The following is a 57,269-nucleotide window of genomic DNA, read 5'->3' as shown; positions in this document are numbered from 1 at the left end:
CCTCGGCTTCCCGACTTATCTCGGGTTCCAGGCCGCGGCCATCGCCGAGCTGATCGATGTCGAGCTGGACAAGGACACTGGCGCCGCCAGCTACTTTGGCGCGCACCAGCGTGTGGCCGCGCCGGACGGGCTCGGCGCCCATCGGGCGGCCAGCCGGATTCTCAGCCTGGCGCAGTAAGCGTGAACATCCACAGTATTTTCAGGGAGGGTGCCATGGACAGCACCGCATTTACCTTCTTGGCCGACGCCTTGATGGACAGGGAAGTGGGTGGCTTTCTCGCCATCACCGACGCCACAGGCGCGTTGCGCATCAGCAGCGACAAACGCTTGGAAGATCAAGTGGCGGCAACCTTGTTCTTCGCCCAGCATGGCGACGAACAGCAGGCCGAATTCGCCCTGGCCGGGCTACTGGCGCTGCGCGACGGCGGCCAGGAAGGCTTCACCGAGCTGGCCGACCGGCATTGGAATGCGCACGGGTCCGGTCGCTGCCGGACCCTGGCGCTTCAGTTCGATGCCCTGCGCGCGCTACTCGAGTTTCGCCGCCAGCGGCGTGACGATGCCCAACTGCAGGCGGTGACCGAAGGAATGCTGCTGCGCTTGCGGCAGGTCTATGAGGGTCGCCTTTTCGGCGGCGTGCTAGGCAGCGACTGGACGACCGTCGTCGATGCGCATATGCCGTTGGAGCTGGACATTGCCGCGGTCAACCTGTTGTGCAGCCTGTGTACCTGGGGCGAAACCCCTTTGCCTGCACATCTGCAGCAGCATGTATGGAAGCTCGAGGACGAGGTGCGGGCCGAGCTTGACGGGTTGGGTGCCGGCCCGCTGCGCCAGACTTCCAGCCGTGCCCGTGCCGTATCGGCCCTCGCACGCTGGGCCCGGGCCAACAGCCATCAGGAGATGCTACAACTGGCGCGCAAGCTGCTCGACGACACGCTCGAGCGCCTGCATGACAGCGCCTATGGCGGCTACTGGGATCGCCTGCGTTACGACCAACGCGTCGGCGCCGACTGGCTGACATCCTTCAAACGCAATGAATCACCGTTCCCGATCAAGACCAGCCTGGATGTGGCCTTGCTGCTCGAGGCGCTGGAGCTTGCGCAGCCACACGAAAGCAGCGCGCGCCGCGAGCAACTGCTCAAGGCATTGGCCGATTTCCATGACAGCCGCCAGGGCGGGTTCTTCCTCGGCAAGGGGTATTTCTGGTCGACGCCGGTCGATCCGACCGTGCCGTTCATTCGCCAGTTCTGGGCGCCGCCTCGGCAGCTAGGTGTGTTCCACATTGGCAACCTTTCGTACCTGCCGCTGCATATCAAGAGCCTCGAAGGGCAGTTGGCCTGCCTGGGTGCACTGCAGGCACAGGCTGCGGTTTTGCCGCAAGCCTCGGCGCCAGTGAAGGTCGACGCCAGCATCTTGCGTATATCGAACAACCGTCGCCCGCTGGAGCAGCCTCACCTTGGCCAATTGCCGGTGCTGGATGTCGATCTGCCTGCCTATCTCGCCTGGCTGCGCCAGGCGCGTGCCTCCCTGGCGGTGCCGTATGGCCTGACCGCTGAAATGGCGCCCCAGGGGTTCCGCGCGGACCGTTGCTGGCAGGTGTTCTCCGCGCTGCATGTGATCTCCGACCTGTACGCCCTCGAGGTGGAGATCGACGACGCGGCTAGCCTGGTCGCTTGTATCCAGGCTTCGCAGAATGCCGACGGTGGGTTCTCCGAGCAGCCTGGCCAGCTCAGTGATGTTTTCGCCACCTACTGTGCTGTGATTTCCCTGCGCTTGCTGGGCAGCGAGCCGCGAGCGGTGCAAGCCTGCGTGGGCTACCTTCGCCAGTGCCAGCAAGCTGATGGTGGCTTCGGCAACGTGCCGGGCTACCAGTCGGACATCTGGCACAGCAACCTGGCGGCGCTGTCGCTGCATGTGCTGGGGGCGCAGGCCAGCGAGCCGCAAGCGCTGCTGGACTTCATCCTGGCGTGCCGTCACGGCGACGGGGGCTTCGCTAACCGCCCGGGCAACCCGCCGGATACCTTCTCCACCTACCGGGCCCTTTCGCTGCTGCATGCGCTGGATCGCGAGCTGGTCGACCCTTCCGCTACCGTGGCCTGGCTGCAAGGGCTGCAACAACCACAAGGGGCGTTCCTCTATCGCCCGGGCAAGGCGGTCAGCCTGGTCGGCAGCTACATGGCCATTGCCGCCCTGTACCTGCTCGACGCTCACCCGCGCGACATGCAGGGCATCGAGGCCTGGATCACCCAGCACCAGAAGCAAGATGGCGGTTTCGGCCCACTGAGCACGACGTCGGCGACCACCGATGAAAGCTTCACCTGCATCCAGTCGCTGCTGATCCTCAAAGGGGCGCTCAGCAAATACTGGGTGGCCTTGGTCAACTGAACCCGCTGAACGGACGCGTCATATTCATTACAGGAGTACTTGCGTGAAGATCTTGATTACCGGAGGTGCGGGCTTCATCGGCTCGGCTGTGATCCGTCACCTGATCGAACAGACCGATTGCCAGGTGGCCAACATCGATGCCCTGACCTATGCCGGCAACCTCGAGTCGCTGGCGAGCGTCCGCGATTGTGAGCGCTATCGTTTCTACCAGGCCGACATTTGTGACAAGGCCCGGTTGCAGCAGATTTTCAGCGAGTTCCAGCCCGAGGCGGTCATGCACCTGGCGGCTGAGTCCCATGTGGACCGCTCCATCGAGGGCCCGGATGCATTCGTGCGGACCAACGTGTTGGGAACCGCGACCCTGCTGGAAGCCACCCGGGCCTATTGGAGTGGCTTGGCGCCACAGGCTCGCGCGGCGTTTCGCTTCCACCATGTGTCCACCGACGAAGTGTTCGGCGACCTGGAAGGGACTGCCGATTACTTCACCGAGCACACGCCCTATGCGCCCAGCTCACCTTATTCGGCGAGCAAGGCCGGCAGCGATCACCTGGTTCGTGCCTGGGGGCGTACCTACGGCCTGCCGGTGCTGGTGACCAACTGCTCGAACAACTATGGCCCCTGCCATTTCCCGGAAAAGCTTATCCCGCATGTCATCCTCAACGCGCTGCATGGAAAGCCGCTGCCGGTCTACGGCAACGGGTCGCAGATCCGGGATTGGCTGCATGTCGAAGACCATGCCCGCGCCCTGTACACCGTGCTGACCCGTGGCGCGGTGGGGCAGACCTACAACATCGGCGGCCACAACGAGCAAAGCAACCTCAAGGTGGTGCAGGGCATCTGCGCCCTGCTGGAGGAGCTGCAGCCCAACAAGCCGGAAGGCGTGAGGGCCTACAGCGACCTGATCGAGTTCGTCAGCGATCGCCCGGGGCATGACCGGCGGTACGCGATCGATGCGAGCAAGATCGCCAACGAGCTGGGATGGATTCCCCAGGAAACCTTCGACACCGGCCTGCGCAAGACCGTGCAGTGGTACCTGGACAACCGCGGCTGGTGGCAGCGCGTGCTCAACGGTGCCTACCGCCTGGAACGCCTGGGTAACGCCGCCTGACCTTACACCTTCATTCATGTTTCAAGGGAGCTGGTTCATGAACAAGACTACGTACAAAGGCATCCTGCTGGCCGGTGGTTCGGGCACCCGCCTGCACCCGATCACCCTGGGGGTCTCCAAGCAGTCCCTGCCGATCTACGACAAGCCGATGATCTACTATCCGCTGTCGGTCCTGATGCTGGCGGGTATCAGTGAAATCCTGGTGATCTCCACGCCGACCGATTTGCCGGGCTTCCAGCGCATGCTGGGCGATGGTAGCCAGTTCGGCATCAAGCTCAGCTATGCCGAGCAACCCAGCCCGGACGGGTTGGCCCAGGCGTTCATCATCGGCAAGGAGTTCGTTGGCGACGACAACGTCTGCCTGGTACTGGGCGACAACATCTTCTACGGCACCCAGTTCAGCGAAACCCTGCGCCAGGCCGCCAGCCGCGCCAGCGGTGCCACCGTATTTGGCTACTATGTGGCCGAGCCGCAGCACTTCGGGGTGGTCGAATTCGATGTGCAAGGCAAGGCGATCAGCATCGAGGAAAAGCCTACGGCACCGAAGTCCAACTACGCGGTGACCGGCCTGTACTTCTACGACAACCGCGTGCTCGATATCGCCGCGCAGGTCAAGCCGTCGGCCCGTGGCGAGCTGGAGATCACCGACATCAACAATGCCTACCTGGAAAGCGGCACGCTGAATGTCAATGTCCTGGGGCGTGGTTTCGCTTGGCTCGATACGGGAACCCATGATTCGCTGCTCGAGGCTAGCAACTTCGTCCAGGCCATCGAAAGCCGCCAGGGCCTGAAGGTGGCCTGCCTTGAGGAAGTTGCCTTCCAGAACGGCTGGATCAATCAGGCGCAACTGCTGGCACGCGCCTCGGCGCTGAAGAAGACGAGCTACGGGCGATACCTGGCATCCATTGCCGCGGCAGCCGATGACGATGTGGTGAAGGCATTGATTGCCTGACGCCTCTCAGGCCATGTTGGCAAACAGCGTGGCCGAGCGGCTGCAAGAGAATGGGCGCCGCTGCGCACGTCAGTGCCTAATAGGCGTGCAAGCGGCCTCATTACCGCTTTGGTGGCTGTTGCAGTAGCCTCGAGCCGCGGTTGCATACGGCACCGTTGGCCAGGATGCCTGCTCTTTTTCGAAGGGATTATTTCGCGTGTCTGTTTCTTCTGTTCTTGGCCCATGCGAGGGCGTGGGCGCTTCCTCCTGGCTGTGCACCTGGACCGCTCCGCCTCAACCTGTGTGGGGGGCCGAATTGCCATTCCCCACCCAGCTTCCTGTGCTGACCGGCCCCTGTACCGTGCGCCAACCCATGCGTATCAGCAAAGGGGGCAGGGCGGTGCGCCTGCTGTTCTCCAACGAATATGGCTCTGCACCATTGGGCTTTGAACGTTGCCAGCTGGCTTTGCGTGAGCACGGGCAGGCCCGCGCCTGGAAAGATGTCACCTTCGCCGGCCGGCCCCAGGCAGTCCTTGCCCCCGGCCAGCGTCTGCGTAGCGATCCCCTCATGCTGGACATCCCGGACCTTGCAGACCTGGAGGTGACCCTGCATTTGCCCGAGGCCTTCGAGATCGGAACCTTTCACTGGGATGCGCGCCAGACGGGCAGCCTTGAACCTGGCGATCGCACGGTCAACGACAATGCATTGGCCGACGCCCAGCCGTTGCATGTGCGGGTACTGGTCCATGCCATCGAGGTCCAGGCTGAAGGTGCGACCCTGGTGGCGATCGGTGATTCGCTGGTCAATGGCCATGGCTTGGAAAAGAACACCCATGGCTGCTGGGCAGACCTGCTGGCCTGTCACCTGGCCCCCCGGGGAGTCGCTCTGGTCAATGCCGGGCAATCGGGTGGCCGCCTGCTGTGTGACAAGCTCGGCATCAGCGTGCTCGATCGTTTCGAGCGTGACGTGCTACAGCAGCCCGGCGTTGCGCTGGCAATCCTTCAGGCAGGCTTGAACGACCTGGGCTGGGCCGACTCGGTGGTCGACCCGGGCGGCGCGCTGCCGAGTTTCGAAGCGCTGACCGCCGGTTACGCCTCGTTGGTCCAGGCGGCCCATGAACGGGGCGTTCAGGTATTGGCCATGACGCTGACCCCGTTCGAAGGGGCATTCGCCGGCACGCCCTTCTCGGCGTTTCATCAACCGGCGAAAGAGCGCCTGCGCCAGCGGCTGAATCGCTGGATCCGCGAGGCCGGTTGCTTCGACGCGGTGCTGGACATCGACGCATTGCTGCGTGATCCGCAGCATCCGCAGCGGCTGTTGGCCTCGTATGATTCGGGCGACCATTTGCATCCTGGGCGTGAAGGTAGCCAGGCGATCGTGCGGTGGCTGCTGGAGCAGCCGATACTGGCCGGGCTCATGGCGGGCAGATGAGCCACCGTGGCGGGCTTGAGCGGGCGGAGGCGGAGCACTGACTTATGGAGAAGGGCGCATGGGACAGGCCCACAAGCCCACGCACAGGTCAGAGGCTGTCAGGGTCCCCAAAGAACATCTGCAGCCGCGAGCGCAGCCAGCGCTCGCTGGGGTCGTTGTCTTGGGAGCCGCGCCAGGCCATGTGCAGTTCGAAGGCCTGGATCTCCATGGGCAATTCTTCGGCGCGCAGGCCGCCGGCGGCAGTGAGGGCGTCGGCGGTGTAGTCCGGCACGGTGGCGATGATGTCCGTGCCTGCGAGGATGGTGCCCAGGCCGTTGAACTGCGGCACCGCCAAGACCACGTGACGCTTGCGCTCGAGCTGTTCCAGGGCAGTGTCGATGTAGCCGGTGAGGTCGCCGGCATAAGACACCAGCGCATGCGGGCGCTCGCAGAAATCGTCCAGGGTCATGACGCCGGGCATGCTGTCGGCGCGCAGCAGGCGAGGGCGGCTGCGGCGCAATACCTTGCGCTTGGCATTGGCCGGTAACTCGCTGGTATAGGCAACGCCTACGGAGATCTCGCCGGAGGCCAGCAGCGCGGGCATCAGAATGTAGTTGGCGCGGCGCACCACGAGCACGATGCCAGGGGCTTCGGCGCGCAGGCGCTTGAGCAGCTGCGGCAGCAAGGCGAATTCCACGTCGTCGGACAGCCCGATGCGAAACACTGCCGTGCTGGTGGCGGGGTCGAACTCCGCCGCACGGCTCACCGCGGTGGAGATCGAGTCCAGGGCCGGGGAGAGCAGGCCGAAGATTTCCGCGGCGCGGGCGGTGGGTTCCATGCTGCGCCCGGTGCGCACGAACAGCGGGTCGTCGAACAGGTTGCGCAAGCGTGACAACGCCGCGCTGATGGCCGGCTGGCCGAGGAACAGCTTCTCGGCGGCGCGGGTCACGCTGCGTTCGTGCATCAGCGTTTCAAACACAATCAGCAAGTTCAGATCGACACGGCGAAGGTCGTTACGATTCATCTGGATCGCCCAGGCTGGGTATTCGTGCGCTGGGATATTAAGGGCAATGGTCGCCCGGGTGCACTCCAATTATCAAATAGGGTGCATAGAGATTGAATCGGGGATCAATCTTGGGCATGTTGACTATTAATTCCCCTCGGTGGTGTACCGGGCAAAGCCCGGATAACCTACGGGGTAATAGCAGTCATCAGACGAGGTTTGCGATGTCGCGCACAATCCGCTTTCACAAGTTCGGCCCCGCCGAGGTCCTCACGTGCGAAACGCACGAGACGAGGCTACCCGGGCCAGGCGAGGTGCAGGTACGTGTCGCAGCCATCGGCATTTCCTGGTTCGACGTGCTCTGGCGGCAGAACCTGGCGCCCTCCCAGGCGCGCTTGCCGGCCGGTATTGGCCAGGAAATGGCCGGTGTGGTCACTGCCGTGGGCGATGACGTTGCCGAGTTCAAGCCCGGCGACCGGGTTGCCAGCTTCCCTGTGGCCAGCGCCAATGACTATCCCGCCTGTGGCGAGCTGATCCTCATGCCCGCGGCGGCGCTGACCCGTTATCCCGAGTTGCTCACCCCGGCCCAGGCCGCCGTGCACTACACCCCGTTGCTGATGGCCTGGTTCGCCTATGTGAAGCTGGCGCATACCCAGCCTGGGCAAACGGCGCTGATCACCGATGCCAGCCATTGCGCGGGGCCGGCGTTCGTGCAAATGGGCAGAGCGTTGGGCATCAAGGTGCTGGCTGCAACGCGCGGCCAGGAACAGCGCGAGCCCTTGCTGGCGCTGGGCGCGGACAAAGTCATCGTGACCGAAGAGCAGGACCTGCTCATGCAGGTGAACAAGTACACCGATGGCAAAGGCGTCAACGTGGTGTTCGACGGTTTGGGCGGGCCGCAGATGTCGCTGCTCGGCGATGTGCTCGCCCCACGTGGCAGCCTGGTGCTCTACGGCCTGCAAGGTGGCAACCAGACGCCTTTCCCGGCCTGCGCGGCGTTTCAAAAGAACATCCAGTTCCATGTGCACTGCCTGGGCAATTTCACCGGCAAGCCTGAACTGGGCATCTGCCAGGACACCGACGCGGTACGCCAGGCCCTCACCCAGATCAACCAGCTGACCGCTGATCGCGTACTGTCGCCCCAGATGATACGGCTGTTCCCCTTCGAGCAATTCGTTGAAGCACACCGCTACATGGACGCCTGCCCCTGCGAGGGCCGCGCAGTGCTGCAACTGGCCACCGACTGACCACCCCGGTGCCGCAAAAGCCCTGGAATTGCCAATGATTCCAGGGCTTTCCTACGAGAGCTTACGAGTTTTCCTTCGCCATTCTGCCAACTCCCTTGGCTGTCCTGCCCCTTATCCTTCGCCGCGCTGAACTCGCTTCCAAAATTCAAGGCGAGGGCCATCGGAGGACGCATGATCAACCTACACGAGCAAGCCCTGGCGGGTATTCACCGGCAGGTGCTGCAACGCCTGGTGAATATGCATGCCCACACCGAACGGCAGGCGATGATTCACCTGGCCGAACGGGTGAGCCGCCGCTATCCGCGGCCGAGCCAGGCACGGTTGGTGCTGCTGTGCTCCGGTGAGCGTGACGGCCTGCTGGCCATGGCAATGCTGCGCGGGGCGCAACTGTTGCTGGCAGCCGCGCAGGGCTCCACCTTCAACCTGCGGGTGGCAGTGCCGATGCTGCCCGGCCTGAGCTCGACCGACCATGCCAACCTGCGGCGCGGTATCGCGGCGTTGTTCCTGATGGGAGACGCCAGGGTGGAAGTGCTTGCGGTCACCCATCAGGGGCTGGCGCCGTATGAAGGCACGACGCTCACCGGCGCCGAGCCCGCCAGCGGCACTGGCCTGCTGCCTACCACGCAGTGCGGCAGTCGGTCGCCAGACGCCTGCTTGCTGGCCGCGGCCCACCTGGCCTGGCGGGCCATGGAAGACATTGCCAGCGAAAGCCAGTGGGTGATGGCGCAAGCACCGGCCGCGCTGTTGCGCTCATTCGCCCTGGCGCGCCGGCTACTGCGCAGGGCTTATGGGCCTGGCGCCGAGACAAACGCGCCCAGCGTTACCTGGCTGCCGCTGCTGGCCGCGCTGCATGAGCGCTCCTGCGATAGCGCCACGCCTGCTCCCCGGATGGCGCCGCCCCTGGCCTTGCACACGTTGCTGCCGCGCAGCCCCAAACGGCGTTGGGCCCTGGCCATGAACGGCCTGGGCATGCAGATCGATCCCTTTTCGCTTCGGCACGATCCACTGGCCTGTGAGGACCCGCTGCTGGGTGCACACCTGGCCGGGGTGAAGGCACGTTACCTGGAGGATGATGACTATGCGGCAGGGCTGGCTGGTTACTTGCGGCCTTGCTTCGAGCGCCTGCGCCGGGAAGGGGTGCCGGTGCGCAGGCTTGCCGCGCTGCGCTCTCTGTGGCTAGGGGAACAGGCAGGCCAGGCGTATCGCTTGCAGCGGCATGTGGAGCAACGTTACGGATGGAGCGAGCAGCAGCTGCGTGACCTGCTGCTGGCGCCGCTCGACCGAAGGGGCTAGCCACAAATGCCTCCCTGGAGTACAAATGTACTCCATGACTACAGACATCCTCACCCCCCGTCGCCGTGCCATCCTCGCGTTCATCCGCGAGCGCATTGCCCTGCATGGCCAACCCCCCAGCCTGGCGGAGATCAGCCAGGCCTTTGGCTTCGCGTCGCGCAGCGTGGCGCGCAAGCACATCCTGGCGCTCACCGAAGCGGGCCATATCGAAGTGCAGGCCCACCAGGCTCGCGGCATCCGGCTGGTGGCCCAGGCTGGCCGCGCCGAGCTGGTCCAGGTGCCGTTGCTCGGAAGAGTGGCCGCTGGCGTGCCGATAGATCCAGACGTCGGCCTGCATGACCACCTGGCGTTGGATGTGCGGCTGTTTTCCCGGGTGCCGGATTACCTGCTGGAGGTCCAGGGTGACTCGATGCTCGAAGAGGGCATCCTCGATGGCGACCTGGTGGGCGTGCAGCGCCTGCCCGACGCCCGTAACGGGCAGATCGTGGTGGCCCGGCTGGATGGCGAAGTGACCATCAAGCGCTTCGAACAGGGGCGCGAGGGTATTCGCCTGCTGCCACGTAACCCGGCTTACCAGCCAATCGAAGTGGGCCCGGACCGCGACCTGGTCATCGAAGGCGTGTTCTGCGGGCTGGTGCGGCGATGAGCGCGGCGGTCGTCAGCCTCGAAGGCCTGCTCGGCACCCGCCGGGTGTGGAGGGGCCGCAACGTTCAGGACGAGGCCACCCCGCGCGAGGCCCAGCCCACTGGCCATGCGCAGCTCGACCGCGCCTTGCCCACGGGCGGCTGGCCAGCGGGCGCGCTGAGCGAGGTACTGGTTGGCGCCCATGGCAGTGGCGAACTGCGGCTGCTGTGGCCAACCCTGGCCCGGCTGAGCACCGCCAGCCAGCGGGTGGTGCTGGTGGCGCCGCCCTTTATTCCTTACCCCCAGGCGTGGGAGGCGGCCGGCGTAGACCTGCACTGGATGGCCCTGGTACGGGCCAAGGGCAACGATGCCCTCTGGGCCGCCGAGCAGTGCCTGCGCTCGGGCAGCTGCGCCGCGGTGGTGTGCTGGCCCGGCAATGCGGACGACCGTGCCCTGCGCCGGTTGCAGGTGGCCGCCGAAGCCGGGCAGGCCCTGGCGTTCGCCGTACGCGGTAACGAGGCGGCGGCCAACCCGTCGCCGGCGGCGCTGCGCATCGCCCTCGACCCCGCCGGCTGGCACATCCTCAAATGCCGTGGCGGCCTGCCCCCGGCGCGGCCGGTCCCTTGGCCGGCGCTGGGTTGAGGTTGCGATGCTTTGGGCGTGTATCCTCCTGCCGCAGTTGGCCATGGATGTGGCCCGGCGCCGCCAGCCGGACCCTGACGCGCCGCTGGCGCTGGTTACCGGGCCGGCGCAGCGGCGTCAATTGCGTGCGGTCAACCCGGCTGCACGGGCGCTTGGGCTCAGGCCAGGGCAGAGCCTGAGTGCGGCGCATGCCCTGAGCCGGGACTTCATCACCCTCGAATACGACCTTGCCCAGGCCGAGCAGGCCCAGCAGCTGCTGGCCGCCTGGGCCTATGGTTTCAGCTCCCAGGTAAGCCTGCATTACCCCCGGGCGGTGCTGCTGGAAGTGGCTTCCGGCATGGGCCTGTTCGGGCCCTGGCCGGCATTCGAGGCTCGGCTGCGCCATGAACTGACGGCCCTGGGCTTCGCTCATCGCATCGTGCTGGCGACCAACCCGGTGGCCGCCCGCATGCTGGCCAACGTTCACGATGGGCTGGCGATCACCACGCCGGCGCAGCTGCACAGCGTGCTGGCGAAAATGCCGGTGGACCGCATCGGCCTGGCCAAGGAGCAGGCCACTGCCCTGATGCGCATGGGCCTGCGCCAGGTAGGGCAGTTGCTGCAGCTGGAACGCGCCGCGTTGGCTCGGCGTTTCTCGCCGCCGCTGCTGGCCCAGCTGGATCTGCTGCAAGGGGCGCGGGCGCAGGCATTGACCTTCTTCAATCCACCGGAGCGCTTCGACAGCCGGATCGAGCTTAACTTCGATGTGGAGTCGACCCAGGCGCTGCTGTTTCCCCTGCGCCGGCTGATCAACGACCTTGGCGTGTTCCTCACGGGCCGCGACGGCGGGGTGCAACGCTTCGTGATTCACCTTGAGCACGCCGAGGGCGCCGATACCCAGGTGCCCATCGGGCTGCTGGCGGCTGAACGGGACCCCAGCCTGCTGTTCGAACTGGCCCGGGGCCGCCTGGAGCCCGTGCAGGTGACTCGCCCGGTGCGCAATGTGCGCCTACTGGCCGCCGAACTCCCGGCCTACGTGCCAGTCGCCCAAGGTTTGTTCGAGGCACGGGCGGCGGCGGGGCAGGGCTGGGAGCAATTGCGCGAGCGGTTGCGCGCCCGCCTGGGCGATGACGCCGTGGGCAACCTGCGCTACCAGGCCGACCATCGCCCGGAGCGGGCCTGGGCAGTGGATGACTACCTGGCGCCGCGGCAGCCAGGTGGTACGCCGCTGTTACGCCCGGGCTGGCTGTTGCCCGAGGCCCAACCCTTGCCCACGGCAGGCTGGCAGTGGCTGGCCGGGCCCGAGCGAATCGAAAGCGGTTGGTGGGATGGCGGCGACGTGCGCCGCGACTACTTCCGCCTGGGCCTGCCCTCGGGCCGCCAGGCATGGGTGTACCGCACCGTGGGCGAGGACCACTGGTGGTTGCAGGGGTGGTTCGGATGAGCGCCTATGCCGAGCTGCATTGCCTATCCAACTTCAGCTTCCAGCGCGGCGCCTCCAGCGCCCTAGAGCTGTTCACCCGGGCCAGCCGGCAGGGTTACCGGGCCCTGGCGATCACCGACGAGTGCACCCTGGCGGGCATCGTGCGGGCCTGGCAAGCCGCCAAAGAGTGCGCCGTTCCCTTGGTGGTCGGCAGCGAACTGCTCGTAGGCAATGGCGCCCGCCTGGTGTTGCTGGTACGTGACCTTGCCGGCTACCAGGCGCTGTGCCAATTGATCACCGTGGCCCGGCGGCGAGCTAAAAAGGGCAGCTACCAGCTGCTGGCCGAGGACTTCCTGGCCATCGATCGCGCAGGGCTGCTGGCCCTGTGGTTGCCGTCCCACCCGGTGGACACGCAACACGGCCAGTGGCTCAAGGGGCTGTTCGGCGAACGCCTGTGGCTGGCGGTCGAGCTGCATCGCGGGGTGAATGACGCCGAGCGGCTGGCGGCGTTGCAGGCCGCGGCCGCCGGGATGGGCATTGCCTGCGTGGCCAGTGGGGATGTGCACATGCACGCCCGCGGCCGCCGAGCCCTGCAAGACACCCTGACCGCCGTGCGCCATCACCTGAGCGTGGCCGAAGCCGGGCCCTGGCTGTTCGCCAACGGCGAACGGCACCTGCGCAGCCTGGAGCAACTGACCCAGCTGTACCCGCCTGCCATGCTGGCGCAAACCCTGCGGATCGCCGAACAGTGCCGCTTCGACCTCGGCCAGCTGCGCTATCAATACCCCCATGAACTCGTGCCCGCCGGGCAAACGCCCAGTGCCTGGCTGCGCGAGCTGACCACGCGTGGCATGCGTGAGCGCTGGCCAGAGGGCACGCCGCCGACGGTGCACACGCTGATCGAGCGCGAACTGCAGATCATCGCCGAGCTCGGCTACGAGTCGTACTTCCTTACGGTTCAGGACATCGTCGATTTCGCCCGCCGGCGCGGCATCCTCTGCCAGGGCCGCGGTTCGGCCGCCAACTCAGCAGTGTGCTATGCACTGGGCATCACCTCGATCGACCCGGCTCACACCAGCATGCTGTTCGAGCGGTTCATTTCTCGCGAGCGAAACGAGCCGCCGGACATCGACGTGGATTTCGAGCACGAGCGGCGCGAGGAGGTCATCCAGTACGTGTTCCAACGCTATGGCCGCCACCGCGCCGCCCTCACGGCCATCGCCAGCACCTACCGGGCGGCTGGCGCGGTGCGGGACGTGGCCAAGGCGCTCGGGCTGCCGCCAGACCAGGTCAGTGCCCTGGCCGATTGCGTGGGCCGCTACAGCGACGAGCTGCCATCCCCTGAACGGCTGGCCGAGGCGGGTTTCGACCCTGCCAGCCCGGTGTTGCGCCGGGTACTGGCCCTTACCGGCGAGCTGATTGGCTTTCCCCGGCACCTGTCCCAGCATCCAGGTGGCTTCGTGATTTCCGAACACCCCTTGCAAACGCTGGTGCCGGTGGAGAACGCCGCCATGGACGAGCGCACCGTGATCCAGTGGGACAAGGACGACCTGGACGCGGTGGGCTTGCTCAAGGTGGACATCCTCGCCCTGGGCATGCTCAGTGCCATCCGGCGCTGCTTCGACCTCGTGCGCGACTACCGCGGGCGCCACCTGACCCTCGCCACCGTGCCCCCGGATTGCCCGGCCACCTACGACATGATCTGCCGCGCCGACACGGTAGGCGTGTTCCAGATCGAGTCGCGGGCACAGATGGCCATGCTGCCGCGGCTCAAGCCCCGGAACTTCTATGACCTGGTGATCGAGGTCGCTATCGTGCGGCCGGGGCCGATCCAGGGCGACATGGTGCACCCTTACCTGCGGCGGCGGAATAAAGAGGAGGAGGCCACTTACCCCTCCGAGGCCTTGAAGGCGGTGTTCGAGCGCACCCTGGGCGTTCCGCTGTTCCAGGAACAGGTGATGCAGGTGGCGATAGTGGCGGCCGACTACACCCCGGGCGAAGCCGACCAGTTGCGCCGCTCCATGGCCGCCTGGAAACGCCATGGCGGCCTGGGCCCGCACCAGAAGCGCCTGCGGGAGGGCATGCTGCGCAACGGTTACAGCGAAGACTTCGCCCAACGTATTTTCGAACAGATCAAAGGCTTCGGCAGTTATGGCTTTCCCGAATCCCATGCAGCCAGTTTCGCCTTGCTCACCTATGCCAGCAGCTGGCTGAAATGCCACGAGCCCGCGGCCTTCGCGTGCGCGCTGGTGAACAGCTGGCCGATGGGGTTCTACAGCCCCGACCAGGTGCTGCAGGATGCCCGTCGCCACGGCATCGAGGTGCGCCCCGTGGATGTGCGCCATAGCGCCTGGGACTGCGCCCTGGAACCTGCTGGTGAGGTGCAGCCGGCGATCCGCCTCGGCCTGCGGATGATTCGCGGGCTGGCCGAGGACGCGGCTGCGCGGCTGACCCAGGCGCGCCACGGGGCGCCCTTCCGGAGCGTGCAGGACATGGCCTTGCGGGCGAACCTCGATAGCCGCGCCCGTGAATTACTGGCGGACGCCGGCGCCTTGCGCGGCCTGGCCGGGCATCGCTATCGCGCACGCTGGGAGGTGGCCAGCGTGGAGCGGCAATTGCCGCTGTTCGCCGGCATCGAAGCTGCGCCGGAATGCGCCGTCAGCCTGCCAGTGCCCACCGTGGGAGAAGACCTGCACGCCGACTATGCGGTGCTCGGCACCACCCTGGGCAGCCATCCATTGGCGTTGCTGCGCCGAGCCTTGGGCAAGTGGCGTTGCCGAAGCTCGCGGGAGCTGGCAGGCATCGAGCATGGCCGGCCGGTCAACGTGACCGGGCTGGTCACCAGCCGGCAACGCCCGGCGACTGCGAGCGGGGTGACCTTCGTGACCTTGGAAGACGAATTCGGCATGGTCAATGTGATCGTCTGGCGTGACCTTGCCGAGCGCCAGCGCAAAGCCTTTATCGGCGCTCGCCTGTTGCAGGTGCAGGGCCGCCTCGAGCGGCAAGGGGAGGTGTGCCACGTGGTCGCTCGCAACCTGGTGGACATGACCTCGCTGTTGACCGGCCTGGACGTACGCAGCCGGGATTTTCGCTGACCAGGCTCGGCTTGGCGGTTGGCCGGCTGGAAAGGATTCTATGGTTGGTTTGCCCTCTATTGAGTAGCAGCGCGGCTTGCCGGCGGCAGATGCTACGCGGAGCTGCGTTTGATCGCGAGCAAGCCCGGCTGCTAGGGCCTGGCGTTTTGCCTGCCCGGTTGCGTTCGTTTAGGGATCCCGCCCGTCCACCGGGCTATCAGCCCCCAAAGCCCGGCACTTGATTAGGATCCAATAGTGCTGTATTGCTCGCAGGCGCCATGAGCCTTCTTCCCGCCAGTGCGAGAATCCCATGAAATCATTGCTGTGCCTTGTAGCCGCTGCCGTGCTCGGCCTTGCCTTCCAACGGCTTGGCATTCCTCATGGCCTGTTGCTGGGCGCGATACTCGCCAGCGCGCTTATCGCGGGCAAGTTGGGCCATTCGCCCGCGCTGCCCTTCGGCCTGGGGTACGTGCAGGTGGTCCTGGGGATTGCCACCGGCCTGATGTTCGAGTCCTGGGACAACCAGACGGTAGCGGCGGTGTTGCCCAGCCTGGGTTTGCTGCTGATAGCTCTGGTGCTGCAGATCAGCGCTGCCGCCGTGTGGTTGTTGAAGGTGGCGAAGTGGAACCGCACGGATTCACTCATCGCGGTTTATCCCGGCGCCCTGGCTGCGGTGTTCGACCTGCTGGAGTCCGAAGGCGCCTCCGCCAAAGTGATCGTGGTCCACTTGGTGAGGCTGCTGTCGATCACCGTGCTGGTCAGCTTTTACATTCCCCCCAGCCAGGCTGCTCCTGTAGTAACGGCCATCGCGCCCGCCGCCTTGGGTTACCTGTGGCCGGTGTGCCTGCTGGTTGGCCTGTGCCTGCTGATCGGGCGCTTGCTGTTACGCATTGGCGTGCCGGCGCCCTTTATGCTCACGGCAATCGTCGTGACCGGTGTGTTCATGAAAACCGGTTATCTCCATGGCTTCCAGATGCCTGAATGGAGCATCGATTCGGCGGCTTTGATTCTCGGGGTATTGATCGGCTCGAAGTTCAGTGACATCACCCTGCGGGACCTCGTTCGCCACGGCCGCACCGGGGTCGCCTGCGTGACGCTGATGCTGTTGATCGCGGCGGTGTTTGCCGAAGCGGCCAAGCTGGCGCTGGGCAACGACCCGGTGGTCACCTGGCTGGCCTATATGCCCGGCGCCATTGAAACCATCGCCATGGTCGCGTTCGGTGGCGGGCTGAACGTGGTGTTCATCCTGTGCCATCACCTGGTGCGCCTGCTCATCCTGCACTTTGCCCCGGCGCTGCTGGTTCAGGCCCGCCGCTGGCGGCACAGCGCCGAACGGCCGCCCTTATAACAGCACGCCGGCAACCGGCTGCAAGGGCGCCGGGGCGGGTTCGCCGAGCAATTCCAGCACGTTGATTTCCACTTGCCGGCAAATGGCATCCAGCGGCAGCGCGTTGGGCTGGGTGTCGAAAGGGTTGGCGATCTGGTCACCCAAGGCGTCCAGGCCGAAGAACATATACGCCAGCACGCACACCGCGAAGGGCGTGAACCAGCCAATGCTGTCCACCAGGCAGAACGGCAGCAGCAGGCAATAGATATGCACCACGCGGTGCATCATCAGGATGTACGGAAACGGGATGGGCGTGAGCTTGATCTTTTCGCAGCCGCTGAGCGCGTGGGTCAGCGTGCACAGCTGCTGGTCCAGCTGGACCTTGACCATGTCGCTGGCGCCTGTCTCGGTTGCCAGGTTCATCACCCCTTCGGCCAGGCGCCTCAGGGCAACGTTTGCGCCCTGCGGTGGGTCAACCGGGGCCAGGGTGCCCACCTCCAGCCAACGTTGCGCATCCGCCCCTGGCGCGAGGCCGCGCAGTTGGTCGCGCACCAGATGGATAAAACCGAGCAACTGCCCAGCCACCGCCAGCCTCTGGGAAGGTGTGGCGCGAGGCAGCAACGAGCCCAGCTGGCGAGCCAGGTTGCGGCTGGCCATCGCTAGCTCGCCTAAAAAGGTGCGAGCTTCCCAGAAGCGCTGATAGGCGACCGTATTACGAAACCCAAGGCAGATCGCCAGGGTGAGCCCCCATAGGGTGAACGGCACCGGGGTTAGCACCATATGGAAGTTGAAGACGGTGCCGTGGGTGAGCAACACCAGCGTGCTCACCAGCACCGTGAACAGCACCTTTGGCCAGATCGCCGGGATGATCGACCCCTTGACGGCGAATAACAGCACGGCAACGGAGGGTTTCTGGTCGCGGACAATCATGGGCGGGCTCCTGTGAACGCCGCCACTCTAGGCCGTGATTTGCCAGGCGGCAACCTGTAGCCTAAGTGGCGGTCACAGAAGGCTGGCATACAGGTGGGAAACAGGCAGTGAACATCAAAGGCGTTATTTTCGATTCAGACGGCACCCTCGTCGACAGCGAGCGCATCGCCGCGGGCCTGCTGTGGGAGATGCTCGGCCAACGGGATATTCATCTGCCCCGGGAAGAAGTGCTGCAACGCTTTCGCGGTGTGCAGTTCGCGGTGTTCATCGCCAGCCTGGCCCAGCAATATCCCTGGCTCGACGCCGAGCCCTTCATGCAAGCGTTTCGCAGCCAGAGCCTGACCCTGTTCGCTCGCGGCATGCAGCCCATGCCAGGGGCGCTGGCGTTCGTCAGCACCTTGCGCCTGCCCAAATGCGTGGCCTCCAACGGCCCGCGCAACAAGATCGAAACCTGCCTGGGCAGCGCCGGCCTGCTCGAGCACTTTGCCGAAAGGATCGTCAGCGCCTACGAGGTGAACGCCTGGAAGCCCGCACCGGGGCTGATCCTGGAAGCGGCAAGGGTGCTCCAGCTTTCGCCTCATGAATGCCTGTTGGTGGACGATAGCCATGCCGGCGTGGAAGCAGGCCTGGCCGCCGGGAGTTGGGTGGCGGGCTTTGGCGAGGAGGACTTCAGTGCCTATGCCCAGGAGCCGCGTTTCCACTGCGTGCCCACCTATGAGGATCTTTCACGATTGTTGGAACGGGCCGCGCGTTAGGCATGGCGTTGTGCGGCAGGGTTCGCGGGCTGGCGCCATAGCCGGGCTCGCCCGCGACCAGACGCCGCTCCGGTTAACGCCTGTCGCCGGCAAGCCGTGCCGCTACGGGTTAGCGCTTGCGAGCAACCATGGAACTCCCACAACAGCAGGCCAAGGGCACTGCGTCATGTTCTCTGCAGCGCGTGCGAAGCCCGCGAACAGGTGTTCAATCCACCTTGGCGCTGTTGCGACGTTCATAGTGGTCCAGCAAGGGCTGGGTGCTGACCCCGTGCAGCACGATGCTCAGGGCTACCACGGTCAGGGTGATGCTGGTGCAGGTGCGCGAGATCTCCTCGGGCAAGCCGTGCTGGAGGGCGAAGCAGAGATAGTAGATCGAGCCGATGCCACGAATGCCGAACCAGCCCAGCAAGGCGCTTTGATGGCCGCTTAGCAGGGCACGGCTGCCGCCCAGGGCCCAGACCGCCAGCGGCCGTATCACACAGAACAGTGCCAGCCCCAGGCCCACGCCACGCCAGTCCCAATACCCCCAGAGAAGGGCGCCGAGCAAGGTGATCAGCAGCACCTCCATGGACCGTTCCACCAGGCTGCCGAACGCCATGATGTCGCCCATCATCACGCCCGCGGCCAGTTGCGGCGGTTCGAGTTCATCCAAAGGGCCCGCCACCGCATGTTCGGGGGGCAGTTCGTGATGGCCAATCACCGGGTGGGTCAGGTGCTCGGCCGGCACGTCTGAATGCGTTGAGTGCGCCTCTGCCTGGCGCAGCCCGAGCCCTGCGGCGAACACCGCGAGAAAGCCAAAGGCGCCCAGGTACCAGGCAAGCGAATACGCCAGGGCGATCAATGCCAGGGCCAGAAAGTCATTGGGGGAGAGCGTGCTGTCCTGATGGCGCACGCGCAGGAAGATCATCAACTGGCCCAGCAGCCGCCCCAGGCCATAACCGATCAGCAGGCCGCCCGCCACGCCCCATACCACGTCCTTGAGCGCCCAATGGCCGAGCCAGTTTCCACCGAGCCCACCATGTTCGATCAGCAACAGAGCAAACAATACGAAGGGGAACGCGGTGCCATCGTTGAGCCCGGCTTCGCCGGACAGCCCAAAGCGCACCCGGTCGAAATCCTGGGCGCTGTTCACTTGCACCATGTTGGCCAGCACCGGGTCTGTCGGGGCCAGCATCGCGCCCAACAGCACCGCCGGCCCCCAGCCGAGGTGCAAGGCATAATGCGCCACCGCCGCAACGCCAACGATCGAGGCCACCATCACCGGCCCGGCGAGCAGGTAGGCGCAGCGCCAGGCGCTGCGGCCGAAGGACAGCCGCAACTTGATGCCCGTGCCGAACAGCGAAAACAACACCGCGCCCTCGGTCAGGCGCTCCAGCCAGTGGGTGGACTCACGGATGTCCAGGCTTACCAGGCCCAGGCCCAGCGGGCCGATGCCCAGCCCCAGGAACAGGCACACGGCCGAGGTGGTGACCGGCAACCAGCGAAGGTAGGCCGAAGCCAGGGCCAGGAGCATCAGCACGGCCCCGAGGATAGCGATCGCAGTTATGAAACTCATCAGTGCTCGTTCGCAACGGGATGTACGTTTGTGACTGCGGTGGGCGCTGTTAGTTGGGCCGGATCGCCGCCTCCAGCGCCAGCAGGGCTTGTTTACGTTCCACGCCCCAGCGATACCCCGACAGGCCGCCGTCGCTGCGCACCACCCGATGACAAGGGATAGCCACCGCCAGGCTGTTGGCGGCACAGGCACGGGCCACGGCGCGGACCGCCGTCGGCATGCCGATGCGCCGCGCCAGCTCGGCATAGCTGACCGTTTCGCCGAGGGCGATTTCCTGCAATGCCCGCCATACCCGCTCCTGGAACAAGGTGCCGCGCAGGTCCAGCGGCAACCCCAGGCCCAGCCCAGGGGCCTCGACGAAGCCCACCACTTGCGCCACCAGCGCCTCGAAGGCGGGGTCCGCGCCGATCAGCCGCGCCTGGGGAAAGCGGTCCTGGAATTGGTCGAGCAAGGCTTGCGGCTCGTCCCCCAGCAGGATCGCGCATAGCCCACGCGGGCTCTGCGCCACCAGGATGGCGCCAAGGCTGCACTGGCCAAGGGCGAAGTGAATGTCCGTGCCGACGCCGCCGTTGCGCCAGGCGCTGGGGGTCATTCCCAGGCGCGCCGGTGCGGTTTCATAAAAGCGCCCATTGGAGCTGAACCCTGCCGCGTAGATGGCATCGGTCACGTTGCTGGCCGCTTCCAGTTCGGCCTGGGCCCGGCGGGCTCGCGCGGCAATGCTATAGGCCTTGGGTGAAAGCCCGGTTACGGCCTTGAACACCCGCTGGAAATGCCCCGGGCTGAGCCCTGCCTGGGCGGCCAACTGGTCCAGGCGGGGCGGCTGCTCGCTGGTTTCGATCTGTCGGCAGGCCTGGGTCACCGTCTCCAGGTGACGCTGCCGCTGCACGGCGGGGGTAGGCGATGTGCTCATGTCAAAGGCTCATGGCTGGCAAAGTTCATGCGCTCAAGCATGCCCGGGGCGACCGTCGCCCGCACTCCGTTTCTTGCGCGAAAGGGTGGTATTAGTGTGTTCCCGCCCGGCTCGGTATAGAATTCACGCATCTCTATCGGCCGGTAGGCACCTGTGCCTGGCCGGAACCGCGTTCACTACATACAGGCAGGTTTGATCTTGGAACAGCTAAAACGCCTTGCGACTGGAATAGCGGGCCTTGACGCACTGCTCAAGGGGGGGCTGGTGGCTGGGGCTTCCTACATCGTGCAGGGCCGGCCAGGCTCGGGCAAGACCATCCTGGCCAACCAGCTGAGCTTCAACCATGCCCGCAATGGCGGCAAGGTGCTGGTCGCCACGCTGTTGTCCGAGTCCCACGAACGGCTGTTCCAGTACCTGTCCACCTTGCGCTTCTTCGATCCATCGCGCATTGGGGAGCAGATCCAGTTCGTCAGTGCTTTCGACACCCTGCAAAGCGATGGGCTCGATGAAGTGGTCAAGCTGCTGCGCCGGGAGATTGCCCGCCAGAAGGCTACCGTGCTGGTGGTGGACGGCCTGCTCAATGCCCGTACCAAGGCCGAGTCGCAGATCGACACCAAGAAATTCATTTCCGAGTTGCAGGGCCACGCCGCCTTCGCCGGCTGCACCGTGCTGTTCCTGACCAGCGCCCGCCTGGACGACGGCAGCCCGGAACACACCATGGTCGATGGCGTGATCGAAATGGGCGAGGAGCTGATCGGCGCGCGCTCGGTGCGCCGCATCCAGCTGCGCAAAACCCGCGGCAGCGGAGCGCTGTCCGGCCTGCACGACTGCGAGATCACTGACGAGGGCCTGGTGGTCTACCCGCGCCTCGAAAGCCTCTACAGCCACCCTTCGCGCCAGGACCCGGCCGACCGAACCCTGGTCAGCAGCGGCGTGCCAGGCCTGGACGCCCTTATCGGCGGCGGCCTGGCCCGCGCTTCGGCGACCCTGGCCATGGGCCCTGCGGGGGTCGGCAAGACCTCCCTGGGTATCCAGTTCCTCGCCCAGGGCACGCCCGAAGCGCCGGCCTTGCATTTCGGCTTCTATGAAAGCCCCCAGCGGCTGCTGCTCAAGGCCGCCGCACTGGGCTTCGACCTGGAACCGTTGCAACGTAGCGGCGCCTTGCACCTGTGCTGGCAGCCGACCACCGAAGGGCTGCTCGACGGCCTGGGGGCTCGCTTGCTCGAGCAGGTGGAAACCTATGGGATCAAGCGGGTGTTGATCGACAGCCTTGGCGGCATGACCCGGGTGACCACCAACCCGGCGCGCTTGAGCGACTTCTTCGCCAGCCTCACCGGCGAATTGCGCGCTCGCGGCGTGACGGTTCTGGTCACCTGTGAAATGCGCGGGTTGATCGGCCCGGAAATCAACTCGCCGATGCCGGATATGTCCAGTGTGGTGGACAATATCTTCGTCATGCGTTTCGTTGAATACGCGTCTGAACTTAAGCGAATGATGACCATTCTTAAGGTCAGGGACAGCGTCTACGACCCTTCACTTCTGGAGGTCGTGATCGGGGCACGGGGGCTGGACTTCAAAAAAGCATTCAAACAGGCAGAGGCGGTGCTGACGGGCAGCGCCTCGTCGACAAGCCACTACTGATGTTGATCGAGCCAATCTGAAATGACGACCATCCTGATAGTCGACGACGAGTATTTGATCGCCGATATCCTTGGGTTTGCCCTCGAGGACGAGGGGTACATGGTGGTCAAGGCCAGCAACGGTCGAAAGGCGCTCGAGGTCCTGGACCGCGAGCGCCCTAGCCTGGTGATCACCGACTTCATGATGCCAGTCATGGACGGCCTGGAATTTGCCCGTGCCGTGCGCGAAAGGCCGGCCTTCGCCAGCTTGCCGCTGTTCCTGATGAGCGGCGCACAAGGCAGTATCGGCCGCGCCAGCCCGGAACTGTTCACGGCCGTGTTCGACAAGCCCTTTGATATAGAGACGGTCATCCGTCATGTGATTTCTTCCATAGGGCGCCCAGGGGACTGATGATAGAAATTCGCCATGCCGCATGACGGTAATCTGCTCGGCGCGGCCGTGGTCTTTCTACTGGCGGCCGTGCTGGCGGTTCCGCTGGCGCGCCGGCTGCAGCTGGGCGCGGTGCTGGGTTACCTGCTGGCCGGCGTGGCCATCGGCCCGGCCGTGCTCGGCCTGGTGGGCAACAGCCAGACGCTCAATCACTTGTCCGAACTGGGCGTGGTGCTGCTGCTGTTCATCATCGGGCTGGAGCTGTCGCCGAAGCGGCTCTGGGTCATGCGCAGGGCCGTGTTCGGCATTGGCCTGGCCCAGGTCGCCCTCACGGGCTGCGTGATCGGTGCGGTCGCCATGTTCGCCTTCTCCCAACCGTGGAACAGCGCCGTGGTGCTCGGCCTCGGCCTGGCGCTGTCGTCGACCGCCTTCGGCCTGCAAAGCCTCGCCGAACGGCGTGAGCTGCATACGCCTCACGGCCGCCTGGCATTCGCCATCCTGCTGTTCCAGGACATCGCCGCCATTCCATTGATCGCCATGGTGCCGCTGCTCGCCGGGGGCTCCGCCAGCCGCCCGGCGCCTAGCCTGGAGCACGGCTTGCAGGTGCTGGGCAGTATCGCCGTGGTGGTGGTGGGCGGGCGCTACCTGCTGCGGCCGGTATTCCGCGCGGTGGCCCGTACAGGGATACAGGAAGTGTCCACCGCCACGGCCTTGCTGGTGGTGATCGGAACCGCCTGGCTGATGGACCAGGTCGGGGTGTCCATGGCCTTGGGCGCGTTTCTCGCCGGGCTGCTGCTGGCCGATTCGGAATACCGGCACGAACTCGAGGCGCAGATTGAGCCGTTCAAGGGCCTGTTGCTCGGGCTGTTCTTCATCAGCGTGGGCATGGGCGCCAACCTGGGGCTGTTGCTGGCCGAGCCGGTCACCGTGGTTGGGCTCACCCTGCTGCTGCTGGGGCTCAAGCTGCCGTTGCTGGCGCTGCTCGGCCGCTATGCCGGCGGGCTCTCGGGCATCTCGGCACTGCGCCTGGGGCTGGTGCTGGCCACCGGCGGTGAGTTCGCCTTCGTGGTGTTCAAGCTGGGGCGTGACAGCGGCCTGTTCGACGACCGCCTGCACGACCTGCTGGTGCTGGCGATCACCCTGTCCATGGCGTTGACCCCCTTGCTGCTGTTGCTGGCCGGCCGCCTGCTGGCGCGCGCCGAACACCCGGTGCCGGTGCCCGAGGAGTATCGGCAGATCGACGCGGACGCGCCCCGGGTGGTGATCGCCGGGATGGGCCGCATGGGCCAGATCGTGGCACGTATCCTGCGGGCGCAGAAAATTCCCTTCGTCGCGCTGGACACCTCGGTGGAAAGCATCGAGCTGTCGCGCAGCTTCTCGGACCTGCCGGTGTTCTATGGAGACCCACTGCGAGCGGAGATCTTGCGGGCCGCCAAGGTGGACCAGGCCGAGTACTTCGTGATCGCCACCAACGATCCAGACACCAACATCAAGACCGCCGAGCTGGTTCGGCGGCTGTATCCCCACATGAAGATCATCGCCAGGGCGCGCAACCGCCAGCATGTGCACAAGCTGACCGACCTGGGCGCGGAGCCTGTGCGCGAGACCTTCTACTCCAGCCTGGAAATGAGCCGTCGTGCGTTGATCGGCCTGGGCTTGAGCGAAGCGCAGGCGCAAACCCGCATCCGCCGCTTCAAAACCCACGACGAGACGGTGCTGCGCGCCCAACACCGGGTGTATGACGACGCCGCCAAGGTCATCCAGAGCAACCAGGAAGCCCGGGCGGAACTGGCGCGGCTATTCGAAGCGGATGCGGAGCGGGAGGCCAACGAGCCGGCCGAGGTGGAGCGTTAGAACGCGATAACCACGTAAAGCCCCAATGCCCCTAGCCCTGTACACGCCAGTGCCAGCGCGCACACCTCTGTGACCGGCGGCCGCGCGCGGCCTTGGTTGATGGCCCTGACCCCGTACCGATAGCGGCGTTGTTGGCCGGCGGCGATCATCCCGGCCGCCGACAACGCCAGGGCTACCAACGCCAAAGCCAAGCGGCCGTGCTGCGGTAGCCAGCGCAGGAACAGCAAACTCACAGCCACCAGCGATAACAGGGTGCGCCGCCAGGCGAGCCAGGTGCGCTCCGGCTGCAGGCCAAGGTCCTTGTGGTGCCCGGCCGATGGGCTCATGCCGGGTGCGTCGCGACGAAAACCAACAGCACGGCGGTCGCCAGCGCACCGCCCATGGCCAGCAGAGGCACCAGCCAAGGCAGCGGCAATGGGCGGCCGTGGCGCATGGCGCGCTCGACCTTGAGCCAGCGTAGCCCGGCGCAGGCACTGAGGATCAACCCCAGCGACAGCAGCAGGATCGCCAGCAGCTTGCGCGCATCGGCGGCGAAGACTTGGGCGGTGAAGGCCTCTACCGCGATGCCTCCGGCCATCAGCGCCAAGGCAGTGCGTATCCAGGCCAGGAAGGTCCGTTCGTTGGCGAGGGTGAAGCGCGGGTCCGGTTCGGTGCCGCCGCCGAGCACTTTGTGCCGAAGCGATGGGCGAGGCGGCGGAGCAGGGGGCTGGTTCATGAGTCGATCCCGTGGACGGGTAAGCGAGAGCGTAGCGCTACTTCGAGCCGATGGCGCCGCTAGATCAGGGCGCCTGTGTCGAAGGCCATCATGCCGCCCGATGCGCTTATTTTCCAAGCAGCTTGGCGAAATGCTCGATGGCCAAGGTGTACCCATGGGTGCCGAAGCCCGCGATCACGCCGACCGCCACCAGGGATACGTAGGAGTGATGACGGAAAGCTTCGCGTTTGTGCACATTGGAAATGTGCACTTCCAGCACCGGCACTTCTGCGGCCACCAGCGCGTCGTGCAGCGCGATCGAAGTGTGGGTCCAGGCGCCGGGGTTGATCACGATACCGGCCACGCGGCCACGGGCCTGGTGTATCCAGTCGATCATCTGCCCTTCGTGGTTGGTTTGCTGGCACTCGACCAGCAGCCCGTGACCTTCGCCGGCCGCGCGGCATTGGGCCTCGACGTCGGCGAGGGTCTCCTTGCCATACACGGCGGGCTCCCGGGTGCCGAGCATGTTGAGATTGGGGCCATTGAGGACCAGCAGGGTCTTTGCCATGAAGTGCGTCTCTGTGGGCGGGCGGGCTGCCATGGTAATAGCCGAGTGGCCCGCCTGCCAGGGGTTGTGTTTGGCTCGCGTTAGACCGTTGCCGGCACCGGCGGCAGGTAGTACTGAGCGAAGCGAACGTTATCCACCCCGTCTACCAGCTTCTTGAGCTTCTCGTTGAAGGCGCGGCCCACGGCGTATTGGCCACCGGAGGTGGTGCGGAACTGGGCAGTCAGGGTGATGCCATTGAGGTCCATCTTGTCCACCCCAAAGACCTGCAACGGCCCTTGCAGGTTGGTCTTGAGCAAAAGGTCGCCGGCAATTTGGTCGGCCGCTTGCTGGATCAGCGCCAGGGCAGTGTCGATATCGCTGTCATAGGTGACCTGCACCGAGAAGAACGCGTTGGCGAACTGCCGCGACTGGTTGGTGACCGCCTTGATCTGGCCGAACGGCACCGAGTGCACGAAGCCCTTGCCGTCGCGCAGGCGCAGGGTGCGGATGGTCAGGCTTTCCACGGTGCCGGCGTGGCCGGAGTCCAGCACTACCCAGTCGCCGATGGCGATGGTGTCTTCGATCAGGATGAACAGCCCGGTGATCACGTCCTGAACCAGCTGCTGCGAGCCGAAGCCGATGGCCAGGCCGACCACCCCGGCACCGGCGAGCAAGGGCGCGACATTGATGCCCAGGTTGGCCATGGTAGTGATGGTGCCGATGACCACGAGCACGATCTTGGTGGCATTGCGCAGCATCGGCAGGATGGTTTTCACCCGGGTGCTGGGCTGACGGCTGGCGCGCCTGCCCACGGCCGGTTTCAGCGCTTGTTGGATGGCGGTGTCGATCACCACCCACACCAGCCAGGTCACCAGCAGGATCAGCCCGATGCTGCTCAGCGAATTGCTGATGGCACGGCCCACGCTGTTGCGCGCGGCGAACTCCAGCACTGAAACGCCCCAGATCCGCGCGAACAGTTCGATGAACGCCACTGCGATCACGATTCGCGATAGCGCATGGCCCAGGCTGCGCAGCAGCTCCACATAGGGGCGGGCGTGATCGGGGTCGGCGCCGTTCTGCGGCTTGAGCACGTGGTGCATCACGGTGCTGGAGAACACCGCCGCGATCAGCAGCACCGAGCTCATCAGTGCACGTTGCAAGGCTTGCTGGCTCTGCTCGCCGGCGCCGATCAGGTGGATCGCCGAGACCAGGATCATCAACAGGATGGGGAAGTACCAGACCGCCGAGAACACCCGCAGGGTTTCTTGCACGGCGCGGTGCTCATGGCGCTGGTGATAGCCGCGGTTGCGGATCAGGTGCGCCACCGGCCGGCGCATGCGCAACACCAGCGCGGCGAAGGTAAAGGTCGCCACCAGGCCGCTGACCACCGCGATGCTGCCGGTAAGGTTGCTGCCCAGCTGGCGCGCGATCTGCCCACTGGTCAAGGCGTCGCCCAGCGCAGCCAGAAAGCCTATGACGAACAGCGGCGCCGGGGCCGCACGGCGCAGCACCCGCACCGCGGCACGCTTGTAGCCCACGTTGAACAGGGTGATCACGCACAAGATGATGGTGGTGGAGAAGATACCGCTGCTGGTCGCATAGGCCAGGCATAACGCCAGCGCTCGGGCGTCCGATGGCGCCAGGTGATGGCTGACCAACAGGGTCAGGCCGAAGCACAGCAGGGCGGGCGCGGTGAAGCGCAACAGGTAACCCATGACCTCCCGCAAACGGGCCCTGCGGTGCAAGAACCCGCGCCGGCCCACCCGCGACCAAGCCAACCGGGCCAGGCTGTAGAGCAGGAAGAACGTGCCGATCCAGCATAGGGTAAGGATCAGGAAGTCCCCGGTCATGGCCCAGCCCGAGGCGGTCGACTGTTGGTCGAACAAGCGCCCGGCCTCGACCGCGGCGCGATCGGTACGGGTGCGCCAGGTGTCGACCAGGTGCTCGTTGATGTCGAGCTTGTCTTGCACGTCGTCGAGGCTGGAGGTCAGGGTGCCGAGCAAGCCACCTTGCACCAATACTTCCTTTTCCGCCGGTTGTTGCTCGGCGGCGGGGGTGTCAGCGAAGGCGGGAAAGGCGAGCAGGGCGGCTAGCAAGAGGGTTACAAGGCGAGGCACAGGGGCAGGGCTCCGAAAACGGTTCACCTACTAGATTGCCAATCGGCCGGCAAGTTCGCGGGCCGACACCCTTACGGTCGCCGGCAAGCCGGGCTGCTACGAAACGACATCCAACCCTCCCAAAACGACATCCTAACGCTACGCTCTTTAGTGGCTGCGCCGGCCGCCGATAAACCGGGCAGTACGCGTAGGCCTCATCCCTTTGTCGCTAAACCTGGCGTGCGCGTTGTGCCGAACTCAACACGTATAAAAAACCTGCGGGACGAGCCATGAATATCAGACAGAAGTTGACCTGGGCCTTCGCCATCGTGGCGTGCCTGCCGGTTGTGCTGGTGGCGGTGATCATCGTATTGAACCTGCGCGAGGCGGCGCTGGCCGATTTCGTCGACAGCAGCGGCCGAGAAATCCGCCAGATCGACAACGGCATGAAGCAATTCTTCGACGCCATCAGCCAGAACGTTGAATACCTGGCCAAGGATCCACGCATCGTGGCGGCCAAGGACCTCAAGCATTACATGGGCGCGGATGCCGCCCAGGTTCCCCTCACGGAAACCAACAAGCAGCTGTTGCAGATATTCGACGATTTCGCCAAGAGCCATCCCACCACCGCCTACCTGTCCTTTGCCACGCAGGACGGCGGGTATGCCAGCTGGCCGGATGACACCAAGCTCGCCAATTACGACCCGCGGGTGCGCCCTTGGTACAAGGCCGCATTGGAAGCTCCCGGCAGGGGCGCCCGTACGGCCGCCTACTATTGGGCGCCAGACGACGTGGTGCTGATCTGCAGCGTTCACACGGTCAACGATGCCAATGGCAAGCTGCTCGGCGTGGTCGGGCTGGACGTATCGCTCAAACAACTCACCGAGCTGGTGAAGCGCATCAAGCTGGGTGAAAGCGGCTACCTGATGCTGGCCGAAGCCAATGGCAACGTGTTGGTGGACCCCAGCGACGCCAAGCACAACTTCAAGTCCCTGGCAGACCTGGGCCCGGAATACGTGCCCCTGGCCAACGGCGGCAATGGGGTGTCGGAGGTCGAGATCAACGGCGTGCCCTACATGGCCAATACCCTCACCTCCGAAGCGCTGGGCTGGCGCTTTATCGGGCTGATCAAACGTGACGAAGTGATGAACAAAGCCTCGCACCTGACGTGGCTGATCGCCGTGATTGCCGCCGTGCTCGCCGGGGTGTTCGCGGTGATCGGCGCCAGCTTCGCCGGAATGATCGTGCGGCCGATCCGCGGTGTTGCCGGCGGCCTGCAGGAAATCGCCGAAGGCGAGGGCGACCTTACCCGCAGCCTGGCCATCCAGGGCAAGGACGAAACCGCTACCCTGGCGCGCTGGTTCAACCAGTTCCTGACCATGATCGCGCAGCTGGTGCGGCGCATCGGTACCGCGTCCTCGGCGTTGCAGAAGGCCGCCGTGGACACCACGGAAGTCGCCCATAACATCAACGACGCCGCCGGCCGCCAGCGCGAAGCGGTAGAGCTGGTAAGCACCGCCTTCAACGAAATGGTCGCCACCGCCAACGAAGTGGCCCGCTCCTGCAGCCAGGCGGCAGCCAGCGCCGACGCCGGCTACCGGGACGTGCACGAGGGCCAGCAGTACATCGGCGAAGCCACCGGCAGCGTGATGCACCTGAGCGAGAACCTGCAGCAATCCACCCAGACCATGCAGGTGCTGGAGCAGGACAGCAAGAACATCAACACCATCCTGGACACCATTCGGTCGATCGCCGAGCAAACCAACTTGCTGGCGCTCAACGCGGCCATCGAAGCGGCCCGGGCGGGCGACCAGGGGCGCGGTTTCGCGGTGGTGGCGGACGAGGTGCGGGCCCTGGCCAGGCGCACCGCCGACTCCACTGGAGAAATCGACAGCCTGCTGGGCAATCTCGCCAGGCGCACCCAGGACGTCACCCGGCAGATGCAAAGCAGCCTGGAGATGTCCCAGGCGAGCGTGGCGCGCATCCACCAGGCCAAGGACAGTTTCGAGAAAATCCGCGGCTCGGTGGACTCGATCCGCGACCAGAACACCCAGATCGCTACTGCCGCCGAGGAACAACACCACGTGGCCGAAGACATCAACCGGCACATCGCGCAGATTCACAACGATGCCCAGCTGGTGGAACGCCTGGCCCACTCCGCCCAGGCTGATGCTGACCGCTTGAATGGGATTTCCGATGAGTTGAATGCATTGGTCGGGCGCTTCAAGTGCTAGAACGCTACGCCGAACCCTGTGGGACCGGGCATCGCCCAGGAGCCGGAGGCCCTCGGAGGCACCCAATTGCACCTCGGTTCGCAGGCTTCGCCAGCTCCTACAAAGAGCTAGAGCGCCGCGCAGAACCCTGTGGGACCGGGCACCGCCCGGGAACCGGAGGCGCTACGGAGGCGCCCAGTTGCGCCCTCGGGTTCGCAGGCTTCGCCAGCTCCTACAGCGGACCTAGAACGCTACGCCGAACCCTGTGGGACCGGGCACCGCCCGGGAACCGGAGTCGCTACGGAGGCACCCAGTTGCGCCCTCGGGCTCGCTGGCTTCGCCAGCTCCTACAATGAGTTAGAGCGCCGCGCCGAACCCTGTGGGACCGGGCATCGCCCGGGAACCGAAGGCCCCATGGAGGCACCCAATTGGACCTCGGTTCGCAGGCTTCGCCAGCTCCTACAAAGAGCTAGAGCGCCGCGCTGAACCCTGTGGGACCGGGCACCGCCCGGGAACCGGAGGCGCCACGGAGGCGCCCAGTTGCGCCCTCGGGTTCGCTGGCTTCGCCAGCTCCTACAGCGGACCTAGAACGCTACGCCGAACCCTGTGGGACCGGGCATCGCCCGGGAACCGGAGGCCCTCGGAGGCACCCAGTTACGCCCTCGGTTCGCCGGCTTCGCCAGCTCCTACAATGAGCTAGAACGCCACGCCGAACCCTGTGGGACCGGGCATCGCCCGGGAACCGGAGGCCCTCGGAGGCACCCGGTTACGCCGTCGATTCGCAGGCTTCGCCAGCTCCTACAGCGCACCTAGAGCGCCACACCGAACCCTGTGGGACCGGGCATCGCCCGGGAACCGGAGGCCCTCGGAGGCACCCAGTTACGCCCTCGGTTCGCTGGCTTCGCCAGCTCCTACAATGAGCTAGAGCGCCGCGCCGAACCCTGTGGGACCGGGCATCGCCCGGGAACCGGAGGCGCCACGGAGGCACCCAGTTGCGCCCTCGGTTCGCAGGCTTCGCCAGCTCCTACAGCGAGCTAGAGCGCCGCGCAGAACCCTGTGGGACCGGGCATCGCCCGGGAACCGAAGGCGCCTACATGAACGTCACGCGTTCGGGCTCGCGCTGCATCAGTAGCCGCCCCTGGCGGATCGACCAGCGCGCCTTCACCTGCCGGCGGACGGCTTCGTAGTCGTTCTCGGCATCGAGCAGCACCAGGTTGGCGGGCCGTCCAGGGGCGATGCCGTAGCCCTCGCCCAGGGCCAGCGCGCGGGCGCTGTTGTCGGTCACCAGGTCCAGGCAGCGTTGCAGGTCTTCGTAGCCCATCATGTGGCCGATGTGCAGGCCCGCGTCCAACACCCGCAAGATGTTGCCGTTGCCCAGCGGGTACCAGGGGTCCTGGATCGAATCCTGGCCGAGGCAGACATTCAGCCCGGCGCGGTCCAGTTCGGCGATGCGGGTGATGCCGCGGCGCTTGGGGAAGGTATCGAAACGCCCCTGCAGGTGAATGCTTTCCGTTGGGCACGACACAAAGCTCAAGCCGGCCAGCCTCAGCAGGCGGAACAGTTTCGAGCAATAGGCATTGTCATAGGAGCCCATCGCCGTGGTATGGCTGGCGGTGACCCGGGCGCCCATGCCGCGGGCGCGGGTTTCCTCCGCCAGCACTTCAAGAAAGCGCGAGTGCGGGTCGTCGGTTTCGTCACAGTGCACATCCACCAGGCAGCCCCGGCGCTCGGCCAGGTCCATCAAAAAGCGGATCGAGCTCACACCCTGCTCACGGGTGTGTTCGTAATGGGGGATGCCGCCCACCACGTTGGCGCCCATGTCGATCGCTCGCTCCATCAGGGCCCGGCCATTGGTGAACGAGTCGATCCCTTCCTGGGGGAAGGCCACGATCTGCAGGTCTATCAGCTCGCGTGCTTCGTCCTGCACCTCCAGCAGCGCTCCCAAGGCGGCGAGGCTGGGGTCGGTCACGTCCACGTGGGTCCGCACGTGTTGGATGCCATGCTCGGCCAGCAGGCGGATGGCTCGATGGGCGCGGGCCTTGGTGTCCTCATGGGTGATGGTGGCCTTGCGTTCGCTCCAGCATTCGATGCCTTCGAACAGCGTGCCGCTCTGGTTCCAGCGCGGCTGCCCGGCGGTATGCACCGCATCCAGGTGAATGTGCGGCTCTACCAGCGGCGGGATCAGCAGCAGGCCCTGAGCGTCGAGGTCGCCAGGCTGGGCCAGGGCCTGCGCTGCCTGCGCGGTGATGCTGTGTATGCGCTCAGCGGCGCATGCCACGGTGTGCAGCCCTGGCAGGTGGCGCAAGCGGGCGTTGATGATCTTCATGGGCGGCCTCCGGAAAAGAACGGCCCTGCAACAGCGCCGGGCCGTGGGTGTTCACCAGCGGTGGATCAGGCGGCGGCGTCCTTGGCCAAGCTTGCCATGTCGATGACGAAGCGGTACTTCACGTCGCTTTTGAGCATTCGGGTGTAGGCCTCGTTGATGTATTGGATGTCGATCATTTCGATGTCCGAAACGATGCCGTGCTTGGCGCAGAAGTCGAGCATGTCCTGGGTTTCGCGGATGCCCCCGATCAGCGAACCGGCAAGGCTGCGGCGCTTGAAGATCAGGTTGAACACCGTCGGCGCCGGATGAGGGTGCTCCGGCGCGCCCACCAGGGTCATGGTGCCGTCGCGCTTGAGCAGGTTGAGGAACGGGTCCAGGTCGTGCTGAGCGGCCACGGTGTTGAGGATGAAATCCAGGCTGTTGGCCTGAGCGGCCATCTCCTCGCCGTTGCGCGACACCACCACCTCCTTGGCGCCCAGGCGCAGGCCGTCTTCGCGCTTGCTCTCGGAGGTCGTGAAGAGCACCACGTGGGCGCCCATGGCCGCGGCGATCTTCACCCCCATGTGGCCAAGCCCGCCCAGGCCGACGATGCCGACCTTTTTGCCGGGCCCAACCTTCCAGTGGCTCAGGGGTGAATACGTGGTGATGCCCGCGCACAGCAATGGAGCGACGGCGGCGAGGTCCGCTTCAGTGTGGCTGATACGCAGCACGAAAGCCTCCTTCACCACGATGCGTTCGCTATAGCCCCCGTAAGTGTTCTCGCCGCCGAACACCGGCCCGTTGTAGGTACCGGTGAAGCCGTTCTCGCAGTACTGCTCGTCGCCTTCGGCGCAGGCCGCGCAGTGCTGACAGCTGTCGACCATGCAGCCCACGCCTGCCAGGTCGCCCACCTTGAAGCGGGTGACGCTGCCGCCCACCGCGCTGACCCTGCCCACGATTTCATGGCCGGGCACCGACGGATACAGGCTGTTTTTCCACTCGTTGCGGGCGGTGTGCAGGTCTGAATGGCACACGCCGCAGTAAAGGATTTCTATCTGCACGTCATCCGCGCCGGGCGCCCGGCGCTCGATCATGTAGGGCTTGAGCGCGTCCGTTGCGTGTTGCGCGGCATAGGTAAAGGTCTTGGTCATGCTGAAGTTCTCCGCAGCGGGTAAGGCAAACACCAAAGCATAGCGGGCTGAAACCTTTAATGTGATGAAACTGAGCAGCGGATGCCTGAATGGCCTGCAGCTGGCCCTGGTCACAACCGAGGATGTGCAGGAACCGCGCCGGCTCCGCTGGCGGCGCACGTCAGGCTTTTGTTGCGCTGCGCTTCAAGCGGCCGAAACCGCCATAAGTAATTGGTACGCAAGGAATGCTGAAGTGAACGGAACAACTACCGTCCGTCGAATCGTGTAACCCCAGGTACGAATCATCCTGGCTTCTGGTTGACGAAGGAGATATGGGCGGTAGTGCCCAGATCAACGCCAAGGACATGAACGATGCTCAACGCCCCATTTCAATCCAACGCTGCCAGCCCAACCGAGCGCCGTACCTTGGTCATGGTCGTCGAGGATGAGCCCCTTATCAGAGAGTTCGTGTGTGAGCTCATGCACGAGGTGGGCTTTGAAACCGTCGACTATGCAACGGCCGATGATGCTTGGAAGGCTTTCGACAACGGCTTGAAAGTGAACCTGCTGATCACCGATGTTCGGATGCCGGGCCAGATCGATGGCGCGCAATTGACCATGAAGGTCCGCGACGCCTCCCCGGAATTGCCGATCATCGTGATGTCTGGCCACTACACGGAGGCCCCGGAAGGCCTCGAAGGCATCGCCTTCATGCCCAAGCCGTGGCCGCCGACAGCACTGATCGACCAGGCCATCCAGGCCACCACCCCTAAAGGTTGCAACGCAGCCCGCTGATCCAGGGGGGGAACGCAGCTAGCGATGCGCTGGGGCGTTTGGCGGATTTCTGCCGGCTGCTGGCGTGGGGCCGGTGGGTGAACGCGATAGGGTGGTGCTTCCATCTCCTTGAACGAGCACCCCCATGGCTATGACGGTTGGCTTCATTGTGTTCCCTGGGGTCCAGCCGCTGGACCTTGTAGGCCCTTTCGACGTGTTCGCTACCCTCGGCACCGTCCAGCAACACTTGGTGTGGAAGGACTTGACCCCAGTCGTTGGAAGCGGCGGCCTGACGCTGCAACCCACCACGACCTTTACCCATTGCCCGCCCCTGGACGTACTGTGCGTGCCTGGCGGCAGTGGCGTGGAACCTTTGCTCGAAGACGAGCAGACCCTGGCGTTCATTCGCGGGCAGGCCGCCACCGCGCACTACGTGACCTCCGTGTGCACGGGTGCACTGCTGCTAGGTGCTGCCGGGCTTTTGAAGGGGCGTCGCGCGACCACCCATTGGGCTTACCACGAGTTGCTGGGCGCATTCGGCGCTGTGCCCTCGCATGAGCGGGTGGTGATGGACGGCGCGCTGATTACCGGCGGCGGCGTTACGGCAGGCATCGACTTTGCCCTGACGATTGCCGCCGAGTGGCTGGGGCCGGAGCAGGCGCAGCGGGCACAGCTCGCCCTGGAATACGCCCCCGCGCCCCCGTTCGACGCCGGCCATCCCCACACGGCCCCTGCCGCAGTGCTGGCCGCACAACGCAAGGCAGTGGCGCCGGCGGTGGTGCGCAGGGCCGAATGCGTGGCAAGGGCCGCGGCGCGTTTAACGGCGCGACCCATGTAGAAGCCAGCGGTCGCTTGCGAACCAGCACTAAGCGAACCGATAGCCGGCCCCGGGATGGCTTGGCGCGAGGCGGTCCCCGGCGGCGAACAGCTTGTGCCGCAGGCTACCTTCGCTATAGGCGGTTTTATAGCGGCCGCGGCTTTGCAGCTCCGGGATCACCCAGCGAATGAAGTCCTCATAGCTTTCCGGGGTCACCGTGCGGGTGAGGTTGAAGCCATCCAGCCCGGTATCGTCGATCCAGGCCAGCAGTTGTTCGGCCACGCTCGATGGCCCGCCGACCAGCGCCGGATAGCGGCCGCCCAAGGCGTTCTGTTCGAGTATCCGCCGCACCGTCCAGTCCCCGTTGCGGGTGAGTGCCTTGGCGGCGGACTCGATCGCGTTGGTCTGCTGGGGGCGGATCGGCTCGTCCGGCCCGTAGCGCGACAGGTCGATCCCGGTGGAAGCCGCGTAGTGGGCCAGGCCGGCCTCTGGGCTGGCATAGCTTAGGTATTCGGCGTGCTTGGCGCGGGCTTCCTGGTCGGTGGCCCCCACCACCACCGTGATGCCCATGAAAATCTTCACCTGCGCCGGATCGCGCCCAGCCTCGGCGGCAGCGGCGCGGATGGCCGCCACTTGTTTGCGCACGCTGTCCCGGTCCTGGCCCATGATGAACACGCACTCGGCGTGCTCGCCGGCGAAGCGCGAGCCGCGCGCCGAAGCCCCAGCCTGGAACAGTACTGGGGTGCGCTGCGGCGAGGGCTCGCTCAGGTGATAGCCGTCCACCTGGTAGAACTCGCCCTTGTGATGCACCGGGCGTACACGCTCGGGGCGCGCATACACCCGGCGTTCACGGTCTACCACCACGGCGTCATCGGCCCAGCTGCCTTCCCACAGCTTGTAGAGCACTTGCAGATATTCGTCCGCCTGGTCGTAACGCCGGTCGTGATCGACCTGCCCGGCGCGGCCCATGGCACGGGCGGCGCTGTCCAGATACCCGGTGACAATGTTCCAGCCGATGCGGCCACGGCTCAGGTGGTCTAGCGTGGACATGCGCCGGGCGAACAGGTAGGGCGCCTCGTAGCTGAGGTTGGCGGTCACGCCAAAGCCCAGGTGCCGGGTGGTCGCGGCCATGGCCGATACCAGCAGCAGAGGGTCGTTGACCGGCAACTGGATGCTCTCGCGCAGGGTAAGGTCCACGTTGCCCTGGTAAACGTCGTACACGCCCACGATATCGGCCAGGAACAAGCCATCGAACAGGCCGCGTTCGAGCAGGCGCGCCAGGTCGGTCCAGTACTCCACGCTGTGATACTCGCTGGAGCGATCCCGGGGGTGGGCCCACAGCCCATGATTGATGTGGCCCACGCAGTTCATGTTGAACGCGTTGAGCAAAACCTGCTTGAGTGCCATCGAAGGCTCCTTTTAGAGGTAACCCTTGCGCGGCGGCAACTGGTCATTGAGGTGGTAGTTGCCGATGGCGTGGTATTTCCAGCGCACCGGGTCGTGCAGGGTGTGCACCCGCGCATTGCGCCAGAAGCGGTCCAGGCCATCCTCGGTCAGGCTGGCGCGCGCGCCGCCAAGTTCGATCAGCTTGTTGCCAGCCAGCAGGGACACGTCCGTGCCCAGCGCGCGGGCAGCCGCCACGGCCAGAGACGCGTCGGCCACGCTCTGGGCATCGGCGGCGGCACGGGCGATGTCCAGGTGCCCGCCGGCGCGTTCGAGCAACGCTTCGGCGGCATGCAGCCGGATCGCCACGCGGCCGATCTCACTGATCGTCAGCGGGTCTTCGTGGGCTGCATCCACGCCTGAGTCCGGCCAGGGCCGTGCACGTTCCCGCACGAAGGCCAGGGTCGCCTCATAGGCCCCGCGGGCGATACCGATGTCGATGGCGGCGTGAAGAATCTGCGCGAAAGGGCCCACGCTGGTCGGCCGCTCGAACGATGCCTGGAAGGGCACCACGTCCTCGGGCGACACCTGCACGTTGTCGAGCACCACGCTGCCGCTGCCGGTGGTGCGCTGGCCAAAGCCGGACCAGTCGTCGATCACGCGCAAGCCATGGGCCTCGCGGGGCAGGAAGGCGAGCTGCTGCACCCCCTGGTCGTCCACCACCGAGGTGGGTACGCGCTGGGCGAACAACGCGCCGGTGGCGTAGAACTTCTGCCCCTGCACGGACCAGCCGCTGGGGCTCTGGCGCAGCCGTGTGGTGCGCTGGGCGCTGTCGCGGGTGGTGAATTCGGCCAGGGCGTTACCAAACCGGCGCCCTTGCAGCACTTCGGCGAACAGCCGCCGTTGCTGGGCCTCGCTGCCGTTCACCCGTAGCACTTCGAGGGCATAGAAATGGTTCTGCGGGATCTGCCCCAGCGAGCCGTCGGCTTGGGCGATACGGGCGATGACCTTGGCCAGCGTCGCGCTGGAAACGTCCGCGCCGCCGAAGCGGCGGGGCACGGTGATGCCCCATAGGCCGGATGCGGAAAAACGCTCCAGTTCCGCGTTCGGCAGTTGCCGCTCGCGGTCACGTTGGGCGGCGCCCGTGGCGAACTCGCGGGCCAGGGCGTCGGCCACTTCCAGGGCCTGGGCATCGGTACGGATCAGCGCTGCCTCGACGGGCGCCGCGGGAGGTGCAAGGGTTGCGGTGGTCATGGGTCAGATCCAGGAATGGCGGGCAGGGTGGGTGCCGTTGAGGTGGTAGTTGCCTACGGCGTGGACCTTCCAGCGCACCGGGTCATGCAGGGTATGCACACGGGCGTTGCGCCAGTGGCGGTCGAGGTTGTGCTCGGCCAGGGTGGCGCGGCTGCCGCCCAGCTCGAAAAGCTTCTCGCTGGCCTGCAGGGCAATGTCGGTGGTCAGCACCTTGGCCTCGGCCACGGCGATCGATACCCGGGCGGCGGTTTCGGCATCCACCGGCGCAAGGGCTGCTTCATCCAGGGTTCTGGCGGCACGCTCAAGCAAGGCATCGGCGGCTTGCAGCTCGACCTGCAAGCGGCCTACCTCGGCGATCACATAGGGCTCCAGCCGCGCTGCTTCAACCTGCGCGTCGGGCCAGGGGCGCGCGCGCTCGCGAACGAAGGCAATGGTGTCGGCGACCGCGGCGTGGGCGATGCCGGCGTCGATCGCCGCTTGAATCAATTGTGCGTAGGCGCCCTGAGTATTGGGCCGCTGGCTGAGCACGCCGTTGTGCACCACGTTCTGCGCAGGCACGGCCACGTTATCCAGCAGCACCGTACCACTGGCCGTGGTGCGCTGGCCGAAGCCGGACCAATCGTCGATCACCCGCAGGCCCGGGGTGCCACGGGGCACGAACGCCAGGACCTGCTGGCCCTCGTCGTCCAAGGCCTTCACGGTGATCCAATGGGCGAAGAGGGCGCCGGTGGAATAGAACTTCTCGCCGGTGATCCGGTAATGGTCGCCTTCGCGGTGAGCGCGTGCCTTGAGTTCCAGGGTATGCCGGCTATTGCGCTCGGGGCCGGCATTGCCGATGCGCCAGCCATCGACCACCGTGCGCAGCAGGTGCTGCTGTTGCTCGCGCGTTCCGGTCAATTCCAGCACCCGCAGGATGCCAAAGTGGTTCTGGGGGATCTGCCCGAGCGCGGGGTCCGCCGCGCAGATGATCTTGAATACCTCAGCGATGGTCACATGGCTGACGCCCGGCCCACCGAAGGCCTTGGGCACGCTGATGCTGCCCAGGCCACTGGCGGTGAAGCGTTCGAGTTCCGCCCAGGGCAGGCGGCGTTGACGATCCCGCAGTGACGCCTCGTGGGCGGCATAGGCGGCGAACTCACGGGCCACTTGTAAGGCCTCGGCGTCATCTTTGAGTACGCGAGCGGGTAGTAGCGCAGGGGCTGTGTCCAGCCCAGGCGGCAATAAGGGTGTGTTAGGGGTAGTCACACTGACCTCGCAGGCGATGACGAGGCACGCCCCGGCATCGAAAGAAAAAGGAAAACGATGTCCGGTGGACCGGTGGCGCCACGATATTGAGGAATAAGCAGCGAGGGAAATAGCATTTTCATCTATATATAAAACCTCATGGCAGGGTGCCGGTCCCATTGGAAAGCCCAAGGAGCCCGCCTATGAAAATCGCCACCTTCAACATCAACGGCATCCGCGCTCGGTTGGACGCCTTGCTTGCCTGGCTGGCCAAGGAAGCGCCGGATATCGTTTGCCTACAGGAGCTGAAGGCGGCCGACCAGGCCTTTCCGCGGGAAGCCATCGAAGCGGCGGGGTATTCGGCTATCTGGCATGGCCAGGCCAGTTGGAATGGGGTGGCGATTCTCTCTCGTGGCAGCGAACCGCTGGAGATCCGCCGGGGCTTGCCCGGGTTCGAGGACGACACCCATAGCCGCTACCTGGAGGCAGCCGTGCAGGGCATCGTGGTCGGCTGCTTGTACCTGCCCAATGGCAACCCGCAACCAGGGCCGAAGTTCGACTACAAGCTGCGCTGGTTCGAGCACTTCATCGCCCATGCCCAAGGGCTTTACGACAGCGGCCACCCGGTGGTGCTGGCGGGCGATTACAACGTGGTGCCTACGGATGCCGACATCTATAACCCCAAGTCCTGGCGCAAGGACGCACTGCTCCAGCCCGAAACCCGCGCCTGTTACCAACGCCTGCTCGATCAGGGCTGGGCTGATGCCTTGCGTGCACAATTCCCGGACGAGCCGGTGTTCACCTTCTGGGATTACTTCCGCCAGCATTGGCAGCGCAATTCCGGCTTGCGCATTGACCACCTGTTGCTCAGCCAGGACCTGGCACCGCGGCTGGAAGCCGCAGGCGTCGACCGCTGGGTGCGCGACCAGCCCCACGCCAGCGACCACGCGCCGACCTGGGTGCAGCTGCGCCAGGGGTGAATGCCATCGGTCCCGCCGAGGGCACTGCGGGAGAAGCGGGCGGTCCATTGGCAATCGCTACCGAACCGGAGCCGCAGCATGGATATCAACCCGCACTACAAGGGCGGTGTGCAGACCCCTGACCTGTCCGTACCCGACGGCCAGCCCAGCGCGGACGCCAACCCGCCGCAGGCGCAGGCCGCCTCCGGCGAGCGGTTGTTCCGTCATCGGGTCAGCTACTTGTACAACGAGCAGCCCCGGCAGCAGGAGTTGGAGTACGACCAGGCTCAGCTTCCTCCTGAAGTGGCCGCGCTCAGGTTGCTGCTGATTCATTACGGCGACGGCGAGAACAGCATGTTGATGCCCGCGGCCGATGCCTCGCCGCAAGAGGTGATGGACCAGGCCCAGCTGATGGGCATCACTACCATTGAAATCCAGAGCACCGGCAGGGAAATCCACGATGTCAGCGAATGAAGCAGACCCCAACCCAACCCCCGAATGGCCCCTCAATGCGCCCAGCGATCCAGTGGAGTTGAACGACACCGGCTTCGATCCGGCGAAGGACCCGCTGGACGAAGCCGGTGCCGATGACAGCGAGCTGGACCCTGAGTTGAGTGAACCTTCGTAAGAGGCCTGCCAGTTCGCAACCCCGCCATGCTTGGGGGTTCGCAGGCTAGCGCCAGCTCCAACGAGCCTGGTCGGGCGGGTAAAGCCTAGCAATTTGCGGTTCTGGGGGGTTGCAACAACGGGGGTTTACGTCGGGCCCGCCTTGGGTTCGCAGGCTAGCGCCAGCTCCTACGAGCCTCGTCTGGCCGGCAAAGCCCGGCAATTTGCGGTTCTGGAGGGTTGCAACAACGGGGGTTTACGTTAGGCCAGCCTGGGGTTCGCAGGCTAGCGCCAGCTCCTACGACTCTCATCGGGCCGGCAAAGCCCGGCAATTTGCGGTCCTGGGGGGTTGCAACAACGGGGGTTTACGTCGGGCCCGCCCGGGGTTCGCAGGCTAGCGCCAGCTCCTACGACTCTCATCGGGCCGGCAAAGCCCGTCAATTTGCGGTTCTGGAGGGTTGCAACAACGGGGGTTTACGTCGGGCCCGCCTTGGGTTCGCAGGCTAGCGCCAGCTCCAACGACCCTCGTCGGGCGGGCAAAGCCCGTCAATTTGCAGTCCTGGAGGGTTGCAATAACAGGGGTTTACGTTAGGCCAGCCTGGGGTTCGCAGGCTAGCGCCAGCTCCTACGACTCTCGTCGGGCCGGTAAAGCTCGTCAGTTGCGGTTCTGGAGGGTTGCAACAACAGGGGTTCACGTTAGGCCAGCACCGCCACACTCTTGATCTGCGCCCACACTGCCGAGCCCGGGCGCAGCCCTAGCTGTGCCAGCGAGTAACGGGTGAGCCGGGCCAGTAGCGGTATGCCTTGGCAATCCAGGGCGAGCATGACGTCTGCGCAGGTGTCGTCTCCGGTTTGCTCGACGACCACCGCCGGCAAGCGGTTAAGGATGCTGCTCTGGCTGTGTGGGTCGAGGCTCAGGCTCACATCCCGTGCTTGTATCCGTACCCGCAGGCGGCTGCCCAGGGGCCGTTCGGCGTGGGCCACGCGAAGTGTGGCGCGGCCCAGCCCCAGGCTCAGGTGCAGCAATTGCCAGCGAGGGTCAAACCCCACCACCTCGCCCTCGATGGCCACCCCCGCATCGAGACTGCGCGCCAAGGGCAGGTCCAGGCGGGCCAGCAGCTGGTTCAGCGGGCCGCTGGCAGTGACCGTGCCGCTATCGAGCAGTACCAGGTGATCGGCTAGGCGGGCGATCTCGTCGGTGGAGTGGCTGACGTAGATCATCGGTATCGCCAGGCTTTCGCGCAGGCGCTCCAGGTAGGGCAGGATCTCCGCCTTGCGCTCGCTATCCAGCGCCGCCAGCGGTTCGTCCATCAGCAGCAGCCGCGGCGCGCGGAGCAAGGCGCGGGCAATGCCGACCCGTTGCCGCTCGCCACCGGACAACCCCGCCGGGCGCCGATCCAGCAACTGCTCGATACCTAGGGTGCGGCACAGGTTGTCCATGTTCAGCGTGCGTTGCTTCGTGGGTAGCCTGCGCCAGCCGTATACCAGGTTCTGCCGCACGCTCAGGTGCGGGAACAGGCTCGGCTCTTGGAACACGTAGCCGATCGGCCGCCGATGCGGCGCCAACGAGTGGCCAAGGGTGGTGTTTTCCCAGGTTTCCCCGGCCACCTCGATCAATCCCTCATCGGCGCGCTCCAGCCCGGCCAGCCAACGCAGCACGGTAGTTTTGCCGGAGCCGGAGGGCCCGCTGATCGCGCTCACGCCTTCGCCGGGCAGGTTCAGGTGCAAGCCCAAGGAAAAGCCCTGGCGGGCCAGGCGCAGGCGCAGCGTTATGGCCTGGCTCATTCAGCGCCCCTCCGAGGCTGCGCGCGGCGGCGGTACAGCGCCAGCAGCACGGCAAACGAAAACACCACCATCAGCGCCGCCAGGCCATGGGCCTGGGTGTATTCCAGCGCTTCCACGTGATCGAACAGCTGCACCGAAACCACCCGGGTTTTATCGGGGATATTGCCGCCGATCATCAGCACCACGCCAAATTCGCCCACCGTGTGAGCGAAGCCCAGCACGCTCGCGGTCAAGATGCCGGGCCGGGCCAGGGGCAGGGCGATGGTGAAAAAGCGATCCAGCGGCGAGGCGCCGAGGGTGGCGGCCACCTCGAGCGGGCGATCGCCGATGGCTTCGAAGGCATTCTGCAAGGGCTGCACCACGAAGGGCAGCGAGTACACCACCGACCCCAGCACCAGGCCAGGGAAGGTGAACACCAGAGTGCCCAGCCCCACGGTGCTGGCAAGCTGGCCAAGCCAGCCGTGTGGCCCCATCAGCAGCAAGAGATAAAAGCCAATCACCGTGGGCGGCAGCACCAGCGGCAAGGCGACCACCGCGCTGACCGGCGCGCGCCAGGCCGAGCGCGTATGGGCCAACCACCAGGCAATGGGCAGCCCGACCAGTAACAACAGCAAGGTGGTGAGGCTGGCCAGCTGGAGGGTCAGCCAGATCGCGCCATAGTCACTGGCGCTGAGCATCGAGGGTGTAGCCGTAAGACTTGATGATCGCGGCGGCCTTTGGCGCGCGCAGGTAATCGACGAATGCCTTGGCCGCGGCGCTGTGCTCGCCTTTGGTCAGCACTACCGCGTCCTGGCGGATGGGGTCATACAGGTTTTGCGGGACCACCCAGGCGGAGCCGGAGGTGATCTTGCCGTCTTTGTATACCTGGCTCAGCGCTACGAAGCCGAGTTCGGCGTTGCCGGTTTGGGCGAACTGGAACGCCTGGGTGATGTTCTGCCCTTCGACGATCTTGCCGGCCGTGGCGGCGGTGAGGTCCAGATGCGCCAGCACCTGGGTCGCGGCCAGGCCATAGGGCGCGGCTTTCGGGTTGGCGATCGCCAGGTGCTGGTAGCTGCCGCCCTCGAGCACCTTGCCCTTGTCGTCGACATACCCCTCTTTGGCCGACCACAGCGCCAGGGTGCCGATGGCGTAGGTGAAGCGCGAACCTTTGGCCACATCGCCTTCGCTTTCCAGCTTGGCCGGGGTGGTGTCATCCGCCGACAGGAACACCTCGTAGGGCGCGCCGTTCTTGATCTGGGCATAGAGCTGGCCGGTGGCCCCGGGTGACGCCAGCACATGGTGCCCGGTGTCTTGCTCGAAAGCCGTGGCGATGGCCTGCAGCGGGGCGGTGAAGTTCGCCGCCACGGCCACCTGCACGTCATCGGCGAAGGCGTTGGCGCTGAGCAGGCTGGCCAGGGTGAGCAAAGAAAGGGGGAAGAGGCGAGGTGAGCGCATGAGACGTCCTGTATCGGTTGGCGTTATGCAGTGAACTATATAGCGCTACGCTTCTGGGTACTACTGGCCAGCGGCAGCGATAGGCCCGAGGCGGTAGTGCTACCCTCTGTGCCGACAATCCCGCACGAGGAGCCTATTGCCGTGAAATGGTTAGCTGTTCTGTTACTGCCTTTGCTGGCGACCTTCGCCCATGCCCAGCCGGTGCTGCAAACCGACCTGCCGCTCAAATACCTTGCCCAGGCCGGGGCCAACCCCAGGGCCGAGCCGCTGGTGATCTTCTTGCATGGCTATGGTGCCAACGAGGAGGACCTGTTCGAGCTGCACGGGCGGTTGTTCCCGGACTTCACCTACCTCTCGGTTCGCGCCCCGCTGTCACTGGACGAGGGCCGCTACCAGTGGTTCAACAAGACGGCCGGCAACGGACCGTACGAGGGCGTGCAAGAGGATATCGATCGCAGCCTCGAGCGGTTGCGCAGTTTCGTGGAGCAGGCCGGGCGCAAGTATCAGGTGGCCCCGGAGCGCATCTACCTGGTGGGTTTCAGCCAGGGTGCGATGATGAGTTACCAATTGGCGTTGCAGCACCCGCAAGCGGTCGGCGGCATCGCGGCGCTGAGCGGCAAGCTCAATGCGGGGTTGCGTGAGCAGCTCGCGCCGGTGCCAGGGCTTGATCGCCTGCCAGTGTTTATCGGCCACGGCACGGCGGACCCGATCCTGCCGTATTCAGATGCCACGACGGCCAACGATGCCTTGCTCAAGGTGGGGATAAAGGCTGACTTCCACGCCTACCCGGGAATGGGCCACGGTGTGAGCCGGACGGAAGTGGACGACTTGGCGAAGTGGTTGTTCAAGGTAACGGGCAAAGCCGCCTCGCAATGAGGCGGCTTGCCTGGAAGAGGAGCCCCGCCAGTGAAGGCGGGGCCTGGCCTTAGGCCGTGGTGGTGTGGTGTTCGGTATCGGTGGTGGTGCCCAGGATCACCACTTCAGTGGCCGCGGTGCTGGTGGTGGCGGTGCTGGTATCGGTGGTCGTGGTGCTGGCCGGGGTGGTGCTGGCGAACACGAAGTTGGCCGCGGTCAGGTCGGTGGTGTGGTTGCCCGACAGCGCTACTTCGAAGCGGTTGCCGTTGGCGTCGGCGTCCAGGTCTTTGATGTAGGTGCGGTCGGTGCTGGCGTTGTACACCAGCGACAGGGTGTTGGCGTGGCCATCGCCCAGCGCGGTGAAGCCCAGGGCAGAGACGTCGATCTTGTCCTCGCTGGCGTTGAAGTCCAGGATCAGGTCGTCCGAGCTGGTGCTGGCGGTGCGATAGCTGTCGGTCAAGGCTTCGAAGCGGAAGGTGTCCGCGCCCGCCCCGCCGGTGAGCTTATCCAGGCCGGCGCCGCCGATCAGGATGTCGTTGCCCGTGGTCCCGGTGAGCACGTCGTTGCCCGTGGTGCCATGCAGTGTAGTGCCGACCACCGCGGTCGCGAATACGAAGTTGGCGGAGGTGAGGTCGCTGACGTGGTTGCCTTCGATGGACACTTCGAAGCGATTGCCGTTGGCATCCACGTCCCGGCTCTTGATGTAGGTGCGGGTGCCAGCGCTGTTGAGCACGATCTGCACGGTATCGTCGTAGCCACTGCCCAGCCCGGTGATGCCCAGCGCGGACAGGTCGATCTTGTCGGTGGACACGTCGAAGTCGAGGATTTCGTCGCCCTGGTCGGTGCCTCCGGTGTTGTAGTTGCGGAAGCTGTCGCTCACCGCGGTATACACGAAGGTGTCCGAGCCCAGGCCGCCGGTGAGGTTATCCGCGCCAGCGCCACCGTAGATGATGTCGTTGCCGGCACCGCCGTTGATGGTGTCCGCGCCGCCGAAGCCGTAGAGGGTTTCGTTGGCCGAGGTGCCGGTCAGGGTGTCGGCCTGGTCGGTGCCCGTGAGCTCGTACTTGAAGATGAAGTTGCTCGCGCTCAGGCTCGACACCAGGTTACCGGCCAGTGCCAGTTCGAAGCGGTTGCCGGAGGCGTCTGCGTCGAGGCTCTTGATGTAGGTGCGGTCGGTGGTGCTGTTGTAGACGATGGTCAGCGTGCCGCTGGTGCCGTCGCCCAGCCCTTTGAAGCCCAGGGCGGCGAGGTCCAGTTTGTCCTGGCTGGTATTGAAGTCGCTGATCAGGTCTGTGTAGGACGTGGTGCTGGAGCGGTAGCTGTCAGTGATTGCGTCGAAGCGGAAAGTGTCCGCGCCGTCGCCGCCGCTGAGCTTGTCGGCGGCGGCGCCACCGACGATCACGTCGTTACCGCCGCCACCATTGATGGTGTCCTTGCCGTCGCCGCCGAGGATCAGGTCCGCCAGGGCGGTGCCGGTGATCGTGTCGTTGCCCGCGGTGCCGTCGATCTGTTGCAGCGGAATTTGCGGGCTGGCATAGCTGCCGTCGCCATAGAGCAGGGTGCTGCCCTTGGTGGTGCCGGTGATGGTGTTGCCCACTACCACGTTGCCGTCGGTGCCGTCTTCGTTGCGCTCGGCCACGCCGTAGGTGGAGTTGCTGCCGCCGGTGATGGTGTTGCTTTCAATCACGTTGCCACTGCCGGCATAGAAGTCGCCGGACACGCCAGTGCTGTCGTCATAGGACTGGATGATGATTTCCGGCACCGGGTTGCTCTGGCCGTTGGCGGTCAGGGTGTTGTCCACCACCGTCACATCGGAAGAGCCGTACAGGCGAATGCCTGCGCTGCCGTTGTTGTGGATGTCCACGCCGCTGATGGTGACGTCATTGGACATCTTGATCAGGATGCCTTCGGCTGCGTTGTCGTACACCGCGCCGCCGGTGATGGTGATATCGGTAGGCGAGGGGATGTCTTCGCTGCCGCGCTGCACCACGATGCCGCCACCGGAGTTGCCGTAGGCAACGTTGTCCACCAGGCTGAAGCTGTTGGTGCTGGTAACGATATTGAAGCCGTGGCGGTCGTTGTCGTAGGCCACGTTATTGATGAAGGTGCTGTCGATCAGGTAGTCGGCCACGAAGCCGTCCAGGCCATTGCCATGCGACACGCAGTTTTCGATGACCATGTTCACGGTCTGCTCGTGCGGGTCGAAACCGTAGCCGGAGCAGTTGAGGATCTCCACGCCGTCGAGGGTGACGTTCGAATCCTGCCCCTCGGCACCTGGGATATAACCGTTGAACCAACCATCGACCTTGCCGGTGGTGTTGTCGCGGTTGCCGTCGATGGTCAGGTTGCTCAGGCCGAAGTCGTGGGTCTCTTCACCATAGGCCGAACGCACGATGCCGGTGATTTCCTGGTTGGAGCCGTCGGCGAGCTTGAGCGTGGTTTCACCCATGCCGTCGCCGTACATGTACACGTTGCTCTTCAACATGATGCAGCCGTCTGAGGCTTCTTCGCCGCCGGAAACGATATAGGTCCCCGACGGAACATACACCTGGCCGCCACCGGCAGCTGCCGCTGCGTCGACCGCGGCCTGAATGGCGGCGGTGTCGTCGGTTACGCCATCACCTACGGCGCCGTAGTCTTTTACGTTGAAGATCATCGCTAGCTCCTTCATCCATCGCTGAGCGGCGGGCACCGAGAAGGGGTCCGCTGTCAATCCTGAGTGTCAATGTTTTGTCGTTGAGAAAAATGCGAGGTGCTTGGCGCGCCCTGACCCTGTGACAGAGCGCAACGGGGGAAGTTTTCAGAAAGGTGCCCCAAAAGTGAAAAATATTCTCTGTAACGCCCTGGATACAGGGGTTGGAGCCCATTCCCGAAGATGAAATTTCATCTTCCCGCCTCGCGCAAACCTCCCACCAGACAGCCCGAATCTGCTAGGGTTCATGTCAATCGACTGGCTGTTTTCCTGCTTTTTTGCTGGATGCTTAGGTAACTGGTTGATTTGTAAGGATGTATTCGACAGCGTTTAGCAGGGATACCAAGCGATGCGAATTACACGGCGCACGATACTCGGCGGGGCTGCTTTAGGCGGTGCGATGATTCCGCTGGGGTACGAAGGGGCGAGGCGATTCAAAAAATGGTGGGCCGAGGGCGGCACACCGAGCGAAGCCCATGTAGAGCTGGCGGACCTGTCGACCCAGCGCCTGGCCGATTTGCTGCGCGGCGTGTGGCAGATCGAGGCGCCCGGCGTGGCAGCCCTGCAGGGCACCACCCTGTTGCTCGACGCGGGCGAGCGCGGCCGCGGGTTGCGCGGCTACGTGGACACCTACGACCGCCTGGCCAGTGGCGAGACCCCGCGCTTTCAGGTGATCGGCGACCTGGTCGGCGCAACGGCGGCGCAGGTCCGCTGGCGGCTGATGGCGGCCGGTTCGCGGGCCGGGGCTGCCACGTATTGTCTGAAGATGTCGCTGACCGACCTGTGGGGCGGGGTGGGCGTGGCGGACAACGACCTGCTCAGCGGCAACGTCACCGAGCTGCACGCCGACGGCAGCAAGACCACCGCGCCGGTGACCGCGCGCAAGATGGCCTTTCCCGAAGCACGTGATCGGGTGCCGTTGCAGCCCGCGTTCGTGCAATGGCTGGCCACACCCCAACATCGCCTGGCCCATCAACTCTGGCACACGGTGCGCGACAAATGGCACTTGGTCAGTGACGATCGCCGCCAGGCGCTGCGCGGCCTGGGGTGGCAACCGGGGCCGCAGGGGCAGGAGCGCGATTCGCGCGGCCGCTACAAGGACCGCAATGGCTCGGGCATCGACTTCCTTTATATGCATCGCTACATGCTCGGCGAAGCGGCCAAGCTGGGCGCACCCGAGCCCTGGCAGTTTTTCCCGCTGCCGCGGCCCGCGGTTGAAACCGATCGGGTTGCCTTTTTGCACTATTTCGAAAACCGTGACGGCCGCTCCATCCCGCCCACCTGGCTGGCCCCCGGCGATGAGAGCTACAGCAAAGGCATGGCGACGATCAAAAGCCGCGACACCTACGATGGGAATTTCCAGGTGTGGGAGTCGCGCTACCGTGACCCGGACTACCTCGCACGGATGACCCTGGGGCAATTCGGTTCAGAGCTGGAACTGAGCCTGCACGACTGGCTGCACATGTGCTGGGCAAGCGTGGCGCGAGGCCCGGGTGACGGCCGGCCGATCCCCATGGCGCGGCAGCCCACGGATTTTTCCGAGGCCTGGTTCGCGGCGGGCAACGACTTCCTCGCCGACCCGTTCTCATCCCACGTGCATCCGTTGTTCTGGGGGTTTCATGGCTGGATCGACGCCCGCATCGACGACTGGCGAGCAGCGCACCAGCTGTTCCATCCTGGCGAAGTGCAGGACACCGAGATACGTGGCGTGCGCTGGTTCAGCAAGGGGCGGTGGGTAGAGCAGGACGATCCTTGGATGGGGCCAGTCAGCCATGCCTGCGCCAACGGCCCGGGCATCTGGATGGGCAATGCGGTGGATAACGACCTGGAGCTGATGAAGATTGCCTTGCGCATTGCCATCGAGCCCCGCGGTAGCTTGGGCAACGCACTGGAGCAGGCCGATCAACGACCTTGGTATGCCCGCAACCTGCCCGACGCGCCGTTGCAGCAAACCTGAGCTGTCAGCCAGAGCGAGCTGGCGCTATAGCCAATGTCTTACACCACAGCGCAGCGATTGGCTCTCGCCCAACCGTAGCGGGGCGCGTATTCTGAACCTATCAACTGAAGCGCAGGGAGTGCTTCAGGGATCAAGGATGATCGCCATGGCCCGGACGGCTACCGGCAGGACGCTGGAATGGCACTGAAAAAAACCCGCTTCGGCGGGTTTTTGTTTTTCTGCGGGCGGGGAAACGCTGCGACCAAGGGCGCTTGAGGTTGTACATTTAACCAGTTACTGTACATGCAAACAGTAAGCGGGCAGCCCTCATGCAGTTGATCGATAAGTTGAGCATTCTTGCCGACGCCGCCAAGTACGACGCCTCCTGCGCCAGCAGCGGCGCGCCCAAGCGCAGCTCGCAAGGCAAGGGCGGGTTGGGGTCCACCAACGGCATGGGCATCTGCCACAGCTATACACCGGACGGCCGCTGTGTATCCCTGCTCAAGGTACTGCTGACCAACTTCTGCCTCTACGACTGCCAATACTGCGTCAACCGCCGCTCCAGCAACGTACCGCGCGCGCGCTTCAACCCCGAGGAAGTGGTGAGCCTGACGCTGGATTTTTACCGGCGCAATTACGTCAGCGGGCTGTTCCTCAGCTCCGGCATCATCCGTTCGGCCGACTACACCATGGAGCAACTGGTAGCGGTGGCGCGCAGCCTGCGCGAAGACCACGAGTTCCGGGGCTATATCCACCTGAAGACGATTCCCGACGCGGACCCTGCCTTGATCGAGCAGGCCGGCCGTTATGCCGACCGCCTCAGCGTCAATGTGGAGCTGCCCACCGGCGAAAGCTTGCGGCTCCTCGCGCCGGAGAAGCAGCTGGCGACCATTCACCAGGCCATGGGGACCATCCACCACGGCCAGCAGGCGGTCGCGGGCGAGGCGAAGGCGCCGGCGTTCACCCCGGCGGGGCAGAGCACGCAGATGATCATCGGCGCCGACGCTACCGACGACAGCACCATCTTGCGCAGCGCTGAAGCCCTCTATGGCGACTTCCGCCTGCGCAGGGTCTATTACTCAGCCTTTAGCCCAATCCCCGACAGCCCCGGTAGCGTGCCCCTGGCGCCGCCGCCGTTGCTGCGCGAGCATCGCCTGTACCAGGCAGATTTCCTCCTGCGAGGGTATGGCTACCAGGCTCGCGAATTGCTCGGCGGGCCCGGCAACCTGGCGCTGGACATCGACCCGAAGCTGGCCTGGGCCCTGGAGCACCGCGAGGTGTTCCCGCTGGACCTCAACCGTGCCGAGCCCGCGATGATCGCCCGGGTGCCGGGCATCGGCCTGCGTACCACCAAACGAATCGTCGAGTTGCGCCGCCAGCGGCGCATTCGCTACGCCGACCTGGCGCGCTTGCGCTGTGTGCTGGCCAAGGCCCGGCCGTTCGTGGTGACCGCCGATTACCACCCGCCGCTGGCCGACAGCAGCAGCCAGGCGCTGCGCCTGGCCATGGTCGAGCGGCCGCAGCCGCAGCAGTTAGGGCTGTGGGGATGATCTGCCTGGAGTGCCAGGGGCAGTTCAGCCAGTGGCGGCAACAGGCGCGCTGGCTGCTCAGCCACCAGGTAGACCCGTGCGAGGTGAGCTGGAACGGCGAGCGCGAGGTGGACCTGTTCAGTGCGCCCCATGGGCTGCCGCCCGAACCCGGGCCCTTCCAGTCGCGTATTCCCCAGGCGTTGCCGGCGCTGCTGGAAGCGGCCGCGCAATACCTGGGCGACCAGCGCTGGAGTTTGCTCTATGAAGTGCTCTGGCGCGTGACCCATGGCGACCGTACCGCCATGCTCGCTGGCGATGTGGCCGGCAGCGAACTGCACCGGCGGATCAAGCAGGTCAGCCGTGAGGCCCACCACCTGCACGCCTTTTTGCGCTTCGTGGAGCGGCCCGGGGCCGACGAAGGCCCGGCGTTCGTTGCCTGGCATGAGCCGGCTCACGATATTCTCGAGCGCGCCGCGGAGCACTTCGTCGGCCGCATGGGCCGCCAGCGCTGGTTGATCGCCACGCCACGGGACGGGGTGTATTTCGACGGCAGCGAACTGCACTACCAGCGGCCGTGCCCACCGGCCTGGCGGGAGTTGGCCCAAGGGCAGGGCGATGCCACCCATGCACTGTGGCGCGCTTACTACGCCCACACCTTCAACCCGGCGCGGGTGAACCCTGCGATCATGCAGGGGCATATGCCAGCGCGCTTCTGGAAGCTGTTGCCCGAAGGCGACCTGATTCCCCGGCTGGTGGTGCAGGCCCGTCACGGCAAGCAGCGCGACGGTCAGGCGGCGGCGGTTGCCGTGCGCCCGGGCAAGGCGATAACCGGCCCAGGGTCGCCGCGCGAAAAAGTTCCGACGAGCTGAATACATTTTTTCAGGGCCACCCTTAACAAGCGCGCCGCCAGGCCGATAGAAGAGCTACAAAGCCTTCTCTGGATAGCGCTCGTCATGACCAAAAACCTCAAGTTCAGCCATAAGATCCTGCTCGCCGCCTCGCTTGTGGTCGTGCTCGCATTCAGCCTGTTCTCGCTCTACAACGACTATTTGCAACGGCACGCTATCGAGTCGCAGCTCGACAGCTACCTGGCCGAAACCGGCGAAAGCGCCGCGGACAACGTCAAGAACTGGTTGTCTGGGCGCATCCTGTTGATCGAAGGCATGGCCGAGGGCCTCGCCACGGTGCCGGATGACGACGCTGCCAGCCAATGGATGAAGCAGAAGACCCTCCTGGCCACCTTCATGAACGTGTATGTGGGCCGTGCCAACGGTGCCTTCGTGATGCAGCCGCCGGATGACATGCCGGCTGGCTACGACGCGCGCACCCGGCCTTGGTACAAGGGCGCGGTGGAGGCGGGCAAAACGACCCTGACCGAACCCTACACCGACGCCGTGACCAAATCCCTGATCATCACCATCGCCACCCCACTCAAGGGTGCGAACGGCCAGACGGCGGGTGTGGTCGGGGGTGACATGACCCTGGACACCCTGGTCAAGACCATCAACTCGCTCGACTTCCACGGCAACGGCTACGCCTTCCTGGTGGACGGCAACGGCCAGATCCTGGTGCACCCGGACAAGGCCCTGGTCAACAAAACCCTTAAAGATGCCTACCCTCAAGGCACCCCGCGCCTGGGCCGCGATATCAGCGAGAGCGAGCGTAACGGCCGCACTGAAGTGCTGACCTTCGCCCATGTCGATGGCCTGCCCTCGGTGAACTGGTCCATCGGCCTGGCCGTAGACAAGGAAAAAGCCTACGCCACCTTGAGCGAGTTCCGGACCTCCGCGGTCGTGGCGACCACGGTAGCGGTGGTGGTGATCATCACCCTCCTGGGCATGCTGATCGCCGTGCTGATGCGCCCGCTCAACGTGATGGGCCGCGCCATGCAGGATATCGCCGCCGGCGAAGGCGATCTGACCCGCCGCCTCGACGTGCAGAACCAGGACGAGTTCGGCCACCTGGGCAACGCCTTCAACCGCTTCGTGCAGCGTATTCACGACTCCATGCGGGAAGTGTCGTCCTCGACCGTGCAACTCAATGAAGTCGCCCTGCGGGTAGTGAGCGCTTCGAACTCCTCGATGCTCAACTCCGACCAGCAGGCCAGCCGGACCAACAGCGTGGCGGCGGCAATCAACGAGTTGGGCGCCGCGGCGCAAGAGATCGCTCAGAACGCCGCGTTGGCCTCTGGCCATTCGAGCGACGCCAGCAACCTCGCGGCCAACGGCCAGGCGGTGGTGCAGCAGAGCATCGAAGCGATGAACCGCCTGGGCACGAAGATCAGCGGGGCCTGCGAGAAGATCGAACAACTGAACCTCAAGACCGCCAATATCGGGCAGATCCTCGAGGTGATCACCGGCATCTCCCAGCAAACCAACCTGCTGGCGCTCAACGCCGCTATCGAAGCCGCCCGGGCGGGCGAAGCGGGCCGCGGCTTCGCCGTGGTGGCCGACGAAGTTCGTAACCTGGCGCACCGTACCCAGGAATCGGCCCAGCAGGTACAGGGCATGATCGAGGAGCTGCAGGTGGGCGCCCGCGAAGCGGTGGCCATCATGAACGAAAGCCAGCGTGAAAGTGACCAGAACGTAAGCATTGCCAACCAGGCCGGTGAGCGCCTGGGCAGCGTGACCCAGCGCATTGGTGAAATCGACGGCATGAACCAGTCGGTCGCCACCGCCACCGAGGAGCAGACCGCGGTGGTGGAGGCCATCAACGTGGACATCAGCGAAATCAACACGCTCAACCAGGAAGGCGTGGAAAACCTTCAGGCGACCTTGCGCGCTTGCACGGACCTGGAGCAGCAAGCGGGCCGGTTGAAGCAATTGGTGGGCAGTTTCCGCCTCTAATCGTTGGCCCTCGCGCCAGCCCGCGAACCCGCGCAGGATCGGGTTCGCGGGCTTGCCCGTTCCTGCGCGGGGCCGGTGTGTTGGCACTGGCGGTAGCCTGCTAATCTCCACCATTGCACCCCATGTGTTTCCAAATTTGACAACCAACCTTCCTGTGCGGATTATGACGGCCATCATATAAGACCTGGAAACGGGAGGCGTCGATGGTTTCTGGCACGCTGGCGGCGGCTCTTGCCCGGCGCAATGTGCATTACGGTTGGGTCGTGGTCGCCGCCACGTTCTTGGTGATGCTGGTCGCCGCCGCGGCGATGGGCGCCCCTGGGGTATTGATCGTTCCGCTGCAGGAAGAATTCGGCTGGAGCACTTCGCAGATCTCCATGGCGCTGGCGCTGCGCCTGGTGCTGTTCGGCCTGCTTGGCCCTTTCGCCGCGGCCTTGATCAACCACTTCGGGCTGCGCCCGGTGGTAGTCACTGCCATGGGGCTGATCGCCGCGGGGTATCTGGGTTCGCGGATGATGACCGAGCTCTGGCAACTGCTGCTGTTCTGGGGCGTGGTGGTGGGCATCGGCACCGGCATGGTCGCCATGGTGCTGGCGGCCACAGTCGCTACCCGCTGGTTCAGCCACCGTCGAGGCCTGGTGCTAGGGCTGCTGTCTGCCAGTTCGGCCACCGGGCAACTGGTGTTCTTGCCGCTGATGGCGCAGCTGACCACCCGCTACGGCTGGCGCACTGCGTTGTTGTTCGTTTGCCTACTGTTGCTGGCGACTTCGTTCGTGGCCTTGCTGCTCATGCGCGATCGCCCGGCGGACCTGGGCTTGCCTGCGTATGGCGAAGACGCGGTGGCGCCGAAGGTTCCCTCGGCCAACTTCCTGACGCATTTACGCTCGCCCCTGGTGGCCCTGCACGACGCCAGCGGGGATGCGACCTTCTGGGTGCTGGCGCTGAGCTTCTTCATATGCGGGGCGAGCACCAATGGGCTGATCCAGACCCACTTCATCAGCCTGTGCGCGGACTTCGGCCTGCCCGCCGTGGGCGCGGCCAGCGTGCTGGCGTTGATGGGTATCTTCGATTTCATCGGCACGGTCGGCTCCGGCTGGCTGTCGGACCGCTACGACAACCGCTGGCTGCTGTTCTGGTACTACGGCCTGCGCGGGCTCTCGTTGCTCTTGCTGCCGAATACCGGCTTCAGCTTCTACGGCCTGTCCGTGTTCGCGGTGTTCTATGGCCTGGACTGGATCGCCACGGTGCCGCCTACGGTCAAGCTGGTGGCCGAGCGCTTTGGCAAGGAACGGGCAGGGCTAGTGTTCGGCTGGATCTTCGCTGCCCATCAACTGGGCGCCGCCAGCGCGGCCTATGGGGCAGGGCTTTCACGCACGCTGTTGGCCAGTTATCTGCCGGCGTTCTTCATAGCCGGTGCGCTGTGCCTGGTCGCCGCGCTGTCGATGCTGCTACTGCGCCGGCATACCGCGCGCGCGGCCGTGGTGGGCTGATCAGGGGCGGGCAAGCCCGTCGCACTGGGTTTGCCCGCTTTGCTGGAGGCAGCGCATGGGCTTTGGCCTGGGCAGGTGTTTTTTCGGCGGCGGCACCACCACGCCCGGCAGGTAGTGCACGGTGTAGTGCACCTTGGTGCGGTAGCTGGCGCGCAGGATGTCGGTCGCCCGCTTGTTGATCACATCAGGCTTGGCGTCTTCGGGGTTCACGCTGACCCACTGAGCCTGCTGGACCTTGCGCGCCCATTCCGTATCGCCCTTGGCCACCGGGCAGGGCACGAAGCTATAGCTCACCCGGCCATCGTCACCGATGCACTTATAGGCATCGGCCAGCGCGCAGGGGGCGAAGCAGGCGAGGGCGAGCAGCAGGCCGAGGCGCATAGACGGTTCCAGAAGGTGAACGGCGGAGCATTCTAAAGGCCGCGCTGGCCAGCCACAACGGGTGCCGACGGAACGCTGCGTCAGCGAGCCGGTCCCACCTGCATGACGGTCAATCTCTTTTCTTCGCTCTACCTGGGCTGCGCCGGCTGGAGCCTGCCGCGCGAGCAGTGGCCGCGGTTCCAGCCGGATGGCAGCCACCTCGAACGCTACGCCAGCCGCTTCAATGCAGTGGAGATCAACAGCTCCTTCTACCGCCCGCACCGCGCCAGTACCTACGCGCGTTGGGCAGCGGCGGTGCCACCGGGTTTTCGCTTTTCGGTCAAGGTCCCGCGCCAGATCACCCACGACGCCCGGCTCAACGCGTGCGAGCCAGCCCTGGCTGAGTTTCTGGACCAATGCATGGCCTTGGGCGACCGCCTTGGCTGCCTGCTGGTGCAGTTGCCCCCGTCCTTGGCCTACGACCCGCCGACTGCCTGCGCGTTCTTTGCCGCGTTGCGCCAGCGCTATTCCGGGCCGGTGGTGTTGGAGCCGCGTCATCCCAGTTGGCTACAGGCGCGCGAACTGCTGCAGGCGCAGCGCATTGGCTGGGTCGAGGCAGACCCGGCCCCGCTAGGGGAAGCGGCGCCCCAAGGCTGGGAAGGGGTCGCCTATGTGCGCTTGCATGGCTCGCCGAAAATCTATTACTCGGCTTATGCAGAACCCGTACTGCAAGCCCTGGCAGCTCGCCTGGCCGCCGCGGCCGTGCCCACGTGGTGCATCTTCGACAACACCGCCGCCGGTGCCGCGGTCCCCGACGCGCTATGGGTGCTCGAGCACCTCGGCAGTTGAGCAGGGCCGGCAGCGCCAGGTGAAAGCTGCCAGGGCCGCCAGCAGCAGGCAGGTCATCCAGAACACCGAGGGCATGCCGTAATGGCCGCCCATGTATCCGCCAGCCAGTGGCCCAAGCACCTGGCCTGCATATTGGCAGGAGGTCGAATAACCCAGCACGCGACCGGCGACCCGGTCCGCCACGGCGTGACGGATGATGCTAGCAATGCACGGCAGCAGCCCGCCCAGCGCCAGGCCCATGGCCAGGCGCAGCAACACCAGCTGCCAGCCGTTGGTCACCACGGCCTGGGGGATCAACAACAGCGCCGCCACACCGAGGCAGCCGCTGAGTACCGTCCAAGGCCCAACCCGATCGGCCAGCTTACCCAGCCGCGAAGCAGACACGATGCTGCCCAGCGCAGTCGCTGACATCGCCAACCCGGCCATCCAGGTGACCTCGCTGACCTGCAACTGCTGAAAATACACGGTGATGATCGGCTCGATGGACATGGTGGCGAACATCAGTGCGCCGGCGGTGACCAGCATCACCACCACCTGCCGGCCGAGCACCAGTGGCGGGCTGTCCGTGGCATGGCCGGCGGCGTTTCGCGGGCGGGGCGTTTCCTTGATCAGCAGGGCAGTCGCCAGGAAGGCCACGAAGATCACCGCCCCACAGAGAAAGAAGGTATTGCGGATGCCCACCAGTGGCGGCAGCGCGCCGCCCAGCAGTGGGCCGGCGAGGTTACCCGCCATGATGCCCGAGGAGAGCACCCCGAGCGCCCAGCCCGAGCGCGCCTTGGGCGCTTGGGTGGCTACCAGGATGGTCGAACCCGAGGTATAGCCGCCCAGCAGCCCGGCCAGCAGCCGCAGCGCTACCAGCTGCCAGGGCGTTTGCGCCAGGCCGATCAGCGCCATGGCCACGGCCATGCCCAGGCTGGCGCGGATGAGCATCAACTTGCGCCCATAGCGATCCCCCAGGCGGCCCCATAGCGGTGCGGTCAGCGCGGCGGACAAAAAAGTCGCCGCATAGGCAGCGCCCGACCACTGGACGATG

47 protein-coding genes and 1 pseudogene (2 of these 48 cut by a window edge) are annotated in these 57,269 nt (G+C 65.4%); 29 read left to right on the top strand and 19 right to left on the bottom strand.

Annotated features, from left to right (window positions below; all coding sequences use genetic code 11):
* The 5 genes from OGL93_RS10140 to OGL93_RS10120 all read left to right on the top strand — a co-directional run.
* A protein-coding gene (locus OGL93_RS10140; RefSeq protein ID WP_263262505.1) for a hypothetical protein crosses the window boundary here: on the top strand, nt 1–178 show its 3' end. It extends 1,037 nt beyond the left edge of the window; the window shows 178 of its 1,215 coding nt (coding positions 1,038–1,215); its start codon lies beyond the left edge, outside the window; it ends in the stop codon at nt 176–178.
* 35 nt (nt 179–213) lie between these two features.
* Nucleotides 214–2,382 carry a prenyltransferase/squalene oxidase repeat-containing protein gene (locus tag OGL93_RS10135; protein WP_263262504.1) on the top strand — a complete coding sequence of 723 codons (2,169 nt, stop codon included), beginning with the start codon at nt 214–216 and terminating at the stop codon, nt 2,380–2,382.
* 43 nt (nt 2,383–2,425) lie between these two features.
* On the top strand, nt 2,426–3,490 hold the full coding sequence (gene rfbB, locus OGL93_RS10130; RefSeq protein WP_263262503.1) for a dTDP-glucose 4,6-dehydratase: 1,065 nt from the start codon (nt 2,426–2,428) through the stop codon (nt 3,488–3,490).
* Between the two features lie 37 nt (nt 3,491–3,527).
* Complete coding sequence (gene rfbA / locus OGL93_RS10125; RefSeq protein WP_263262502.1) at nt 3,528–4,442, top strand: glucose-1-phosphate thymidylyltransferase RfbA; 915 nt, start codon at nt 3,528–3,530, stop codon at nt 4,440–4,442.
* A gap of 352 nt (nt 4,443–4,794) precedes the next feature.
* Nucleotides 4,795–5,853: an SGNH/GDSL hydrolase family protein gene (locus OGL93_RS10120; protein WP_263262501.1), complete on the top strand. Its 1,059-nt coding sequence runs from the start codon at nt 4,795–4,797 to the stop codon at nt 5,851–5,853.
* Nucleotides 5,854–5,941: 88 nt separating this feature from the next.
* On the opposite strand, the gene OGL93_RS10115 is transcribed toward OGL93_RS10120, so the two are convergent.
* Nucleotides 5,942–6,856, bottom strand: a complete 915-nt coding sequence (locus OGL93_RS10115; protein ID WP_263262500.1) for a LysR family transcriptional regulator — start codon at nt 6,854–6,856, stop codon at nt 5,942–5,944.
* 203 nt (nt 6,857–7,059) lie between these two features.
* On the opposite strand from OGL93_RS10115, the gene OGL93_RS10110 reads away from it, so the two are divergent.
* From OGL93_RS10110 to OGL93_RS10080, 7 genes are all read left to right on the top strand, one after another.
* On the top strand, nt 7,060–8,082 hold the full coding sequence (locus tag OGL93_RS10110; protein ID WP_263262499.1) for a zinc-dependent alcohol dehydrogenase family protein: 1,023 nt from the start codon (nt 7,060–7,062) through the stop codon (nt 8,080–8,082).
* 171 nt (nt 8,083–8,253) lie between these two features.
* Complete coding sequence (locus OGL93_RS10105) at nt 8,254–9,375, top strand: hypothetical protein (protein WP_263262498.1); 1,122 nt, start codon at nt 8,254–8,256, stop codon at nt 9,373–9,375.
* Nucleotides 9,376–9,400: 25 nt separating this feature from the next.
* The gene (lexA, locus tag OGL93_RS10100) at nt 9,401–10,021 is read left to right on the top strand and encodes a transcriptional repressor LexA (RefSeq protein ID WP_263262497.1); all 621 of its coding nucleotides are present in this window, start codon (nt 9,401–9,403) and stop codon (nt 10,019–10,021) included.
* Entirely contained in the window at nt 10,018–10,641 is a 624-nt protein-coding gene (imuA, locus tag OGL93_RS10095) for a translesion DNA synthesis-associated protein ImuA (RefSeq protein ID WP_263262496.1), read from the top strand. The genes lexA and imuA overlap by 4 nt, the downstream gene beginning before the upstream one ends.
* 7 nt (nt 10,642–10,648) lie before the next feature.
* Nucleotides 10,649–12,064, top strand: a complete 1,416-nt coding sequence (locus tag OGL93_RS10090) for a DNA polymerase Y family protein (protein WP_263262495.1) — start codon at nt 10,649–10,651, stop codon at nt 12,062–12,064.
* Nucleotides 12,040–15,138 (top strand): error-prone DNA polymerase, encoded by a 3,099-nt coding sequence (locus OGL93_RS10085; RefSeq protein ID WP_263262494.1) that lies wholly within the window; start codon nt 12,040–12,042, stop codon nt 15,136–15,138. Before OGL93_RS10090 ends, OGL93_RS10085 begins: the two co-directional genes overlap by 25 nt.
* 289 nt (nt 15,139–15,427) lie before the next feature.
* The gene (locus OGL93_RS10080; protein ID WP_263262493.1) at nt 15,428–16,465 is read left to right on the top strand and encodes an AbrB family transcriptional regulator; all 1,038 of its coding nucleotides are present in this window, start codon (nt 15,428–15,430) and stop codon (nt 16,463–16,465) included.
* On the opposite strand, the gene OGL93_RS10075 is transcribed toward OGL93_RS10080, so the two are convergent.
* Nucleotides 16,460–17,374 carry a bestrophin family protein gene (locus tag OGL93_RS10075; protein ID WP_263262492.1) on the bottom strand — a complete coding sequence of 305 codons (915 nt, stop codon included), beginning with the start codon at nt 17,372–17,374 and terminating at the stop codon, nt 16,460–16,462. The two genes, OGL93_RS10080 and OGL93_RS10075, sit on opposite strands and share 6 nt — an antisense overlap.
* 107 nt (nt 17,375–17,481) lie before the next feature.
* On the opposite strand from OGL93_RS10075, the gene OGL93_RS10070 reads away from it, so the two are divergent.
* The gene (locus OGL93_RS10070) at nt 17,482–18,129 is read left to right on the top strand and encodes an HAD-IA family hydrolase (RefSeq protein WP_263262491.1); all 648 of its coding nucleotides are present in this window, start codon (nt 17,482–17,484) and stop codon (nt 18,127–18,129) included.
* A 205-nt stretch (nt 18,130–18,334) separates the two neighbouring features.
* On the opposite strand, the gene OGL93_RS10065 is transcribed toward OGL93_RS10070, so the two are convergent.
* Both OGL93_RS10065 and OGL93_RS10060 read right to left on the bottom strand, forming a co-directional pair.
* Entirely contained in the window at nt 18,335–19,684 is a 1,350-nt protein-coding gene (locus OGL93_RS10065; RefSeq protein WP_263262490.1) for a cation:proton antiporter, read from the bottom strand.
* A gap of 49 nt (nt 19,685–19,733) precedes the next feature.
* Nucleotides 19,734–20,594 (bottom strand): methylated-DNA--[protein]-cysteine S-methyltransferase, encoded by an 861-nt coding sequence (locus OGL93_RS10060; protein WP_263262489.1) that lies wholly within the window; start codon nt 20,592–20,594, stop codon nt 19,734–19,736.
* Nucleotides 20,595–20,789: 195 nt separating this feature from the next.
* Here OGL93_RS10060 and OGL93_RS10055 point away from each other — a divergent pair, with 195 nt between their 5' ends.
* The 3 genes from OGL93_RS10055 to OGL93_RS10045 are packed head-to-tail and all read left to right on the top strand — an operon-like array spanning nt 20,790 to nt 24,458.
* Nucleotides 20,790–22,235, top strand: a complete 1,446-nt coding sequence (locus OGL93_RS10055) for an ATPase domain-containing protein (protein WP_263262539.1) — start codon at nt 20,790–20,792, stop codon at nt 22,233–22,235.
* A gap of 21 nt (nt 22,236–22,256) precedes the next feature.
* On the top strand, nt 22,257–22,625 hold the full coding sequence (locus OGL93_RS10050; protein WP_263262488.1) for a response regulator: 369 nt from the start codon (nt 22,257–22,259) through the stop codon (nt 22,623–22,625).
* Between the two features lie 15 nt (nt 22,626–22,640).
* A complete protein-coding gene (locus OGL93_RS10045; protein WP_263262487.1) occupies nt 22,641–24,458 on the top strand; it encodes a monovalent cation:proton antiporter-2 (CPA2) family protein in 1,818 nt (605 codons plus the stop codon).
* Here the strand turns inward: OGL93_RS10045 and OGL93_RS10040 are convergent.
* The 4 genes from OGL93_RS10040 to OGL93_RS10025 form a co-directional block, all read right to left on the bottom strand.
* The gene (locus OGL93_RS10040; protein ID WP_263262486.1) at nt 24,455–24,784 is read right to left on the bottom strand and encodes a DUF202 domain-containing protein; all 330 of its coding nucleotides are present in this window, start codon (nt 24,782–24,784) and stop codon (nt 24,455–24,457) included. The two genes, OGL93_RS10045 and OGL93_RS10040, sit on opposite strands and share 4 nt — an antisense overlap.
* Entirely contained in the window at nt 24,781–25,173 is a 393-nt protein-coding gene (locus tag OGL93_RS10035) for a DUF202 domain-containing protein (RefSeq protein WP_263262485.1), read from the bottom strand. The genes OGL93_RS10040 and OGL93_RS10035 overlap by 4 nt, the downstream gene beginning before the upstream one ends.
* 106 nt (nt 25,174–25,279) lie before the next feature.
* Entirely contained in the window at nt 25,280–25,720 is a 441-nt protein-coding gene (aroQ, locus tag OGL93_RS10030; RefSeq protein ID WP_263262484.1) for a type II 3-dehydroquinate dehydratase, read from the bottom strand.
* An 80-nt stretch (nt 25,721–25,800) separates the two neighbouring features.
* Nucleotides 25,801–27,795, bottom strand: a complete 1,995-nt coding sequence (locus OGL93_RS10025; RefSeq protein WP_263262538.1) for a mechanosensitive ion channel family protein — start codon at nt 27,793–27,795, stop codon at nt 25,801–25,803.
* A gap of 290 nt (nt 27,796–28,085) precedes the next feature.
* Between OGL93_RS10025 and OGL93_RS10020 the strand changes: the two genes are divergently transcribed.
* On the top strand, nt 28,086–30,029 hold the full coding sequence (locus OGL93_RS10020) for a methyl-accepting chemotaxis protein (protein ID WP_263262483.1): 1,944 nt from the start codon (nt 28,086–28,088) through the stop codon (nt 30,027–30,029).
* A gap of 1,069 nt (nt 30,030–31,098) precedes the next feature.
* On the opposite strand, the gene codA is transcribed toward OGL93_RS10020, so the two are convergent.
* Both codA and OGL93_RS10010 read right to left on the bottom strand, forming a co-directional pair.
* The gene (gene codA / locus OGL93_RS10015; protein WP_263262482.1) at nt 31,099–32,334 is read right to left on the bottom strand and encodes a cytosine deaminase; all 1,236 of its coding nucleotides are present in this window, start codon (nt 32,332–32,334) and stop codon (nt 31,099–31,101) included.
* Between the two features lie 65 nt (nt 32,335–32,399).
* Nucleotides 32,400–33,464: an NAD(P)-dependent alcohol dehydrogenase gene (locus tag OGL93_RS10010; protein WP_276583483.1), complete on the bottom strand. Its 1,065-nt coding sequence runs from the start codon at nt 33,462–33,464 to the stop codon at nt 32,400–32,402.
* Nucleotides 33,465–33,815: 351 nt separating this feature from the next.
* On the opposite strand from OGL93_RS10010, the gene OGL93_RS10005 reads away from it, so the two are divergent.
* Together OGL93_RS10005 and OGL93_RS10000 are read left to right on the top strand one after the other, a co-directional pair.
* Nucleotides 33,816–34,238 carry a response regulator gene (locus OGL93_RS10005; protein WP_263262481.1) on the top strand — a complete coding sequence of 141 codons (423 nt, stop codon included), beginning with the start codon at nt 33,816–33,818 and terminating at the stop codon, nt 34,236–34,238.
* A 124-nt stretch (nt 34,239–34,362) separates the two neighbouring features.
* Nucleotides 34,363–35,055 carry a DJ-1/PfpI family protein gene (locus tag OGL93_RS10000; RefSeq protein WP_263262480.1) on the top strand — a complete coding sequence of 231 codons (693 nt, stop codon included), beginning with the start codon at nt 34,363–34,365 and terminating at the stop codon, nt 35,053–35,055.
* A gap of 27 nt (nt 35,056–35,082) precedes the next feature.
* On the opposite strand, the gene OGL93_RS09995 is transcribed toward OGL93_RS10000, so the two are convergent.
* The 3 genes from OGL93_RS09995 to OGL93_RS09985 are packed head-to-tail and all read right to left on the bottom strand — an operon-like array spanning nt 35,083 to nt 38,916.
* Nucleotides 35,083–36,441 (bottom strand): LLM class flavin-dependent oxidoreductase, encoded by a 1,359-nt coding sequence (locus tag OGL93_RS09995; RefSeq protein WP_263262479.1) that lies wholly within the window; start codon nt 36,439–36,441, stop codon nt 35,083–35,085.
* A 12-nt stretch (nt 36,442–36,453) separates the two neighbouring features.
* Entirely contained in the window at nt 36,454–37,671 is a 1,218-nt protein-coding gene (locus tag OGL93_RS09990) for an SfnB family sulfur acquisition oxidoreductase (RefSeq protein ID WP_263262478.1), read from the bottom strand.
* Nucleotides 37,672–37,674: 3 nt separating this feature from the next.
* Entirely contained in the window at nt 37,675–38,916 is a 1,242-nt protein-coding gene (locus tag OGL93_RS09985) for an SfnB family sulfur acquisition oxidoreductase (RefSeq protein ID WP_263262477.1), read from the bottom strand.
* Nucleotides 38,917–39,098: 182 nt separating this feature from the next.
* On the opposite strand from OGL93_RS09985, the gene OGL93_RS09980 reads away from it, so the two are divergent.
* The 3 genes from OGL93_RS09980 to OGL93_RS09970 all read left to right on the top strand — a co-directional run bounded on the left by OGL93_RS09980 (nt 39,099) and on the right by OGL93_RS09970 (nt 40,482).
* A complete protein-coding gene (locus OGL93_RS09980) occupies nt 39,099–39,875 on the top strand; it encodes an exodeoxyribonuclease III (RefSeq protein ID WP_263262476.1) in 777 nt (258 codons plus the stop codon).
* A 78-nt stretch (nt 39,876–39,953) separates the two neighbouring features.
* A complete protein-coding gene (locus OGL93_RS09975) occupies nt 39,954–40,328 on the top strand; it encodes a hypothetical protein (protein ID WP_263262475.1) in 375 nt (124 codons plus the stop codon).
* On the top strand, nt 40,315–40,482 hold the full coding sequence (locus OGL93_RS09970; protein WP_263262474.1) for a hypothetical protein: 168 nt from the start codon (nt 40,315–40,317) through the stop codon (nt 40,480–40,482). Before OGL93_RS09975 ends, OGL93_RS09970 begins: the two co-directional genes overlap by 14 nt.
* A 674-nt stretch (nt 40,483–41,156) precedes the next feature.
* Here the strand turns inward: OGL93_RS09970 and modC are convergent.
* Genes modC through modA form a run of 3 tightly spaced genes read right to left on the bottom strand, consistent with a single transcriptional unit; the run spans nt 41,157 to nt 43,679 of the window.
* Complete coding sequence (gene modC, locus OGL93_RS09965; protein ID WP_263262473.1) at nt 41,157–42,245, bottom strand: molybdenum ABC transporter ATP-binding protein; 1,089 nt, start codon at nt 42,243–42,245, stop codon at nt 41,157–41,159.
* Nucleotides 42,242–42,922, bottom strand: coding sequence for a molybdate ABC transporter permease subunit (gene modB, locus OGL93_RS09960; RefSeq protein ID WP_263262472.1), 681 nt, complete (start codon nt 42,920–42,922; stop codon nt 42,242–42,244). The genes modC and modB overlap by 4 nt, the downstream gene beginning before the upstream one ends.
* On the bottom strand, nt 42,906–43,679 hold the full coding sequence (modA, locus tag OGL93_RS09955) for a molybdate ABC transporter substrate-binding protein (protein WP_263262471.1): 774 nt from the start codon (nt 43,677–43,679) through the stop codon (nt 42,906–42,908). The genes modB and modA overlap by 17 nt, the downstream gene beginning before the upstream one ends.
* Before the next feature lie 141 nt (nt 43,680–43,820).
* On the opposite strand from modA, the gene OGL93_RS09950 reads away from it, so the two are divergent.
* On the top strand, nt 43,821–44,555 hold the full coding sequence (locus OGL93_RS09950; protein ID WP_263262470.1) for an alpha/beta fold hydrolase: 735 nt from the start codon (nt 43,821–43,823) through the stop codon (nt 44,553–44,555).
* A 175-nt stretch (nt 44,556–44,730) separates the two neighbouring features.
* On the opposite strand, the pseudogene OGL93_RS09945 reads toward OGL93_RS09950, so the two are convergent.
* Nucleotides 44,731–47,190 (bottom strand): annotated as a pseudogene (locus OGL93_RS09945) (glycosyl hydrolase family 28-related protein); the annotation flags it as partial.
* Nucleotides 47,191–47,575: 385 nt separating this feature from the next.
* Here OGL93_RS09945 and OGL93_RS09940 point away from each other — a divergent pair.
* The 5 genes from OGL93_RS09940 (at nt 47,576) to OGL93_RS09920 (ending at nt 55,027) form a co-directional block, all read left to right on the top strand.
* The gene (locus OGL93_RS09940) at nt 47,576–49,183 is read left to right on the top strand and encodes a PvdJ/PvdD/PvdP-like protein (protein WP_263262469.1); all 1,608 of its coding nucleotides are present in this window, start codon (nt 47,576–47,578) and stop codon (nt 49,181–49,183) included.
* A 308-nt stretch (nt 49,184–49,491) separates the two neighbouring features.
* The gene (locus tag OGL93_RS09935; protein ID WP_263262468.1) at nt 49,492–50,712 is read left to right on the top strand and encodes a putative DNA modification/repair radical SAM protein; all 1,221 of its coding nucleotides are present in this window, start codon (nt 49,492–49,494) and stop codon (nt 50,710–50,712) included.
* A complete protein-coding gene (locus OGL93_RS09930) occupies nt 50,709–51,560 on the top strand; it encodes a TIGR03915 family putative DNA repair protein (RefSeq protein ID WP_263262467.1) in 852 nt (283 codons plus the stop codon). The genes OGL93_RS09935 and OGL93_RS09930 overlap by 4 nt, the downstream gene beginning before the upstream one ends.
* Nucleotides 51,561–51,644: 84 nt before the next feature.
* Nucleotides 51,645–53,537 carry a methyl-accepting chemotaxis protein gene (locus tag OGL93_RS09925; RefSeq protein ID WP_263262466.1) on the top strand — a complete coding sequence of 631 codons (1,893 nt, stop codon included), beginning with the start codon at nt 51,645–51,647 and terminating at the stop codon, nt 53,535–53,537.
* A gap of 203 nt (nt 53,538–53,740) precedes the next feature.
* Nucleotides 53,741–55,027 (top strand): MFS transporter, encoded by a 1,287-nt coding sequence (locus tag OGL93_RS09920; protein WP_263262465.1) that lies wholly within the window; start codon nt 53,741–53,743, stop codon nt 55,025–55,027.
* Here the strand turns inward: OGL93_RS09920 and OGL93_RS09915 are convergent, their stop codons facing one another.
* Complete coding sequence (locus OGL93_RS09915) at nt 55,028–55,408, bottom strand: DUF4124 domain-containing protein (RefSeq protein ID WP_263262464.1); 381 nt, start codon at nt 55,406–55,408, stop codon at nt 55,028–55,030. It lies immediately after the preceding gene.
* Nucleotides 55,409–55,510: 102 nt separating this feature from the next.
* Between OGL93_RS09915 and OGL93_RS09910 the strand changes: the two genes are divergently transcribed.
* Nucleotides 55,511–56,236, top strand: a complete 726-nt coding sequence (locus OGL93_RS09910) for a DUF72 domain-containing protein (protein WP_263262463.1) — start codon at nt 55,511–55,513, stop codon at nt 56,234–56,236.
* On the opposite strand, the gene OGL93_RS09905 is transcribed toward OGL93_RS09910, so the two are convergent.
* Nucleotides 56,207–57,269: the 3' portion of an MFS transporter gene (locus OGL93_RS09905; RefSeq protein WP_263262462.1), read on the bottom strand. It continues 140 nt past the right edge of the window; the window shows 1,063 of its 1,203 coding nt (coding positions 141–1,203); its start codon lies off the right edge, out of view; the stop codon is at nt 56,207–56,209. The two genes, OGL93_RS09910 and OGL93_RS09905, sit on opposite strands and share 30 nt — an antisense overlap.

It is taken from the genome of Pseudomonas sp. RIT-PI-S (assembly GCF_025642975.1).
Taxonomy (GTDB): Bacteria; Pseudomonadota; Gammaproteobacteria; order Pseudomonadales; family Pseudomonadaceae; genus Aquipseudomonas.
This window is presented reverse-complemented; position numbering and strand designations above follow the sequence as displayed.

Excerpts from the sequence above, each read along its gene's own strand:
- lexA (WP_263262497.1), top strand. The coding sequence starts at position 9,401 with ATGTACTCCATGACTACAGACATCCTCACCCCCCGTCGCCGTGCCATC.
- OGL93_RS09995 (WP_263262479.1), bottom strand. The coding sequence starts at position 36,441 with ATGGCACTCAAGCAGGTTTTGCTCAACGCGTTCAACATGAACTGCGTG.
- OGL93_RS10065 (WP_263262490.1), bottom strand. The coding sequence starts at position 19,684 with ATGAGTTTCATAACTGCGATCGCTATCCTCGGGGCCGTGCTGATGCTC.
- OGL93_RS09925 (WP_263262466.1), top strand. The coding sequence starts at position 51,645 with ATGACCAAAAACCTCAAGTTCAGCCATAAGATCCTGCTCGCCGCCTCG.
- OGL93_RS09940 (WP_263262469.1), top strand. The coding sequence starts at position 47,576 with ATGCGAATTACACGGCGCACGATACTCGGCGGGGCTGCTTTAGGCGGT.
- OGL93_RS10105 (WP_263262498.1), top strand. The coding sequence starts at position 8,254 with ATGATCAACCTACACGAGCAAGCCCTGGCGGGTATTCACCGGCAGGTG.
- codA (WP_263262482.1), bottom strand. The coding sequence starts at position 32,334 with ATGAAGATCATCAACGCCCGCTTGCGCCACCTGCCAGGGCTGCACACC.
- modA (WP_263262471.1), bottom strand. The coding sequence starts at position 43,679 with ATGCGCTCACCTCGCCTCTTCCCCCTTTCTTTGCTCACCCTGGCCAGC.
- OGL93_RS10075 (WP_263262492.1), bottom strand. The coding sequence starts at position 17,374 with ATGATTGTCCGCGACCAGAAACCCTCCGTTGCCGTGCTGTTATTCGCC.
- OGL93_RS10035 (WP_263262485.1), bottom strand. The coding sequence starts at position 25,173 with ATGAACCAGCCCCCTGCTCCGCCGCCTCGCCCATCGCTTCGGCACAAA.
- OGL93_RS10120 (WP_263262501.1), top strand. The coding sequence starts at position 4,795 with ATGCGTATCAGCAAAGGGGGCAGGGCGGTGCGCCTGCTGTTCTCCAAC.
- OGL93_RS10000 (WP_263262480.1), top strand. The coding sequence starts at position 34,363 with ATGGCTATGACGGTTGGCTTCATTGTGTTCCCTGGGGTCCAGCCGCTG.
- OGL93_RS09970 (WP_263262474.1), top strand. The coding sequence starts at position 40,315 with ATGTCAGCGAATGAAGCAGACCCCAACCCAACCCCCGAATGGCCCCTC.
- rfbA (WP_263262502.1), top strand. The coding sequence starts at position 3,528 with ATGAACAAGACTACGTACAAAGGCATCCTGCTGGCCGGTGGTTCGGGC.
- OGL93_RS10135 (WP_263262504.1), top strand. The coding sequence starts at position 214 with ATGGACAGCACCGCATTTACCTTCTTGGCCGACGCCTTGATGGACAGG.
- aroQ (WP_263262484.1), bottom strand. The coding sequence starts at position 25,720 with ATGGCAAAGACCCTGCTGGTCCTCAATGGCCCCAATCTCAACATGCTC.
- modC (WP_263262473.1), bottom strand. The coding sequence starts at position 42,245 with ATGAGCCAGGCCATAACGCTGCGCCTGCGCCTGGCCCGCCAGGGCTTT.
- imuA (WP_263262496.1), top strand. The coding sequence starts at position 10,018 with ATGAGCGCGGCGGTCGTCAGCCTCGAAGGCCTGCTCGGCACCCGCCGG.
- OGL93_RS10020 (WP_263262483.1), top strand. The coding sequence starts at position 28,086 with ATGAATATCAGACAGAAGTTGACCTGGGCCTTCGCCATCGTGGCGTGC.
- modB (WP_263262472.1), bottom strand. The coding sequence starts at position 42,922 with ATGCTCAGCGCCAGTGACTATGGCGCGATCTGGCTGACCCTCCAGCTG.
- OGL93_RS10115 (WP_263262500.1), bottom strand. The coding sequence starts at position 6,856 with ATGAATCGTAACGACCTTCGCCGTGTCGATCTGAACTTGCTGATTGTG.
- OGL93_RS10010 (WP_276583483.1), bottom strand. The coding sequence starts at position 33,464 with ATGACCAAGACCTTTACCTATGCCGCGCAACACGCAACGGACGCGCTC.
- OGL93_RS09920 (WP_263262465.1), top strand. The coding sequence starts at position 53,741 with ATGGTTTCTGGCACGCTGGCGGCGGCTCTTGCCCGGCGCAATGTGCAT.
- OGL93_RS10045 (WP_263262487.1), top strand. The coding sequence starts at position 22,641 with ATGCCGCATGACGGTAATCTGCTCGGCGCGGCCGTGGTCTTTCTACTG.
- OGL93_RS09975 (WP_263262475.1), top strand. The coding sequence starts at position 39,954 with ATGGATATCAACCCGCACTACAAGGGCGGTGTGCAGACCCCTGACCTG.
- OGL93_RS09935 (WP_263262468.1), top strand. The coding sequence starts at position 49,492 with ATGCAGTTGATCGATAAGTTGAGCATTCTTGCCGACGCCGCCAAGTAC.
- OGL93_RS10050 (WP_263262488.1), top strand. The coding sequence starts at position 22,257 with ATGACGACCATCCTGATAGTCGACGACGAGTATTTGATCGCCGATATC.
- OGL93_RS09990 (WP_263262478.1), bottom strand. The coding sequence starts at position 37,671 with ATGACCACCGCAACCCTTGCACCTCCCGCGGCGCCCGTCGAGGCAGCG.
- OGL93_RS10005 (WP_263262481.1), top strand. The coding sequence starts at position 33,816 with ATGCTCAACGCCCCATTTCAATCCAACGCTGCCAGCCCAACCGAGCGC.
- OGL93_RS10080 (WP_263262493.1), top strand. The coding sequence starts at position 15,428 with ATGAAATCATTGCTGTGCCTTGTAGCCGCTGCCGTGCTCGGCCTTGCC.
- OGL93_RS10090 (WP_263262495.1), top strand. The coding sequence starts at position 10,649 with ATGCTTTGGGCGTGTATCCTCCTGCCGCAGTTGGCCATGGATGTGGCC.
- OGL93_RS09915 (WP_263262464.1), bottom strand. The coding sequence starts at position 55,408 with ATGCGCCTCGGCCTGCTGCTCGCCCTCGCCTGCTTCGCCCCCTGCGCG.
- OGL93_RS09980 (WP_263262476.1), top strand. The coding sequence starts at position 39,099 with ATGAAAATCGCCACCTTCAACATCAACGGCATCCGCGCTCGGTTGGAC.
- OGL93_RS10040 (WP_263262486.1), bottom strand. The coding sequence starts at position 24,784 with ATGAGCCCATCGGCCGGGCACCACAAGGACCTTGGCCTGCAGCCGGAG.
- OGL93_RS09930 (WP_263262467.1), top strand. The coding sequence starts at position 50,709 with ATGATCTGCCTGGAGTGCCAGGGGCAGTTCAGCCAGTGGCGGCAACAG.
- OGL93_RS10060 (WP_263262489.1), bottom strand. The coding sequence starts at position 20,594 with ATGAGCACATCGCCTACCCCCGCCGTGCAGCGGCAGCGTCACCTGGAG.
- OGL93_RS10110 (WP_263262499.1), top strand. The coding sequence starts at position 7,060 with ATGTCGCGCACAATCCGCTTTCACAAGTTCGGCCCCGCCGAGGTCCTC.
- OGL93_RS09910 (WP_263262463.1), top strand. The coding sequence starts at position 55,511 with ATGACGGTCAATCTCTTTTCTTCGCTCTACCTGGGCTGCGCCGGCTGG.